The organism is Nocardiopsis sp. NPDC055551 (assembly GCF_053619415.1).
This window is the reverse complement of record NZ_JBSHJJ010000020.1, coordinates 1-57671: the sequence shown is the minus strand read 5'-3', so window position 1 is coordinate 57671 and position 57671 is coordinate 1. Positions and strand designations below refer to the sequence as shown.

General features: G+C 69.3%; 33 protein-coding genes (1 of these 33 running past the window's edge). 12 read left to right on the top strand and 21 right to left on the bottom strand.

Annotated elements, in window-relative coordinates; genetic code table 11:
- The 4 genes from ACWGSK_RS27355 to ACWGSK_RS27340 all read right to left on the bottom strand — a co-directional run.
- Positions 1-4361, bottom strand: part of the annotated coding region (locus ACWGSK_RS27355) for an SDR family NAD(P)-dependent oxidoreductase (protein ID WP_452457165.1) (this coding region is incomplete at its 3' end). The annotated region extends 1476 nt beyond the left edge of the window; 4361 of its 5837 annotated nt are in view.
- Positions 4358-9226 (bottom strand): type I polyketide synthase, encoded by a 4869-nt coding sequence (locus ACWGSK_RS27350; protein ID WP_358515627.1) that lies wholly within the window; start codon positions 9224-9226, stop codon positions 4358-4360. The genes ACWGSK_RS27355 and ACWGSK_RS27350, both read right to left, overlap by 4 nt.
- A complete protein-coding gene (locus tag ACWGSK_RS27345; RefSeq protein ID WP_452457164.1) occupies positions 9223-13878 on the bottom strand; it encodes an SDR family NAD(P)-dependent oxidoreductase in 4656 nt (1551 codons plus the stop codon). The genes ACWGSK_RS27350 and ACWGSK_RS27345 overlap by 4 nt, the downstream gene beginning before the upstream one ends.
- Positions 13875-26672, bottom strand: coding sequence for a type I polyketide synthase (locus ACWGSK_RS27340; protein ID WP_452457163.1), 12798 nt, complete (start codon positions 26670-26672; stop codon positions 13875-13877). The genes ACWGSK_RS27345 and ACWGSK_RS27340 overlap by 4 nt, the downstream gene beginning before the upstream one ends.
- 165 nt (positions 26673-26837) lie before the next feature.
- On the opposite strand from ACWGSK_RS27340, the gene ACWGSK_RS27335 reads away from it, so the two are divergent.
- On the top strand, positions 26838-27722 hold the full coding sequence (locus ACWGSK_RS27335) for a TIGR03621 family F420-dependent LLM class oxidoreductase (protein ID WP_358514000.1): 885 nt from the start codon (positions 26838-26840) through the stop codon (positions 27720-27722).
- Here ACWGSK_RS27335 and ACWGSK_RS27330 read toward each other — a convergent pair.
- Positions 27703-28878: a macrolide family glycosyltransferase gene (locus ACWGSK_RS27330; protein WP_358514004.1), complete on the bottom strand. Its 1176-nt coding sequence runs from the start codon at positions 28876-28878 to the stop codon at positions 27703-27705. The two genes, ACWGSK_RS27335 and ACWGSK_RS27330, sit on opposite strands and share 20 nt — an antisense overlap.
- A gap of 221 nt (positions 28879-29099) precedes the next feature.
- On the opposite strand from ACWGSK_RS27330, the gene ACWGSK_RS27325 reads away from it, so the two are divergent.
- Positions 29100-29273, top strand: coding sequence for a hypothetical protein (locus tag ACWGSK_RS27325; protein WP_358513998.1), 174 nt, complete (start codon positions 29100-29102; stop codon positions 29271-29273).
- An 80-nt stretch (positions 29274-29353) separates the two neighbouring features.
- The gene (locus ACWGSK_RS27320) at positions 29354-29959 is read left to right on the top strand and encodes a dTDP-4-dehydrorhamnose 3,5-epimerase family protein (RefSeq protein ID WP_358513996.1); all 606 of its coding nucleotides are present in this window, start codon (positions 29354-29356) and stop codon (positions 29957-29959) included.
- A 29-nt stretch (positions 29960-29988) separates the two neighbouring features.
- On the opposite strand, the gene ACWGSK_RS27315 is transcribed toward ACWGSK_RS27320, so the two are convergent.
- Genes ACWGSK_RS27315 through ACWGSK_RS27300 form a run of 4 tightly spaced genes read right to left on the bottom strand, consistent with a single transcriptional unit; the run spans position 29989 to position 33457 of the window.
- Positions 29989-30594, bottom strand: a complete 606-nt coding sequence (locus ACWGSK_RS27315; protein WP_358513994.1) for a response regulator transcription factor — start codon at positions 30592-30594, stop codon at positions 29989-29991.
- On the bottom strand, positions 30591-31814 hold the full coding sequence (locus tag ACWGSK_RS27310; RefSeq protein WP_358513992.1) for a sensor histidine kinase: 1224 nt from the start codon (positions 31812-31814) through the stop codon (positions 30591-30593). The genes ACWGSK_RS27315 and ACWGSK_RS27310 overlap by 4 nt, the downstream gene beginning before the upstream one ends.
- A 15-nt stretch (positions 31815-31829) precedes the next feature.
- Positions 31830-32585: an ABC transporter permease gene (locus ACWGSK_RS27305; RefSeq protein WP_358513990.1), complete on the bottom strand. Its 756-nt coding sequence runs from the start codon at positions 32583-32585 to the stop codon at positions 31830-31832.
- Complete coding sequence (locus tag ACWGSK_RS27300) at positions 32582-33457, bottom strand: ABC transporter ATP-binding protein (protein WP_358513988.1); 876 nt, start codon at positions 33455-33457, stop codon at positions 32582-32584. The genes ACWGSK_RS27305 and ACWGSK_RS27300 overlap by 4 nt, the downstream gene beginning before the upstream one ends.
- Before the next feature lie 550 nt (positions 33458-34007).
- Here ACWGSK_RS27300 and ACWGSK_RS27295 point away from each other — a divergent pair.
- Both ACWGSK_RS27295 and ACWGSK_RS27290 read left to right on the top strand, forming a co-directional pair.
- On the top strand, positions 34008-35234 hold the full coding sequence (locus ACWGSK_RS27295; RefSeq protein ID WP_358513986.1) for a class I SAM-dependent methyltransferase: 1227 nt from the start codon (positions 34008-34010) through the stop codon (positions 35232-35234).
- The gene (locus tag ACWGSK_RS27290; protein WP_452457162.1) at positions 35234-36619 is read left to right on the top strand and encodes an NDP-hexose 2,3-dehydratase family protein; all 1386 of its coding nucleotides are present in this window, start codon (positions 35234-35236) and stop codon (positions 36617-36619) included. The genes ACWGSK_RS27295 and ACWGSK_RS27290 overlap by 1 nt, the downstream gene beginning before the upstream one ends.
- A gap of 59 nt (positions 36620-36678) precedes the next feature.
- Here ACWGSK_RS27290 and rfbB read toward each other — a convergent pair whose 3' ends face one another.
- The 3 genes from rfbB to ACWGSK_RS27275 are packed head-to-tail and all read right to left on the bottom strand — an operon-like array spanning position 36679 to position 39011.
- Positions 36679-37647 (bottom strand): dTDP-glucose 4,6-dehydratase, encoded by a 969-nt coding sequence (gene rfbB / locus ACWGSK_RS27285; protein ID WP_452457161.1) that lies wholly within the window; start codon positions 37645-37647, stop codon positions 36679-36681.
- Between the two features lie 7 nt (positions 37648-37654).
- Positions 37655-38542 (bottom strand): glucose-1-phosphate thymidylyltransferase RfbA, encoded by an 888-nt coding sequence (gene rfbA, locus ACWGSK_RS27280; RefSeq protein ID WP_452457160.1) that lies wholly within the window; start codon positions 38540-38542, stop codon positions 37655-37657.
- Positions 38543-38591: 49 nt separating this feature from the next.
- Positions 38592-39011, bottom strand: a complete 420-nt coding sequence (locus ACWGSK_RS27275) for a cold-shock protein (protein WP_358513980.1) — start codon at positions 39009-39011, stop codon at positions 38592-38594.
- A 230-nt stretch (positions 39012-39241) separates the two neighbouring features.
- Between ACWGSK_RS27275 and ACWGSK_RS27270 the strand changes: the two genes are divergently transcribed.
- The 3 genes from ACWGSK_RS27270 to ACWGSK_RS27260 are packed head-to-tail and all read left to right on the top strand — an operon-like array spanning position 39242 to position 42352.
- Entirely contained in the window at positions 39242-40351 is a 1110-nt protein-coding gene (locus ACWGSK_RS27270; RefSeq protein WP_358513978.1) for a DegT/DnrJ/EryC1/StrS family aminotransferase, read from the top strand.
- 28 nt (positions 40352-40379) lie between these two features.
- The gene (locus ACWGSK_RS27265) at positions 40380-41693 is read left to right on the top strand and encodes an activator-dependent family glycosyltransferase (protein WP_452457159.1); all 1314 of its coding nucleotides are present in this window, start codon (positions 40380-40382) and stop codon (positions 41691-41693) included.
- A complete protein-coding gene (locus ACWGSK_RS27260) occupies positions 41690-42352 on the top strand; it encodes a sulfotransferase family protein (protein ID WP_358513974.1) in 663 nt (220 codons plus the stop codon). The genes ACWGSK_RS27265 and ACWGSK_RS27260 overlap by 4 nt, the downstream gene beginning before the upstream one ends.
- Positions 42353-42446: 94 nt before the next feature.
- Here ACWGSK_RS27260 and ACWGSK_RS27255 read toward each other — a convergent pair whose 3' ends face one another.
- The 3 genes from ACWGSK_RS27255 to ACWGSK_RS27245 are packed head-to-tail and all read right to left on the bottom strand — an operon-like array spanning position 42447 to position 45424.
- Positions 42447-43388: an ArsA family ATPase gene (locus tag ACWGSK_RS27255; RefSeq protein WP_452457158.1), complete on the bottom strand. Its 942-nt coding sequence runs from the start codon at positions 43386-43388 to the stop codon at positions 42447-42449.
- Positions 43379-43660, bottom strand: coding sequence for a cory-CC-star protein (locus ACWGSK_RS27250; protein ID WP_358513970.1), 282 nt, complete (start codon positions 43658-43660; stop codon positions 43379-43381). Before ACWGSK_RS27250 ends, ACWGSK_RS27255 begins: the two co-directional genes overlap by 10 nt.
- 3 nt (positions 43661-43663) lie before the next feature.
- Complete coding sequence (locus ACWGSK_RS27245; protein WP_452457157.1) at positions 43664-45424, bottom strand: carbon starvation CstA family protein; 1761 nt, start codon at positions 45422-45424, stop codon at positions 43664-43666.
- 147 nt (positions 45425-45571) lie between these two features.
- On the opposite strand from ACWGSK_RS27245, the gene ACWGSK_RS27240 reads away from it, so the two are divergent.
- Entirely contained in the window at positions 45572-46390 is an 819-nt protein-coding gene (locus tag ACWGSK_RS27240) for a hypothetical protein (RefSeq protein WP_452457156.1), read from the top strand.
- 80 nt (positions 46391-46470) lie between these two features.
- Here ACWGSK_RS27240 and ACWGSK_RS27235 read toward each other — a convergent pair whose 3' ends face one another.
- Positions 46471-47964: an alpha/beta hydrolase family protein gene (locus ACWGSK_RS27235; RefSeq protein WP_452457155.1), complete on the bottom strand. Its 1494-nt coding sequence runs from the start codon at positions 47962-47964 to the stop codon at positions 46471-46473.
- Positions 47965-48098: 134 nt separating this feature from the next.
- Here ACWGSK_RS27235 and ACWGSK_RS27230 point away from each other — a divergent pair, with 134 nt between their 5' ends.
- Entirely contained in the window at positions 48099-48710 is a 612-nt protein-coding gene (locus ACWGSK_RS27230) for an ArsR/SmtB family transcription factor (RefSeq protein WP_452457154.1), read from the top strand.
- A 137-nt stretch (positions 48711-48847) separates the two neighbouring features.
- On the opposite strand, the gene ACWGSK_RS27225 is transcribed toward ACWGSK_RS27230, so the two are convergent.
- Together ACWGSK_RS27225 and ACWGSK_RS27220 are read right to left on the bottom strand one after the other, a co-directional pair.
- Complete coding sequence (locus tag ACWGSK_RS27225) at positions 48848-49501, bottom strand: response regulator transcription factor (RefSeq protein WP_358513960.1); 654 nt, start codon at positions 49499-49501, stop codon at positions 48848-48850.
- Positions 49498-50703: a sensor histidine kinase gene (locus ACWGSK_RS27220; protein ID WP_452457153.1), complete on the bottom strand. Its 1206-nt coding sequence runs from the start codon at positions 50701-50703 to the stop codon at positions 49498-49500. The genes ACWGSK_RS27225 and ACWGSK_RS27220 overlap by 4 nt, the downstream gene beginning before the upstream one ends.
- Positions 50704-50814: 111 nt before the next feature.
- On the opposite strand from ACWGSK_RS27220, the gene ACWGSK_RS27215 reads away from it, so the two are divergent.
- Both ACWGSK_RS27215 and ACWGSK_RS27210 read left to right on the top strand, forming a co-directional pair.
- Entirely contained in the window at positions 50815-51579 is a 765-nt protein-coding gene (locus ACWGSK_RS27215; RefSeq protein ID WP_358513956.1) for an ABC transporter ATP-binding protein, read from the top strand.
- Positions 51576-54002 (top strand): FtsX-like permease family protein, encoded by a 2427-nt coding sequence (locus tag ACWGSK_RS27210; RefSeq protein ID WP_452457152.1) that lies wholly within the window; start codon positions 51576-51578, stop codon positions 54000-54002. The genes ACWGSK_RS27215 and ACWGSK_RS27210 overlap by 4 nt, the downstream gene beginning before the upstream one ends.
- 21 nt (positions 54003-54023) lie before the next feature.
- Here the strand turns inward: ACWGSK_RS27210 and ACWGSK_RS27205 are convergent, their stop codons facing one another.
- The 3 genes from ACWGSK_RS27205 to ACWGSK_RS27195 form a co-directional block, all read right to left on the bottom strand.
- Positions 54024-55391 carry a CoA transferase gene (locus tag ACWGSK_RS27205; protein ID WP_358513952.1) on the bottom strand — a complete coding sequence of 456 codons (1368 nt, stop codon included), beginning with the start codon at positions 55389-55391 and terminating at the stop codon, positions 54024-54026.
- A 203-nt stretch (positions 55392-55594) separates the two neighbouring features.
- A complete protein-coding gene (locus tag ACWGSK_RS27200) occupies positions 55595-56329 on the bottom strand; it encodes a DUF6882 domain-containing protein (RefSeq protein WP_358513950.1) in 735 nt (244 codons plus the stop codon).
- Between the two features lie 156 nt (positions 56330-56485).
- On the bottom strand, positions 56486-57340 hold the full coding sequence (locus ACWGSK_RS27195) for a S1 family peptidase (RefSeq protein WP_452457151.1): 855 nt from the start codon (positions 57338-57340) through the stop codon (positions 56486-56488).
- Positions 57341-57671 lie beyond the last annotated feature (331 nt).

The window sequence follows — 57671 nt, the reverse complement described above, 5'->3', positions numbered from 1 at the left end:
GAGGCCATCCTGTTACGCAGGTCGACCGCGGTCAGGGAGTCGAATCCCAGATCGCGGAAGGCCCGATCGGTCTCCAGGTCGGCGGGGTCGTGCCCCAGGGCCGCGGCGACCTCCGCCGTGACCAGGCGCCGCAGCTCCCGGTCACGCTCCTCTCCCCGAAGACCGAGCCAGCGGTCGTCCTCTTCGTCCACCCGCTCGTCCGCCGCCGCCCGGTCCCGTTCCCGGACCTCGGGAAGCTCGCCCAGGACGGGAAGGTCCTTGGTCCATGGCGACGAGTCCAGCAGGAGACGCCACTCGATGTCGGCCACGGCGACGCACACGTCACCGCTTCCGACCGCCTTGGCCATCGCGTCGACGGCCTTCTCCGCGGGCATGGCGGGTATACCGCCGCGGCGCAGCCGCTCGGAGGTCTCCTCATCGACGAGGCCTCCGCTGTCCCACGCCCCCCACGCGATGGACGTCGCCGCGAGTCCTTGGTCGCGTCGGTGGCGCGCGAGACCGTCGAGGTAGGCGTTGGCCGCCGCGTAGGACCCCTGGCCGGGGCCGCCGAGCGTGCCCGCGAGCGAGGAGAACAGGATGAACGCCGAGAGATCGTGCTCTCTGGTGAGTTCGTGCAGGTTACGGGCCGCGGCGATCTTGGGCCTGAGCACGGTGTCGTACCGTTCCGGGGTGAGACCGTCGATCAGACCGTCGTCGAGGGCCCCCGCCGTGTGGACGACCGCGTTCAGGTCGGGCAATCCGTCCAGGGCGGCGGAAAGGGCGTCGCGGTCGGACGCGTCCACCGCGACGATGGAGACGCGGACGCCCTTGGCGGTGAGTTCCTCCCGAAGGCGATCGGCCCCGGGGGCGGCCGGACCACTGCGACTGAGCAGCACGAGGTGCTCCGCACCGTTGTCGGCGAGCCATTGGGCGACCCTGCCACCCAGGGCTCCGGTGCCACCGGTGACGAGGACGACGCCTTCGGGTCGCCAGGAGCGCGCGACGTCGGGTGCCCGGACCAGTCGTCGAACGTACACACCGGCTCCGCGCACGGCCGCCTGCGGCTCTTCGGAACCGGAGGCGAGGAGGGCGACCAGGTTCTCCGCGGCCGAGTCGTCGAGCCGTTCCGGCAGGTCGATCAGTCCTCGCCAGAACTGTGGGTGTTCCGTCGCCGCGATTCGGCCCAGCCCCCAGGTGGTGGCCTGTTCGGGTTCGGAGACGGTCTCCCCCGGGTGCGCCGCGACGGCGCCGGAGGTCGCGGCCCACAACGGCACGTCACCACCGATGTCGTTGCACGCCTGTACCAACGCGTTGTTGAGCGTGAGTCCCAGGCTGCGCCCGGAGGAGGAGACGGCGTCCCCCTCCAGCGCGCACAGGGACAGCAGACCCACGGGAGCCTCGACGGAGCGCAGGCGCTCCGCGATGGCGGCGCGGTCCTCACCCGAAACGAGTTCGAGGACCTCGCATCGTGCTCCGTGACCGTCGAGGGCGCCCAGCACATCCGTGACCAGGGACGAATCCCTCGACCCCGCGGGCACGGCGATCAGCCACCGTCCCGCGAGCTCGGGCGAAGCGGTGAGGTCGGTGCGCTTCCACGCGACCCCGTATCGCCAGGACGAGGTCTCCGACCCGATGCCGACTCCGCGGACCGGTGCTTCGAGCCAGTAGTGGCGCCGTTGGAAAGAGTAGGTGGGCAGGTCGATGACGCGCCCCCCGGAGAGCAGAGCCTCCCAGTCCACCCGCACACCCTGGGTGTGCAGACCGCAGAGCGAGTTCATGAGCCGGTCGAGCCCGCCCTGCTCACGACGCAGGCTGTCTGAGACGACGCTCGCGTCCAGGCGCCCCTCGTCATCGAGGGTCTCGGTCACGGCCGGGGTCAGAACGGGGTGCGGGCTCATCTCCACGAACACGTCGTGGCCGTCACGCGCCAACCTCCGGGTCGTACTCTCCAGCTCCACCGTCCGGCGAAGGTTGCGGTACCAGTAGTCGGTGTCCTCCGCGGACAGCTCCAGTGGAGCCCCGAGGACGGTCGAGTAGAAGGGGACCTGGGAGTCACGGTGTCGCACCGGGGCAAGGGCCGTGGCGAGTTCCTCCCGCAGGAGTTCGACGGCGGCCGAGTGCGAGGCGTAGTCCACGGGGACGCGTCGCGTCCGGACCCCTTCCGCGCCCAGTTCCCGTTCGAGTCGGTTCAGTTCCTCGTCGGGACCGGACACGACGGCGGAGGAGGCACCGTTGGCGGCGGCGACGGCGAGCTCCGGGTATCGGTCCAGTTCGGTGCGCACCGTCTCGGCCGGGAGGCCGACGGACAGCATGCCCCCGCTTCCCGCGATACGCGTCAGGGAACGGCTGCGCAGGATCACCACTCGGGCCGCGTCTTCGAGTGAGAGCGCCCCGCTCACACAGGCGGCGGCGATCTCCCCCTGGCTGTGACCGACCACGGCGTCCGGATCCACGCCCAGCGAACGCCACACCGCGGCGAGGGAGACCATGACGGCGAAGAGGACCGGCTGGACCTGGTCCACCCGTTCCATCCAGCCCTCGTCCTCGGTTCGCAGCAGCTCCTCAAGCGACCAGTCGACGTGGTCGGAGAAGGCACGCTCGCACTCGGCGATCCGGCCGGCGAACACCGGGGATTCGTCGAGCATGCGACGTGCCATCCCCGACCACTGCGAGCCCTGACCCGGGAACATGAAGACGACACGGCGCTTGCGCCGCTGCCCCGCCCTGCCCCGGCACACCAGGTCGGAGGGGTCGCCTTGCGCGATGGCCTCCAGCCCCTTGAGCAGGTCGTCCTTCCCCGTGGCGACCACCGCGGCACGGTGCTCGAAAGCGGTCCGAGCCGTGGCGAGCGTGTAGGCGACGTCGAGCGGATCCTGGTCGGGTTCGTCCCTCAACCGGTCGCGAAGACGAACGGCCTGGTCCCGCAGTGCGGTCTCCGTCCTGGCGGACAGGACCCAGGGAAGAGCGGAGGAAGCGACGGTCCGCGGGTCGACCGACTCCCGAATCTCCTCGGCCTTGGGGGCCTCACGGAGGATGACGTGGGCGTTGGTGCCGCTCACACCGAAGGACGAGATCCCCACGGTGCGCTCCCGCTCGGTCTCCGGCCACGGCAGTGAGCGGACCAGCGGGGTGATCGCGCCTTCGGACCAATCGACCTTGGACGTGAGTTCATCGAGGTGAAGCGACCGGGGAAGGACACCGTGCCGCAGGGCCTCGACCATCTTGATCACGCTGAGCACGCCCGCGGCGGCCTGGGGGTGGCCGATGTTGGACTTCAGCGATCCGATGTGCAGCGGGCGGGCGCCGTCGCGGTCCCTGCCGTACGTGGCGATGAGCGCCTCGGCCTCGATCGGGTCGCCCAGGCCCGTCCCGGTCCCGTGGGCCTCCACCACGTCCACGTCACCGGGGTCCAGACGTGCGCCGGCGAGCGCCTGGCGGATCACCCTCTGCTGGGCCAGACCGTTGGGGGCGGCCATGCCGTTGCTGGCGCCGTCCTGGTTGATGGCGCTACCGGACACCACCGCGAGGACGGGGTGGCCGTTGCGTCGAGCGTCCGACAGCCTCTCCAGGAGGATGGTTCCCGCGCCTTCCCCCAGACCCATTCCGTCGGCGTCGGCGGAGAACGCCTTGCAACGACCGTCCTTGGCGAGGGCCTTGTGCCGGCTGAAGCCGATGAGGGAGATCGGAGCGGACATCACCGCCACGCCACCGACCACGGCGAGCGAGGTCTCCTTGCGGCGCAGGGACTGAATGGCCAGGTGCAGGGCGACGAAGGAGGACGAGCACCCGGTGTCAAGGGTGATGGCGGGGCCTTCCAGGCCCAGGGTGTAGGCGATGCGTCCCGAGATGACGCTGGTGGACATCCCCGTCACGAGGTGTCCCTGGACGCTTCCCTCCAGTTCGCGCCAGCCTTCGCCGTACCCCTGCCAGGCCGCGCCCAGGAAGACGCCCGTGGGGGTGCCCTTGAGGGAACGCGGAAGGATCCCGGCCCGTTCGAAGACCTCCCAGGAGGTCTCCAACAGCAGACGCTGTTGCGGGTCCATGGCTTCGGCCTCGCGCGGGGCGATACCGAAGAAGTCCGGGTCGAAGCCTCCCGCGTCCTTCAGGAAGCCACCGGAGTTCACGTAGGAGGTGCCCTCGTGTTCCGGGTCCGGGTGGTAGAGGCGTTCGAGGTCCCAACCACGGTCCGTGGGCAGGGGCCCGACCGCGTCCTCCTCACGGGAGACGAGGTTCCAGAGTTCCTCGGGGGAGGTGACCCCGCCAGGGCAGCGACAACTGGTGGAGACGATCGCGATCGGTTCGCGTTCGGCCTGCTTCAGCCTCTCGTTCTCCCGGACTGACGCGCGCAGCGCGGAAACCAACTGCTCGTTGTTCTCGGTCATTTCACACCTTCATCGGTCTCGTTCTGCAGCGCCAACCGGACCAGAGAGTCGATGTCCATGTCGTTCACCTCGTCGGGGTCGTCGAGTCCGACCTCGGGCTCCCGGCCCGGAGGGGCTTCCACGTCTCCTCGTGGGTCGGGGACCAGCAGCCCGTCCAGGTGGGCGGTGAGGGAGTCGGCGTCGGGATGATCGAAGACGATCGTCACGGGGAGTCGCAGCCCGGTGGCTCCTCCCAGTCGGTTCCGCAGGTCGACCGCGGTCAGAGAGTCGAACCCGAGCTCTCGCAAAGCGCGTTCGGGGTCGACGTCGTCCGGGCCGGTGTACTGGAGGACGGCGGCGATCTGGGTGCGCACCAGGTCCGAGAGTTCCCTCTCCCGTTGAGCCGGGCCCAAGGTGACGAGGCGGTCCGCGAGTGACCCGAAGGACGCCGCGGCCTCCTTCGGTTCCTCCGTCAGGAGTGCCGCGCGCGCTTCGGGCACCGTCGTGATCAAAGGGCTGGGTCGGGCCATGGTGAACACGGGCGCGAAGCGGCTCCAGTCCACGTCGGCGAGGACCTCCACGACGGGCCCGCCCCCAAGGACCCGGTGAAAGCCCTCTAGCGCGGCCTTCGGGTCCATGAAGGGGATGCCCCTGCTGCGCAGTTGTTCCTCGACGAGATCGGCGGCCATACCCCCGCCCTCGTCGGGTGACCAGATCCCCCAGACCACGGAACGCGCCGCCAGCCCCCTGCCCCGGCGGCGCTCCGCGAAGCCGTCCAGATAGGCGTTGGCACAGGCGTACGCGCCGTGCTCTCCGCTCCCCCAGGCCGCGGAAACCGAAGAGAAGAGGACGAAGTCGTCGAGCTCTCCTGGTTCGCCGAAGACCTGGTCCAGGGCGTCGGCGCCGGCGATCTTGGCGTGGGTGGTCTCCGCGAACTCTTCGACATCGGTGTCGGCCAGGCCGCGAAGCACGCCCGCGCCGGCCATGTGGAACACCGTGCGGACGGGGAATCCCTCCTTGGCCGACCGCTCCTTGATGTGGGCCAGCGCGGTCGCGTCACCCGCGTCGCACGCGGTGATCTCCACCTCGGCGCCCAGCGCCCGCAACTCCTGTTCGAGTTCGGACGCCCCGGGCGCGCCGGGTCCGCGTCTGGACGTCAGCACCAGGCGGGGCACGCCCAGTTCGGCCAGCCAGCGGGCCACCTGGGCGCCCACCCCACCCGTACCGCCGGTCAACAGGGCCGTACCGCCGGGAGTCCATCGAGGCCGTCCCCGGTCGACGGTGCTTCGGGTGAGGCGTCGCCCGTAGGCCGCCGCCGGGCGAAGCGCGACCTGGTCCTCCCCCGTGCCCCCGAGGACCGCGGCCAAGCGCGATCCCAAAGTGTCCGTCAGTCCTTGCCCGGGGAGGTCCACCAGTCCTCCCCAGCGGTCCGGGAACTCCAGGGCCGCCACACGACCCAGTCCCCACACGGCCGTCTGTTCGGGGTGGCTCACGAATTCCGCGCCACTGACCGCGACGGCTCCCGTGGTGATCATCCACAACGGCGCGTCGACCCCGGAGTCGGCGAAACCCTGGATGCAGGAGAACGCGGAGGCGACCGACCTCGGGAGTCCGGGGTGGTCCGGGTGGTGTCCCTCCTGCAGGGAGAGCAGGGAGACGATCCCCTGGACTCCGCCTTCGGCGGTCTCCTTGAACAGAGTGCACAGCGCCGAGCGATCGGCCCCCTCGGCCGGGATCACGACCTCCTCGACCCGGGCCCCGTGTCCGCGCAGCAGATCGGTGACCTCGGCATGGATCGGATCCGTGTTCCCGTGCTCGTGCACGAGTACGAGCCAGCGCCCCCGCAGCCGGGGTGAGACGGGCTCCGCAAGCGGATTCCAGGTCTGGTGGTAGCGCCACCGTTCGATGGACGCCCCGGTCTGTCGGCGTTCGTACCACCTGCCGAGCGCCGGCACCGCGTCCAGGAAGGAGGCCTCGGGGTCGATACCGATCTCCTCGGCCAGGGTTTTGGGATCGGCCGATCGGACGATGTCCCAAAAGTCCCCACCGACGTCGGCGGGTGCGGCCGCTTCACCGGTGTCCTCGGCCTCCAACCAGTGACGCTGCCGTTGGAAGGCGTAGGTCGGAAGGTCCACCGCGGTTCCGGCGGAACCGGCCAGGACCCGTTCCCAATCGACCGACTCCCCGTGCGCGTACAGCGACCCGAGCGAGGTCAGGAATCGGTCGGCGCCTCCGTCCTCCTTGCGGAGCGAACCGACGGTGAGGAATTTCCCGGAGGGTGCCTCGTCCTCCAGGGTCTCCGTGATGGCGGGCAGCAGCACGGTGTGCGGGCTCACCTCGACGAACGTGGAGTAACCGGCTTCGACCAGGCCGCGCACGGCGGCGTCCAACTCCACCGTGCCTCGGAGGTTGCGGTACCAGTAGTCGGCGTCCATGACATCGTCCCCGATGGGGCGGCCGGTGACCGTGGAGTGCAGGGGTATCCGCGCGGGACGCGGGGACAAACCGGAGAGGTCGGAGAGGATCCCCTCCTTGATCCGTTCGACATGGTGGGAATGGGAGGCGTAGTCGACCGGGACGCGACGCGTGCGCACGCCTTGACCCTCAAGCTCCGCGGCGAGTTCGTCCAGGCCGTCCGCGTTACCGGACACCACCACAGAACCGGTGCCGTTGACCGCGGCGACGGAGAGTCCGCGCCAGGATGAGAGCAGCTCTTCGGCCCGGGCCCGTGGCAGCGCGACGGAGAGCATCCCCCCGTCCCCGGTGATGGTGCGGATGCGCTTGCTGCGCAGCGCCACCACTCGGGCCGCGTCCTCCAAGGACAGGACGCCCGCGACACAGGCCGCCGAGATCTCACCCTGGGAGTGCCCGACCACGGAGGCGGGTGCGACTCCGCACGCCTCCCAGGTCCTGGCCAGAGAGACCATGACGGCGAACAGGACGGGCTGGATCACATCCACCCGGTCGACGTCCACCCCGCCCGCGTGACCGTCCTTGTCGAACAGCACTTCGTGTACCGGCCAGTCCACCCACGGTCGGAGGGCGCGGGCGCACTCTCGAAGCTCCGCGGCGAAGACCGGGGACTCCTCGGCGAGCCGACCGGCCATTCCGGGCCACTGGGCTCCCTGACCGGGGAAGACGAAGACCGGACCGGCGGTGACGGCGGCGGCTCTACCGTGTGCCGCCCCCTCCTGCTCGTCCCCCCGCGAGAGGGCCTCCAGTGCCTCGACCAGTTCGGCGCGGTCGGCCCCGACCACCACGGACCGGAGTTCGAAGGGGGTACGAGTGGTCACCAGGGACAAGGCCACGTCGGCCGGGGAGAGGTCCGGTCGCTCCTTCATGGCCTCGGCGAGTCGCTTGGCCTGGCCGCGCAGGGAACCCTCCGTCTTGGCCGACAGCACCAGGGGAAGGGACGGGTTCCGCCCCAGGACGGCCGGGGTGCTCGGTTCCTCCTCCACAGCGGTCGGTGCGCCGTCCTCGCCGTCGACCTCCGCTGCGGGCGCCTCTTCCAGGACCACGTGGGCGTTGGTTCCGCTGGCACCGAACGCGGAGACCCCCGCGCGTCGGGGGTGGCCGTGAACGGTCCATTCGCGGTTCTCGTGCAGGAGCTCCACCCTGCCCGTCGACCAATCGATGGCGGGTGAGGGAGGCGAGGCGTTCAGTGTCCGGGGCATGGTCCGGTGGCGCATCGCCATCACCGTCTTGATGACCCCACCGATCCCCGCGGCGGCGGCGCTGTGGCTCAGGTTGGACTTCAGGGATCCCAGCCACAGCGGCTGCCCGTCCTCCGGACGTCCTTGCCCGTAGGTGGACAGCAGCGCATGCGCTTCGATGGGGTCGCCGAGCGTGGTCCCGGTACCGTGCGCCTCGACCAGGTCGACCTCGTCCGCGGTGACCCTGGAGTCGCGCAGTGCCTGCTTGATCACCTGGCGCTGCGCCTCCCCATTGGGCGCGGTCAGGCCGTTACTGGCCCCGTCCTGGTTCACCGCGCCACCGAGGACCAGCGCGAGTACGGGGTGGCCGTTACGGCGGGCGTCGCCGAGCTTCTCCAGTACCACCGTGCCGATGCCCTCACACCAGCCGGTTCCGTTGGCGTCGGCCCCGAAGGACCGGCAGCGACCGTCGGGGGAGAGCGCCCCCTGGGCGCTGAACTCGATGAACCCCTCCGGAGTGGACATGACCGTGGTGCCGCCGGTGAGCGCCAGGTCGCAGTCGCCCCTTCTCAGGGCGGCGACCGCCGTGTGCAGGGCGACCAGGGACGAGGAGCACATGGTGTCGATCGTGAGGGCGGGCCCCTCCAACCCGAGGGTGTAGGAGACCCGGCCCGCGGTCACCGCCCCGGAGCGACCGATCATCAGGTTTCCGCGCAGCTTCTCCGGGGCGGGACGCACGTCGCTGCCGTAGTCGTGGTCGGTGGCTCCCAGGTAGACGCCGGTTCGACTTCCCCGGAGGTTCTCCGGCACGATCCTCGCCCGTTCCAGGGATTCCCAGCAGGTTTCGAGGAAGAGCCGTTGCTGCGGGTCCATGGAGGTGGCCTCACGCGGAGAGATCCCGAAGAACCCGGCGTCGAAGAGCGCCACGTCCTCCAGGAAGCCGCCCTGGTCGCAGTACGTGGTCCCCTCGCGGCTCCCCGAAGGGTCGAAGACACCCTCCAGGTCCCACCCGCGGTCCGCGGGGAAGGAGGTCACGACGTCCCTGCCGGACTCGACCACGTCCCACAGGTCCTCGGGAGACCGGACACCACCGGGGAATCGGCAGGCCATACCGACGATCGCGATCGGCTCGGACGCGCCTTCCTCCACCTCGCGCAGACGCCGACGGACGGTCCTGAGCTCGGCGGTGGTGAGTTTCAGGTAGTCCCGCAACTTGCTCTCGTTGGCAGTCATGCGCTTCCCAGTTCGTTGTCGAGCAACTCGAACATCTCCTCGTCGGTGACGTCTCGCAGTTCGTCGGCGTCGCCCGCCGTCTCCCCGGCGGTGTCCGTTCCCTGGCGGTCCCACCTCCAGAGCAGCGAACGCATGCGTTCCACCACCGCGGATCGGACCCGGTCGTCGCCGTCCGCCTCCATCAGGTGTTCCAGCCGTTCCAGTTCGGCCACGGCCGCGCCCGAGGGATCCGGTGCGAACCGTTCGTAGAGGTGCTCGGCGATGGCGTCCACGGAGGGGTGGTCGAAGGCCAGCGTGACCGGCAACCGGAGGCCGGTCATCGCCGCGAGTCGGTTGCGCAGGCCCACCGATGTCACCGAGTCGAAACCGAGGTTCTTGAGCTGACCGGTCCTGACGACGACGTCGGTCCCGTCGTGTCCCAGCACGGCCGCCGCCGCATCCGCGACCCGTCGGCCCAGTTCCGCCAGGGCCTCCTCGCGTGGGAGCGAGGCCACCGATCCGGCGAGGTCGTCGTCCTGGGTCCGGTCGCTTTCGACGAGGTCGTCGAGGATCGGTGTGGGCTCGACCACGCCGCCGGGGGCGGCGAATCGGTTCCAGTCGATGTCGCCGACGACCGCGAGCGGGTCACCCGAGCCGACGACCCCGCACATCGCTTCGTAGGCGGCTTCGGAGGACATCGGGTGCGCGCCGCGTTCCCCGAACCACCGCTCCGTTCGGGCGTCGACCATTCCCGAGTCGCTCCAGACCGTCCAAGCGACGGACGTGGCGGGCAGACCGAGGGAGTGCCGATGCGCGGCCAGTCCATCGAGGTAGGCGTTGGCCGCCGTGTAGTTCGCCTGTCCGGCGGTGCCGAACAGGGCGCCGATCGAGGAGAACATGACGAAGGCGGACAGTGGTAGGTCCCGGGTGAGTCCGTGCAGGTGGCGCGCGGAGGTGGCCTTGGCCCGGAGCACACTTTCCAACTGCCGGTGGCCGAGGTTGTCCGCGGTCGCCGGGTCCAGGACTCCGGCGGCGTGGATCACCGCCGTCAGCGGCCGTTCCTCGGGGATGGCCGCGAGGACCGCGTCCAGCGCGTCCCGGTCGGAGGCGTCACAGGCCTCGATGGTGACCCGCGCCCCCAGTTCGGTCAGTTCCTCCCGTAGCCGCGGTGCGCCCGGGGAGTCCATGCCGCGTCGGCCCACGAGGACGAGGTGCTCGGCTCCGTCCCTGGCCAGCGAACGGGCCACCTGAGCGCCGACACCGCCGAGGCCGCCGGTCACGAGCACGGTCCCCTCCGGGCTCCACGGCGTCACCGTGCCCTCGGGGTGGGACGACAGACGCCGGACGAACGTGCCCGATCGGCGCACGGCGCACTGCCGCTCCTCGCTCTGGGCCAGGACGGCGACAGCGCGGTCCCACTCTCCGGGCTCCGGCCGATCGGGCAGATCCACCGTCCCGCCCCACGTGTCCGGGCGCTCGGCGCCCAAGGACACCCCCAGGCCCCAGAGCGCGGTCCGCACCGGGTTCGTCTCCTCCCCGGACACCGATACGGCCCCGCTGGTGAGGTACCACAGAGGAGCGGTGAGGCCCGCCTCCGAGTGGGCCCGGTGAACGGAGACCGCGGCCTGGACGGGAACCGGGACCTCGCCCTCGTATCCGTCCGACGTGCCGGGCAGGAAGAGAACTCCGCCGACGGGGTGTTCGGCGGCGATCTCGCGTAGCCGCGCGGCGAGTGGTCCACTCCCCTGGGCGGGATCGAACTCCACCCTCGTCGGTTCCGCTCCGGCCCTCGTCAGCGCGTCGGCCGGCGAAGCGGTGTCGGTGTCGTGGCCGGCCACCAGCAGCCACCGGCCCGTGGGAGAACCGGAGAGTGCCGAAACCGCCGTCCATCGCGGCCGGTAGTGCCGGTTGTCGAGGATCCTGCCGAACTCGGAGGTGGCGGGACGGCGCGGGGGCATCCAGAACCTGCGCCGCTGGAAGGCATAGGTCGGGAGCGGGAGTCGGTCGGCCCGCGTGACGTCGAAGGCGGCGGACCAGTCGACGTCGGCGCCCGCGGTGTGGGCCCCGGCCAGTGACAACAAGAAGGACCGGTTGCCGTCCTCCCCCCGTTGGAGGGTGCCCAGAACGGCGGCCTCCGGAAGGATCTTCTGCACGGGCAGGGTGAGCACCGGGTGCGGGCTGATCTCGACGAACATCCGGTGGCCGTCACGGTGGGCGGTCTCGACCGCCCCCTCCAGGTTCACCGTGCCGCGCAGGTTGTCGTACCAGTAGCCGGCGTCCATCGTCTCGGTGTCCAGGCGCTCCCCTGTCACCGTCGAGATGATCGGTACTTCGGACACGGTCGGGCCGATGCGGCCGAGCCGCTCCAGCAGGTGTTCGCGCACGCTTTCGACCTGGGGTGAGTGCGAGGCGTAGTCCACCGGCACCATTCGGGCTCGGGCGCCGCGTCCCTCGGCGAGAACGCGCAGCCTTTCGAGGGCCCGGGGGTCTCCGGACACGACCGTGTCCGTGGGGCTGTTCACCGCGGCGAGTGACAGGCCCGTGCCGGCTCGGCCGATCAGGGCTTCGGTGTCCTTCGCGGAAAGCCCCAGGGAGAGCATTCCTCCGTGGCCGGACAGGTTCCGCAGGGCCAGGGCCCGGACGGCCACGACACGAGCCGCCTCCCGGAGGGTGAGCGCGCCGGAAACGCACGCCGCGGCGATCTCACCCTGGGAGTGCCCGATCACCGCGGCGGGCTCGACCCCGTAGGCACGCCAGAGCTCCGCCAGCCCGACCATGACGGAGAACAGGGCGGGCTGGACCACGTCGACCCGGTCCTCCATCGCTCGGCCGGGGTCCGCGCACAGCACGTCCAGGGGCGAACGCTCCACGAGCCCGGAGAAGGCGTCGGCGCACTCCTCCACCCGTTTACGGAAGACCGGCGACGACTCCATCAGGTCCCTGGCCATACCCGACCACTGCGATCCCTGGCCGGGGAAGACGAAGACCGGGGCGAGCGACTCGTTCGCGGTACCGGTGACGAGGTCGGGCGAGATCGCTCCGGTCTCCAGGCCCTCCAGCCCGAGGAGGAGTTCCTCTTTCCCCCGACCGACGAGGACGGCCCGGTGTTCATACGAGCTGCGGGTCGTCGCCAGCGAGTAACCGATGTCCCGGACGTCCTCGTCGCCGCGCGCGAAGCGGTCCCGCAACCGGCCCGCCTGCGCCCGCAAGGCCTGGGGGGTGCGGGCGGACAGTACCCAGGGCGTCGGCCCCTGGGACGTACCGACGTCGTCCGTCTCCGGTTCGAGGGCGGGTTCGAGTTCGGGGGCCTCCTCCAGGATCACGTGTGCGTTGGTCCCACTGACCCCGAACGCGGAGACGCCCGCGCGGCGGGGTCGTTCCCCCCGTCGCCACTCGACCGACTCGGTGAGCAGGTCGATGCCGCTCCCCTCCCACTCCACCTCGGAGGTGGGGGTGTCGATGTGCAGGGATCGGGGCAGGTGACCCCGCTCCAGGGCGAGCAACATCTTGATCACGCCCGCCGCCCCTGCCGCGGCCTGCGTGTGTCCGATGTTGGACTTGACCGATCCGAGCAGCAGCGGGTTCCCCGCGTCGCGGCCGCGCCCATAGGTCTCGATGAGCGCGTTGGCCTCGATGGGATCCCCCAGGACCGTTCCGGTGCCGTGTCCTTCGACGGCGTCGACGTCCTCGGGCGCCAACCCGGCGTCGGTGAGAGCCGCCCGTATGACCCGCTGTTGCGAGCGTCCGCTCGGGGCGGTGAGGCCGTTACTCGCTCCGTCCTGGTTGACGGCGGTCCCCTTCAGGATTCCGAGGACGGGGTGCCCGGCGGCGACGGCGTCGGACAACCGCTCAAGGAGCACCAGACCGCCCCCCTCCGACCAACCGGTGCCGTCCGCTCCCGCGGCGAAGGACCTGCATCGGCCGTCCGGGGAGAGTCCGCGCTGCCTGCTGAACTCGACGAAGACACCGGGGGTCGACATCACGGCGGCGCCCCCGGCCAGCGCCATGGAGCATTCGCCCGAGCGCAGTGACCGCGCGGCGAGGTGCATCGCGACCAGCGCCGAGGAACATCCGGTGTCCAGGGTGACCGCCGGCCCCTCCAGACCGAAGGTGTAGCTGACGCGTCCGGAGAGAACGCTGGTCACGTTGCCGGTGAGCAGGTGCCCGGCGAGCTCCTCGGGGGTGTCGACGAGGTCGCCCTCGTAGTGGAAGGAACACCCCCCGACGAACACTCCGGTGGGGGTTCCCCGAAGCGACGAGGGGGCTATTCCGGCGCGCTCGAACGTCTCCCACGCCAGTTCGAGGAGAAGGCGCTGTTGGGGGTCCATCGCCGTGGCTTCACGCGGCGAGATCCCGAAGGCCTCGGGGTCGAACTCGGCCGCGCCTCGGAGGAAACCGCCGCGGTCGGTGTAGGTCCGGCCGTGTTCCTCGGGGTCGCTGGAGTGGATGTCGGTGGGCCAGCCCCGGTCGGTGGGAAACCCCGATATCGCGTCGGATCCCGTGGACAGCAGATCCCAGAAGTCCTCCGGTGAGTCGACCTCACCCGGCAGGCGGCAGCCGGCGGACACGACCGCGATCGGCTCGTCCGATGGCATCTGCTGTAGGCGTTGTCGGGCCTTGTGCAGCTCGCCGGTGACCTTCTTGAGGTAGGCGAGCAGTCTCTCGTCGCTCATGGTGCCCCAAGCTCCTTGTCGATGAAATCGAACAGGTCGTCCGCGTTCGAGGACTCGATGTACCGGCCGACGGCCGACTCGGAATCCGTTTCGTTCACCGAGCCCGCTTCGTCGGCCGCGCGATCGTTCGGGCCCTCGGCGAGTCGGTCGGCCAGGTACTCCGCCAGAGCCCGCGGGTCGGGGTGGTCGAAGATGGTGGCGGCGCTCACCCGCAGACCCGTCCGCGCCCTGAGCCGGGTCCGGAGTTCGACCACCATGAGGGAGTCGAACCCGGCCTCCTGGAAGGCACGGGACGGGGTCACGGCGTCCAGGGAGGGATGGCCGAGAATGCGCGCGGTCTCTTCCCGCACCAGGGTCAGCAGAACGCGTCGGCGTTCGGAGGACGACAGTGTCCTCACCCGTTCGGCGAAACCGTCGTGCTCCTGCGCCTCGGTCCCGGTGTCGGTCCGTTCCTCCTCACCCGGCCCCTGCGCGTAGCCGAGTTCGTCGAGCAGGGGTCGTGTGCGCTCAGCGGTGTATCCGACCGAGAGACGTTCCCAGTCGACGTCGGCGACGACCACGCACGGGTCGGTTCGCGTCACCGCGTGGGCGAGCGCGCCCAGAGCCGTATCGGGGTCCATCGGGCGTAGTCCCCGACGGGTCAGGTGCTCGTCGACGCCGTTGATCCGCGCCATGCCCCCGCCGCCCCAGGGCCCCCAGGCGACGGAGGTCGCTCTCAGGCCCCGGCTCCGCCGGTTCTGCGCCAACCCGTCCAGGTAGGCGTTGGCCGCGGCGTAGGCACCCTGGGAACCGCTGCCCCAGACCGCCGCGACGGAGGAGAAGAGGACGAAGGCATCGAGGTCGCGGTCTCCGAGGACGCGATCCAGGTTGAGCGCGCCGAGCGCCTTGCCCGACGCGCACTCGGCCACCTCGTCCAGGCTCGTACCCGCCAAGGGTGCGAACCGGACGACGCCCGCGCTGTGCAGGACCGACCGCACCGGACCGCTCCCGGACTCCACGTCCTTGACGGCCGCGGCGAGGGCGGCCTGGTCCGCGACATCGCACGCCAGAGCGGTCACCCGCACCCCGAGTGCACGGACGTCGTCCACCCCGTCGGGTTCTCCCCCTCCTCTGCTCAACAGGACGATGTGCTCGGCTCCGCGCTCGCCCAGCCATCGGGCCAGGTGCGCCGCGATCCCACCGCTGCCGCCGGTGACCAGGGCGGTGCCGCTGGTCCGCCATTCCTCGGAGGTGCGCGCGGGGGCGCAAACGACGCGGGGGACGGACACCGCGCCCGATCGGACGGCGGCCTGGTCTTCGGCGTCCGTCCTGCTCAGAATGTCGACGAAGGCCTCGGCCGAACGGTCGTCCACGTGTGTCGGGAGGTCCACCAGTCCGCCGAGACGATCCGGGTGTTCAAGTCCCAGGGAACGCCCCATTCCCCAGATCGCCGACTGTGCCGGCCGTACCGGGCCGTCGTCGGGACGCACCGCGACGGCGTCATTGGTGACCATCCACAGCGGCACACCGGTGAGCGTGTCCTCCAGTGCCTGGAGCAGATGGATGTTGGCGGCCAATCCGGCGGCGATCCCGGGTGCTTGCGCGTGGGGACGCTCGTCCCGGCCCAGGAGAGAGACGACACCGGAGACCGCCGGAAGGTCGTCCCCGGTGTGCCGGCGCACCGCCTCACGGAGCGAGGGCCGGGAGCAGTCGACCGTGTCGACCTCGACCTCGACGACCTCGGCGCCGCGTGCGCGCAGGGCCCCGGCCAGTACGTCGGCGTCGGAGGGTTCCCGCCCGTCCGGGGTGAACAGCAGCCACCTGTCGGCCAGGGCGCCCCGGGATCGGACCGCGGGCCGCCAGGCGAGGCGGTAACCCGGCCCCGTGTCCGACGAGATGCCCCGATCCTTCCGGTACCACCGGGCGAGGGCGGGGAGTACTCCGTCGAAGGTCACGTCGGCGTCCAACCCGAGGAGGCTTCTGATCCCCTCGGAGTCCCGGTTCTCCACCGCGCTCCAGAACTCGTGCTCTCCGGGGTCGGCCGGGGTCGGCCGGACCCGGTCCTCCAGCCAGTAGCGCCGGCGCTGGAACGGATAGGTCGGAAGCTCGACCAGGCGTCTTCCCCGATTCCACGCGGACCAGTCGACCGTCTCCCCCTGGGCGTACAAGAGGGCCAGCGCGGAGGCGAACGCCTCCGTCTCCGGAGCGCCGCTCCGTTGGGCGGGGACGGCGACGACGTCCTCGTCCTGCCCCTCTCTCACGGCGGCGGTCAGGATCCCGGCGGGACCCACCTCCAGGAAACGGCGCACGCCGGAGGCACGCAGTTCCCCGATGCCGTCGTGGAAGAGCACGGCCTGCCGGGCGTGGGCCACCCAGTACTCGGGGTCGGTCAGCTCACCGTGCGCCCAGGCCCCGGTGACGTTCGAGACCACGGGAACCGTCGGTTCTCGGTAGTCGATCCGCTCGGCGACCGCCCTGAACTCGTCCAGGACGGGTTCGATCAGGGGTGAATGGAAGGCGTGACTGACCGTCAACCGCTTCGACCTGCCCGGAAGCGCCGCCACGACCTCGTCCACCGCGTCCACGGCACCCGAGATCACGCAGGATCGGGGACCGTTGACCGCGGCCAGGGACACCGCCCCTCCGTGTTCCTCGATCGCGGCGAGCACCTGTTCTCGGGGCGCGCTCACCGCGACCATCGCACCGCCCTCGGGCAACCGCTGCATGAGCCGGCCCCGGGCGACCACCAGCGCGCACGCGTCACGGAGCGACCAGACACCCGCGACGTGGGCCGCCGCCAACTCTCCGATCGAGTGCCCGATCAGCGCCTTGGGTTTCAGGCCCAGGCCGGTCAGCAGCCGGTAGAGGGCCACTTCGAACGCGAAGAGGGCCGGTTGGGCGAACTCGGTGCGGTTCAACGTCTCCGGGTCCGCGTGCTCCGCCTCGGCGAACACGATCTCGCGAAGTGAACGGCCGAGAAGGGGGTCGCACTCGGCACAGACGGCGTCGAACGCCTCGGCGAACGCGGGGAACCTCGCGTGCAGTCTCCTGCCCATACCCGCGCGCTGGGCTCCCTGTCCCGTGAAGAGGAAGGCCGTTCCGCCCGCGTCCCCCTTGCCCGACGACGGTTCGCCCCCCTCCGCGATCTCACGCAATGCGGCCAGAAGGGCGTCGCGATCGTCACCGACGGCGACCGCCCGGTGTTCGAAACCGCTCCGGCCGACCGCCAGGGTGTGGCCCACGTCCGCCGCGTCCAGGCCGGGACGAGCCACCACGTGGGCGTGCAGCGATGCGGCCTGGGCGCGCAGGGCCGCGGCGGAGCGCGCCGAGAGCGGCCACGCGAACGGCGGCCCCTGTTCCCCATGGCCTTCGGAGGCTTCGGGTCCCTCGACCTCGGTCGGGATCGGGGTCGGCGGCTCCTCGATGATCACGTGGGCGTTGGTGCCGCTGATACCGAAGGCCGAGACACCCGCGCGCCGGGGTCCGCCGTCCTCACGGCGATTCCAGGGCGTGGAGGAGTCCAGCAGACGCACGGCCCCGGTGTCCCAGTCCACGTGCTCGGAGGGGTTCTCACAGTGCAGGTTCGGGGGCAGTTCCTCGTGACGCATCGCCATGAGCGCCTTGATGACCCCCGCCGCCCCGGCGGCGGCCTGGGTGTGGCCGAAGTTGCTCTTCATGGCGCCGACCAGGACCGGCCTCTCCGGAGGGCGGTCCTGCCCGTAGGTCTCCAGGATCGCCTGTGCCTCGATGGGGTCACCGAGCACGGTGCCCGTACCGTGCGACTCGACGAAATCGACGTCGGCCGACTCCAGTCCGGCCTCGTCCAGGGCCCGCCGGATCACGCGTTGCTGCGCGGGCCCGTTGGGCGCGGTCAGACCGTTGCTCGCGCCGTCCTGGTTGACCGCGCTGGATCTGAGCAGCCCCAGCACCTGGTGCCCCTTACGGCGGGCGTCGGACAACCGTTCCAGCACGACCAGGGCGGCCCCTTCGGACCAGCCGGTGCCGTCCGCGGCCGACGAGAAGGTCTTGCACCTGCCGTCCGGAGCCAGTCCGCGCTGCCTGCTGAACTCGACGAACAGGAGCGGGCGGGACATCACGGTGACGCCTCCGGCCAGAGCGAGCGAGCACTCGCCCCTACGGAGCGACTGGGCCGCCATGTGCATCGCCACCAGGGAGGAGGAGCACGCCGTGTCGATGGTGACCGCCGGGCCCTCCGCCCCGAGCGAGTAGGCGACCCGGCCGGAGACCACGCTCTGTGACCGCCCGGTCAACAGGTAGCCCTCGACCTCTTCCGGGACCTGCCTGCCGTCCGCGGCGTAGTCCTGCATGTTGGTCCCCACGAAGACCCCGACCGGTTCCTCCTTCAAGGCGCTCCGGGGGATGCCCGCGCGTTCCACCGCTTCCCAGGAGACCTCCAGCAGCATGCGCTGTTGGGGGTCCATGGCCAGCGCCTCCCGCGGGGAGATACCGAAGAACTCGGCGTCGAAGTCCGGTGCGTCATAGACGAACCCGCCCGATCGCACTCGGGACTTGCCCCTGCTGTCGGGGTCCGGGTCGTAGAGGTCCGTCGGCCAACCGCGGTCGGCCGGGAAGTCCGAGATCGTGTCCTCTCCGTCCCGGAGTACGTTCCAGAGGTCCTCCGGTCCGCGTACCCCGCCGGGGAGGCGGCAGCCGACGGCCACCACGGCGATGGGATCGTCCTGGTCGGCGGGGAGCACGGAGCGTGCTTCGGTCCGGGTGCTCCCGACCCGATCCCCGAACAGACGGGTCGCCAGGTCCCGGGCCACCTCCCTCGGGGTGGGCCGATCGAAGAGGAGCGTGGTCGGCGTGCGCAGCCCTGTCGCATTGTTCAGACGGTTGCGCAGTTCGACCGACATCAGGGAGTCGAAGCCGATCTCCTTGAAGGCTCCGTCGGCGTCGATCGCCCCCGGTTCCGGTGCGGCGACCACGACGGCGGCGTGTTCGCGGACCAGGTCGAGGAGCGCACCCTCACGCTCGTCCGCCGGCATTCGCGACAGGCGTTCGGTCAGCGGATCCGGATCCGCGCCGGCTCCGACGGAGGCGGCGGCACGACGCCCGACCAGGGAGCGGAAGAGCGAAGGAAGGGTCCCCTCCCCCGCGAGTACTCCCAGTGCGCTCGAATCGAGGCGTACCGGGAGGGTGTGGGCCGCACCGGTCCCCACGGCGGAGTCGAAGAGGGCGAGGGCCTCCTCCGTGGCCAGCGGCAGCATCCCGGAGCGGGCCATCCGCGCGAGGTCCGCTTCGGAGAGGTGGCCGCTCATCCCGCTGCGCTGGTCCCAGTACCCCCAACCCAACGAGGTCGCCGGTAGGCCCAGGGACCTGCGGTGGGCGGCCAGGCCGTCGAGGAAGGCGTTCGCCGCGGCGTAGTTGGCCTGGCCCGGACCACCCAGGACGGCCATGACGGAGGAGTAGAGCACGAACAGGGAGATCGGATGGTCCGCGGTCAACTCGTGCAGGTTGACCGCCGCGTCCGTCTTCGGCCGCAGGACACGCTCCAACCGCTCCGAGGTCAAGGAGGTGAAGACCGCGTCGTCGAGGATCCCCGCGGCGTGGACGACCCCCGTGAGCGGCGCGTCCTCGGGGACCGAGGCCAACGCCTCGGACAGCCGATCCCGGTCCGCCGCGTCACAGGCCTCCCAACGCACCTGGGCGCCGGCCCGCGTCAACTCCTCGGTCAGGTCGGCGGCGCCCGGGGCGTCGGCCCCGCGCCGGCTCAACAGCAGCAGGCTCCGTACCCCGTGGGTGTGCACCAGGTGTCGGCAGACCAGTCGGCCCAGGGTGCCCGAAGCACCCGTGACCAGTACGGTGCCCTCGGTCCGCGGCACCGGCTCGGTGGCCGCGGCCACCGGTTCCAGCCGCGGCACCAGCACGGACCCCCGACGGAGGGCGAACTCGGGCTCGCCCGAACCCAGGGCCGCGTGGAGTGCGGCCTCCGACTCGGGAGAGTCGTCGATGTCCACGAGCAGCAGACGGCCGGGGTGCTCGGCCTGTGCCGAGCGGACGAGTCCCCTGACCGCCGAGCCGACGGGGTCGACCGGGTCGCCCTCGCAGGTCGGAACGGCCCCTCGGGTGACGACCGCGATCAGACGGTCCTGCGCCAGCCCTTCCCGGAGGGTCCCCAAGACCTCCGTCAGGACCGTACGTGTCGCTGAGGCCATGTCGGAAGAGCCCTCGACCGGGGCCGGGCGCAGGAGTTCGGGTTCCTCCGTGCCCGGAGCGGCGGCGGTGCCGGAACGGGGCGTCCAGGCGACCCGGTAGAGCTGTTCGGGGGCCCTCTCGGCGAGCGGTCGACTCCACTCGGGCGAGGGTTCTTCGAGCCGGACCTCCTCCACGGTGAGAACCGGGTCGCCCTGGGAATCGACGGCGAGGACACGGAACCGGTTCGGGCCGGTCTCGGTCAGGCGCAGGGTCAGACGTCGCGCGGCGACGGCGTGGACCTCCACGCCCCGCCATACCGTGGCGACCGTTCCGGAGCCGTCGGAGTGCGCGGCCCGCGACCCGGCCGTGAGCAACGCCGGGTGGAGGGTGTACCCCCCGGACGCGTCCACCGACTCACCGGCACGGTCCAGGGAGCACTCGGCGTAGACGTCGTGACCGTCCCGACGTACATGCGTCAACGTGCGCATCGCGGGGCCCAAGCCGAGTCCACGGCGGGCGAGCGTCGTGTACAGGTTCTCGGGGTCGACCGGGGACCCGTTGGGGCGTATGACGTGTTGCGGGGCCGTGGGCTCACCCGCACCGAGTACGCCCCGAGCGTTCAGCGTCCAGTCGCGTCCGTGCGATTCGGGCCTGGAGAAGGCGCGCAGGACCCTGCGCCCCTCCTCATCCGGGGGTTCGACGACGACCCGGACCGCCGTACCGCCGTTCTCGGGTACCACCAGCGGATTTTCCAGGGACAGCTCGTCGATGACGTCACGGTTCACCTCGCCGGCCGCGTACATGGCCAGTTCCAGGAAGAACTCGGGGGGCGCGACCGCGGTCTCCCCGATCCGGTGGTCGGTGAGCCAGGGCGAGTCCTGTGGGCCGAGTCGGCCGAGGAACATGTGTCCGCCGGCGTCCGGAAGCTCCGTGGACGCGCTGATCACGGGGTGATTCCGCCGGTCCAGTCCGACCGCGGCCACATCCGCGTTCCCTCGGGCCCTGCCGAGCCAGAGCCTCCTGCGTTGGAAGGGGTACGTGGGAAGGTCCACCGGGGGCCTGTTCCCCAGGACGCGCTCCCAGTCGACGACGACCCCGTTCGCGTGCGCTTCTCCCACGGCCCGCAGGAAGCGGTCGCCGCCGCCCTTGTTACGGGCGAGTGTGGCCAGCGGGACGGCCGGGCGACCGTGCTCCTCGAAGGTCTCCCTCAGGGCGGAAGCGAGCACCGGGTGCGGAGCGGATTCCAGGAAGGCCTCGTGGCCCGCGTCGAGGAGCGTCGTGATCGCGTCGTGGAAGCGCACCGGTTCCCGGAGGTTGCGGTACCAGTAGACGGTGTCGAGCTCTTCGGTCGGGAGCGCACCGCCGGTGACGGTCGAGTAGAAGGGGACGCGGGAGGCCCGGGGTCGTACCGGTTCCAGGTCCGCGAGCATCTGTTCGCGCAGTACCTCGACCTGCGGAGAGTGCCCCGCGACGTTGACCTCTGGGATCCTGCGCGCCGAGTGGCCCTCGGCGGTGAGGGCGGCCGACAACTCCTCGATCGACCCGGGGTCGCCGGAGACCCCGGTCGACGCCGGTCCGTTCACGGCGGCCACGGCCAGGGCGTCGCCCCATGGCAGGATCCTCTCCCCCACCTCGTCCGCGGGGAGATGGACGGACAGCATCGCCCCGGCCCCGTCGAGCCGGGACCAGGCCCGGCTGCGCAGGGCCGCGATCCTGGCGGCGTCCGACAGCGACAGCGCACCCGCGACGTAGGCGGCGGCCACCTCGCCCTGGGAGTGTCCGACGACCGCGGCGGGTTCGACCCCGTACTCACGCCAGATGGCGGCCAGCGAGACCATCATGCTGAACAGCGCGGGCTGGACCACGTCCACCCGGGTCAGGGAGGGCGCACCCGGTCGTCCGAGCAGCACGTCCACCACGTCCCAGTCCAGGAACTCCCCCAGGGCGTCGGAACAGGCGCGGAGTTCCTCGGCGAAGGCCGGATGGGTCTCCCAGAGCCCCCGTGCCATGCCCTTCCACTGCGAACCCTGACCGGGAAAGACGAAGACGGGACGCCTCGCCCGTCCGGGGGCCGTGCCCCGGACCAGGTCCACGTGCTCGCCACCGCCCTCCAGCGCGGCGAGCCCTTCGTCGAGGCTTCGACCTTCGGACGCGAACACCACGGCCCGGTGTGAGAAGGCGGTACGGGACGTCGCCAGAGTGGCGCCGAGGTCGACGACGTCGGAGGGCTCCTCCGCGATCCGCGCGCGGAGCCTCCCGGCCATCGCACGCAACGCCCCCTCGTTCCTGGCCGCCAGGGCGACGGGCACCGTCTCCGGTCCGGAGGCCGTGGACCCGTCCGAGACGTCGGCCCACTCCGGAGCCTCCTCCAGCACGGCGTGTGCGTTGGTACCGCTGATACCGAACGAGGAGACCGCGGCCCTGCGCGGTCCGTCCGTGCCGGCCCAGGGCCGGGCCTCCTCGAGCAGGCGCAGCCGTGACCGGCTCCATTCCACATGCGGTGTGGGCTCTTCCAGGTGCAGTGTCCTCGGCAGCACTCCCCCACGCATGGCCATGACCATCTTGATCACGCCGCCGACACCGGCCGCCGCCTGTGTGTGGCCGATGTTGGACTTCAACGACCCCAACCACAGCGGAGAGTCCTCGGACCCGTCTCCGTAGGCGTCGGTGAGGGCGTTCGCCTCCACGGGGTCTCCGAGCACCGTTCCGGTGCCGTGTGCCTCCACCGCCTGGACGTCCGCGGGGGTCAGGTCCGCGTCGGCGAGGGCACGCCGGATCACCTGGCTCTGTGCTCGGCCGTTGGGCGCGGTGAGTCCGTTACTGGCGCCGTCCTGGTTGATCGCCGTCCCTCGGATGACGGCCAGCACCTTGTGCCCGTGCCTTCGAGCGTCGGACAGACGTTCCAGGAGGAGCATGCCGGCTCCCTCGCCCCACCCGGTGCCGTCGGCGTCCGAGGAGAAGGGACGGCACCTGCCGCTGGGAGAGAGACCTCCTTGACGCGTGAACTCGCTGAAGATCCCCGGGTCGGACATGACGGTGGCCCCACCGGCGAGCGCCCGATCACACTCGCCCGCGCGCAGCGCGCGCACGGCGAGGTGGATGGCCACGAGGGAGGAGGAGCACGCCGTGTCGACCGACAGCGTGGGACCTTGCAGACCCAACGTGTAGGCGATCCGGCCCGAGGCCACGCTGGTGGTGGTTCCGGTGAGCAGGTACCCGGCGACGTCCTCCGTGGTCGCCGTCTCCTCGGGACCGTACTTCTGCGGCATGGCTCCGACGAAGACACCGGTGTCGCCACCGCGGAGGGAGTCCGGGACGATACCGGCTCTTTCGAGGGCCTCCCACGAGGTTTCCAGCAACAACCGCTGCTGGGGCTCCATCGACGCCGCCTCTCGGGCGGATATACCGAAGAACTCGGGATCGAAGTCGGTGGCCTCGTGCAGGAACCCGCCCTGGCGGGTGGCACTGGTGCCGGCGTCCCTTCCCTGCGACGCGAAGAGTGCGGACAGATCCCATCCGCGGTCGGTGGGGAAGTCCCCGACCACGTCGCGTCCTTCTCGGACGATCTCCCAGAGTCGTTCGGGGGTGTCGGCCCCGCCGGGGAACCGACAGGCCATGGAGACGATCGCGATGGGTTCGGACGGGTCCGCCGGACCGACGCCCTGCTCCGCGTCTCGACGGTCCGTCCCCAGGTACGCGGCCACCGCCTCCGGGGTGGGGTGGTCGTAGACCAGGGAAGCGGGGAGTCGCGCCCCGACCTCACCGGCGAGCCCGTCACGGAACTCCACGGCGGTGAGCGAGCTCATCCCCAGGTCCTGGAAGGACGTCCGGGGGTCGATGTCACCAGGGTGTTCGTAACCCAACAACGCCGCCACGTGCGTCAGGACGAGCGGTAGTGGGTCGATCGCGGGCGCTCGGGTGTCGGTGTCGGCACCGGTGTCGGTGTCGGCTTCGACGGGCTCGGGTGCCGGGATCTCGGAGGGGGCGCGAGACTCCCGCTCCGGTCCCGCGACCGGCTCGGGCAACGGATACCGTCGGCGCTGGAAGGCGTAGTGGGGTAGCGACACCCGATGTCCACCATCGAAGAAGCCGTCCCAGTCGACCTGATCGCCGTCGACGTGCAACCCGGCGAGGGCGGCGACCGCGGTGACGGTCTCCTCACGGTCGCGGCGGAGACCGGGCAGGAAGACCGCGTCGGAGGTGTACGACTCCTTCGCGCCGACGGTGAGCACGCCGTCCGGGCCCAACTCCAGGCACCGGACCACCCCCGCCTGTTCCAGGGCCCGCACGCCGTCCAGGAAACGGACCGGCTTCCTGGCGTGCCCGACCCAGTACTCGGGGTCGCTCAGCAGCCCCGGACCGGCGAGGCCACCGGTCACGTTGGAGACGACCGGGATCAGGGGTTCGTGCAGGGTCAAGCCCTCCACGGCCCGGCGGAAGTCCGCGAGCATGGGGTCGATGAGTGGTGAGTGGAACGCGTGGCTGACGTTCAGCCGGCGGCTCTTGACACCGTCGGCGTTCATCGACGCCGTGATCTCCTCGACCGCGGCCGCCCCTCCGGCGACGACGGTCGCGCGCGGACCGTTCACCGCGGCGATGTCCACGACCCCCGTCCACTCCGCCACGTACGGGGCCACCTCGGCCTCCGACGCCCGGAAGGACACCATCGCGCCGGTACGAGGTAGGGCCTGCATGAGGGAGCCGCGGGCGGCGACCAACGCACAGGCGTCGGCGAGGTCGAAAACACCGGCGACGTGCGCGGCCGCGATCTCACCGATCGAGTGACCCAGCAGGTGCCCCGGACGCACCCCCCAGCTTTCGTAGAGGCGGTAGAGGGCGACTTCAAGGGCGAAGGTGCCGCACTGCGTGTACAGGGTTTCGTGCAGCAGGCCCGCGGCCTCGGTGCGAGGGACGGCCCAGACCACGTCCTTCAGGGGACGGTCGAGGTGGCTATCCAGGAGCGCGACGGTTCGGTCGAAGGCGTCCGCGAACACGGGGAAGGCGGCGTGCAGTTCCTCCCCCATACCCGGCCGTTGAGCTCCCTGCCCGGTGAAGAGGAAGGCCGTTCCACCCTCCCGCACACGTCCCTGGTGGACGTTCTGGTCGGGTCTGCCGTCCACGTAGGCGGCCAGTGCCCGTGCCAGCTCGTCACGGTCCCGGCCCACGACCGCCACCCGATGGGGCAGTCCCGTGCGCCGGGTCGCCAGTGAGTGTCCGACGTCCGAGGGGTGCGCCGCGGGAGCGGCATCGACGAGGCGTCGGGCCTGCTCCTTGAGAGCGTTCGGGCCCTGGGCCGAGACCGTCCAGGCCACGGTCCGCGGGCCTTCCGTGGTCCTCTCGACGGTCTCGGTCCGTCCCGGTGCGCCGGTGACGACGACGTGGCAGTTGGTCCCGCCCATGCCGAACGACGAGACCCCGGCCACGTGCGGCGCCGGCCAAGGCATGCGTTCGGTCACGACCCTCAGGTTGAGCTCTTCCAAGGGGATGCTCGGGTTGGGCCGGGAGAAGTTGAGACTGGGGACGAGTGCTTCGTGATGGACCGACAGAACGGTCTTGAGCAGCCCGAGGATCCCTGCGGCACCTTCGAGGTGACCGATGTTGGTCTTGACCGATCCCACGAGCAGTGGTGAGCCCGGTTCCTGGGCGGCCCCCAGGGCCTCGCCCAGGGCGGCGGCTTCGATGGGGTCTCCGACGGGGGTGCCGGTGCCGTGCAGTTCCACGTATCCGACCGCCCCCGGTTCCACCCCGGCCCGGCGGTAGGCGGAATCGAGCAGCGCCGCCTGCGCGGGCGCGCTGGGCACCGTCAGGCCGCCCCCGCCCCCGTCGTTGTTCATGGCACTGCCCGCGAGGACCGCGTAGACCCGGTCACCGTCGGCCATCGCCTCGGCGAAGGGCTTCAGCACGACGAATCCGCCGCCCTCTCCTCGCACGAAGCCGTTGGCCCTCTCGTCGAAGGCGTAGCAGCGACCGTCGGGAGAGAGCGCCCCGAAGGCCCCCATACGAGCGGTGCCCCGGCCGGAGAGGTTGAGGTGTACGCCCCCCGCGACGGCCACGTCGCACTGGCCGGAACGCAGGCTCTCGCAAGCCATGTGGACGGCCACCAGGGAGGACGACTGTCCCGTGTCCAGGACGAGGCTCGGGCCACGGAGCCCCATGGCATAGGAGACGCGGTTGGCGATCATGCTCCTCGCCGCACCGGTGACCGCGTGCCGAGCGTCCACTCCGGTACCGGAGGCGTCACGGAGCACCGCGTAGTCGTCCCCGATCGCCCCCACGTAGAGACCCGTCGTGGGTAGGGAACGGACGTCCGTTCCCTGGTCCTCCAACGCCTCCCAGACCAGCTCCAGGGCGAGCCTTTGGTGCGGGTCCATCTCGGCGGCCTCTCTCGGGGAGATCCCGAAGAAGGGTGCGTCGAACGACTCGACGTCGTCCAGGAAGCCGCCCCGTGCGACGAACCCGGGCAGTCCAGGACCGTCGGACCAACGTCCCTCGGGAACCTCTCGGACCGCTTCGACCCCGGAACCGATCAGGGACCAGAGTTCATCGGGTCCATGCGCCATGGGAGCCCGGCAGGACATGCCGACGACGGCTATCGGGAGGTCTCCGGCCTCGTCGCTTCGGAAACCCGATCCGCCGAGCGTGAATTGCTGCACCATCTCCACCTTCCGGCGAGCACAGAACGAATGGCACACAGAGGTACTTGTCCGGTTTGAGCCTGCCCCTCGTCGTGGGGCGCCAACAACCCCTAACATCGCCCCCTAGGACCCCTGTTTGTGCACCTGCGGCGGACACGTAGGCGGTGGATTGGAATACTGGTCCACATGCTCGATAGACGACTCAGATTCGGCGTCGTACTGATCTCATCCGGCTGCACCGCAGCGGAGTGGGCGAAGAAGTGCGCACGGGCGGAAGCGTTGGGATACGACGTCATCGGGGTTCCCGATCACCTTAATTTGATGTCTCCCTTTCCTTCCATGGTGGCGGCCGGTTCGGCCACCAGCCGACCAAAGATCGCCGCTTATGTAATCAACAGCTGTTTCTACAATCACGCCCTTTTGGCCCGAGATGTGGCCACGACCGACCTTCTCCTCGACGGCAGGCTCGAAATCGGAATGGGAACCGGTTACGTCGAGCACGAATTCGTATCGGCCGACATCGAGTTCGGGAGTCCGGGGTCGCGGGTCCGGCGGCTGGAGGGGGCTCTGTCCGGTCTACGGGAGTTCCTGGACTCGGACGTGCTTCCGTACCCCGCGCAGCGTCCGCACCCGCCCCTGATGATCGGAGGCCACGGCGAACGTGTCCTGCGCCTGGCCGCCCACGAGGCGGAGATCGTCGGTTTCACGGGAGCGAGGTTTCGCCCTGAATACGGCAGGACCGGCCTGGTCGACGCACCGACACTGGAGAAGAGGGTCGACTTCGTGCGGGCGGAGACCTCCTACCGGCCCGATGGTGTGGAGTTCAACGTGCTGAGCAAGGCCACCGTCCTCACCGGCGACCGTCGCGCCGCCGGCGACCGACTCCGGGAGCGGTACGGGCCCGACCTGACCATCGATCAGGTCCTCGAACTCCCCACCGTGTTCGTCGGCCGCCCACGCGATATCGCCGAACAACTGGAGAGCCACACCGAAAGGTTCGGCATCACCTACTACACGGTGATGGAGGCCGCCATGGAGGACTTCGGGAAGGTCATCGAACTCGTGCGTTGACCGCACCCTCGACCACTCGAACCGCGGCCTCCACCCCACCGGCCCGTTCGAAGGCGCGGCGCATGTCCTCCACCGAGGTCCGCACCGTGTCGTCGGTCGAGATCTCGTCGGCGAGTCGACGCAGATGGTCCACCATGTCCTCCGGACCCTCCCGAAGCACCCTTCCCAGGTTGAGCTGCTCGATGCGGTCCGCGTTGGCGCGCTGTTCGCCCATCTGGGGCGCGGCGAGCATCGGGACACCGAAGCTCAGGGACTCCATGACGCTTCCCATCCCCGCGTGTGTGAGGAACAGCCGCGCGTGCCCGAGCACTTCCAGTTGCGGCACCGTCACGTGGACCTCGCAGTTGCGCGGGACCTCGCCGAGAACGGCCGGGTCGACGTGTCGTCCGATCACCAGGACCACGTGCCAGGACGAGTCACCGAAGGCCTGGATGACATCCCGGAAGAAGTCGGGCCGGTTGTGATAGAGGGTGCCGAGGGAGACCAGGAGCACGGGGCGGTCCGGCGGGGGCGTCCAGCCCTGGTCCCCTCGCCCCTCGCGCAGGCAGGGTCCGACGAAACGGAAGCTCTCGTCGAAGCTGTGCCCCTCGAACTGGAACTCCCGCGGCAGGAAGACGAGGTGTTCGGGAACACCACGGCCGAGCGAGTCCATGAGCTCGACCAGGGTGAGCCCCTCCTTGATCGCCATCCGCCGCATGCGAAGGATGAACCCGTAGAGCCTCGGGTCCAGCTTGTTGAACTTGACGTACTCGTCGGTCAGCGACCACGCGTCGTTGGACACGAAGTTGGGCCAGGAGGGCACCGCCGGTATGCCGTGCCGGTAGGCCAGCAGGCGACCCCACCAGGCGACCAGGCCATCGAAGACCACGAGGTCCGGTCGATTCCGCGCGAACCAACCGTCAAGGCTCTCGGAGAGGTGCCGGGTCTCCCTCAGCCCGGACAGGAGGCCTCGGGTGACGTCGAGTCCGCTCAGCGTGAGGGGCTTGGCCTCCGAACCGGGCATCGTGGTCTGGTACGGCACCGGTTCGGCACCGGCCTCCTTGACCCGACCCTCGTGTTCCTCCGTGACGAAATAGCTCACTCGGTGTCTTCTCCGGACGAGCGCCGAGACCAGGCCCAGTGTCGGGTTGATGTGTCCTGTGGCCGGGGGGGCCATGAAGACGAAATGTGCCACGTCGACTCCGTCGCTTACTCCTAGATTAGACTTTCGGTCAGACTAGTGATTTTTCGGGCATCAGACCAATGACAACTGTCATCCCGTTCGCATGATATTCACCCTAAGCACGGACACGAGCGGAACGACATCATGAAAGTGGATCGAGAATGAGAATTCAGAGATCTCCGTAGTCTCCGCAGCAGAAGTGAAAGGTCTCCGTCATGAACGAGAACACCAAGCAGATCGTCGTCATGTCCGCCACCTCGGTCGCCGGTGGTGTGATCGGAGGCGTCGCCGGCCTGTTCGTACTCGGCCCGCACATCCTCATCCCGATCGGTGTGGTGATCGGCATCGCGGTCGGGCTCAGCCTGAGCAAGCGCAGCCGCCAGGCCTGACCCACCCCTTCCGAAGCCGGACGACCCGCAGCCGTTCACACTCGTCCCAGCTCGAAGAAACAGCTCATCGGAGAGACATCATGGAGTTTCGCCACCTCTCGGTGGAGGGAGCCGTGGAGTTCGGTTTCCCCGTGTTCCCCGATGACCGGGGATGCTTCGCGTCCTCGCTCATGGAGTCCGACTTCGTGCGCGCGCTCGGGCGCCGGCCCTTCCGGCCCGGTCAGGTCAGCTTCACCCGCTCCCGCAAGGGTGTGGTGCGCGGGGTCCACTACACGGCCACCCCTCCGGGGTGCGCCAAGTTCGTGCACTGCCCGGCCGGACGTGCGCTCGACATGGTCGTGGACCTCAGGGTCGGCTCACCCACCTGGGGGCGGTGGGACTCGGTGCTCATCGGCCCCGACTCACCGAAGGCGGTCTACCTTCCCGTCGGGGTGGGACACGCCGTACTGGCACTTGAGGAGGGGACGGTGATCACCTATCTCCTCTCGGAGGAGTACGTGCCCGCGAACGAGTTGGGGGTCGACGTCCACGATCCGGAGTTGGGGCTACCCCTACCGGAGGGATCGGGTCTCATCCGGTCCACCCGTGACGCTTCCGCCCCCACGGTGGCGAAGGCGCTCGAAGCGGGACTGCTGCCCACGTATGAGGACTCCATCGCCGGGGAGAAGGCCCTGACCGAGGCCTGAGGACACCCGGCCCGGGAGCGCCCCACCGCTCACAGCCAACCGCGGCCCTGAGCCACCAGGGCCGCCTCGGACCGGGTCCGGGTGTCCGTCTTGCCGATCGCCGAGGACAGGTGATTGCGCACCGTCCCCTCCTTGAGGAACAACCGCTTGGCCGTTTCGGTGATGGTGTCCCCCTCCAGCACCCCCAGGAGTACTTCCTTCTCCCTGGAGGTGAGGGGGTTGATGCCGTGGGTGAGGGACTCCGCGGCCAGTGTCGGATCCACGACCCTGACCCCCTTGCTCACCTTGCGCACGGCCTTCGCCAGCTCCTCGGGAGGCGCGTCCTTGACCATGAAACCCGTGGCTCCGGCGGACATGGCGCGAACCAGATAGCCGGGCCGGCTGAAGGTGGTGCAGATCAGGACCCGGCACCCCGGGACGTTTCGGCGTAGCTCCTCCGCGGCGGCGAATCCGTCCTTGCCGGGCATCTGGATGTCGAGCAGGGCCACGTCCGGACTCGTCTCACGAGCCGCGGCGAGTACCTCTTCCCCGGTACCCACCTGGGCCACGACCGTGATGTCGGATTCGAGGTCGAGCATGGCGGCGAGCGCGCCGCGGATCAACGCCTGGTCGTCCGCCACGAGGACACGGATCATTCGTTGCTCCCATCAGTCTCCGGTGGAGCCGATCCGCCACCCTCGAAGTCGTCCTCGGGGTGGAGGGCCGCCGCCACGTAGAACCCTCCGTCGGGGCGCCGACCGAACCTGAGTTCGCCCCCTTGATCCGTGATCCTCTCCTCCAGGCCGCGCAGACCATTCCCCTTGACCACGGGTCCAACGCCCGGACCGTTGTCCAGCACCTCCACGCCGTTCCTGTCGAGGCGGATCTCGACCACCGTGGCGTCCGAGTGCCGTACCGCGTTGGTCACCGCCTCTCGGACCACGTAGCCGAGCACCCGTTGCGCGTCCGAGGAGACCTCGTCCACCGCTCGTGGAAGGCGTGGAACGATCCCCACGGAGCGGAGGACGACTCCGGCCCCCGCGATCTCGCCCGCCAGTGTCACCGATCGGTAGTCCGACACCGTGGCTCGAACGTCCGACAGCGACTGCCGGGCCACCTGTTCGACCTCTCCCGCCTGTCGCGCCTCCTGCTCGTGTCCGGCGTGTTCGAGGACGCGTCGGAGCACCCCCGCCTGGACGGTGATGGAGGTGAGGCTGTGGCCCAGGATGTCGTGGAGTTCCCGGGCGACACGTTCACGTTCCTTCACGACGGCGAACTCCGCCACCTCGTCCCTGGCCCTGCGCAACTCACCGTTGGCGTCCACCAGGCGGATGAACAGGATCATCGCGATGCCGACGGAGGCCAGTAGGACCAGGTCGGAGAGCACCGAGATGATCTCCCCGGTGAAGAACGCGACGCCGGCGAGGGCACCGACCACCAAGAGCACCACACCGGTCGCCACCACGGTGCGGGAGAAGGCGGTGATCACGCAGAGGGCGAAGACCAGGACCCATGCGTTCTCCAACCCGGCGAGTGTGACCAGCGCACCTCCCAGGAGCAGGAGCAGGGCGCACATGAGCATTCGTACGAACCACGCCTTCGACTCCCCCAGGATCACGAAGATCAGATAGGAGACGACGTAGGCGAACCCGATCCCGAGGACCCACGCGCCCGGTTCCGCGTCCAGGCCCTCCGCCACGGTCAGTCCGTACGGCAGCATCAGCAGGCTGAACAACAGGGTCAATCCGGCGGAGACCCACAGTGCCCCGCTGCCATGGGAGGAGTGGGAGGGCGGGTCGAAAAGTCGCCGGCCGACCTCATCGATGGATCGTCCCAGCGATGCGGTCGGCCGTTCCTGCGCGCCTGGGTGGTTCATGAAGAGCCGTTCCGGTCAGGTACGTGCGGAGTCATGACGATAGCGCCAGCCCACGGCCACGGCGAGAGCCACCGTCCACGCCGTGAGCGCCGCCGCGGAGTACAGAAGGGGCTGCGCCTCCACACCGATGGCGGCGGCCATCCCGGACTTGCCCAACTCCGCCAACCAATAACTCGGGGTCACGTAGGAGACGTAGAGGAACCACTCCGGAAGGGTCTGGAGGGGGATGAACAACCCACCGAAGATTGCGAGTACGAGCATGCCGATGATCGTGATCTGCTGGACGTTCTCGCGCGTTCCCACCTGCCCCACGAGGAGACCCAGGATGGCGAAGGGCAGCCCTCCCAGAGTCACGAGCAGGGTCACCGAGACCCAGGCGGCCGGGTCGAGACGCACTCCGAGGAAGACGGCGGCCACGAAGGCGACCGCCAGCGGTGGCGGGACGGCCACCAACATGCCGACGGAGACCTTCCCCAAGAGGTAGCCAGAACTCGACAGGGGTGTCAGCCGGAGCTGACGCTGCCAGCCCGCCTGCCGCTCGTTGACCACTCGCGCACCGACGAGCATGCCGGAGATCAGTACGCCCCAGGCGGCCATGCTCGGCATGAGGATCGTGGCCGGGTCGTAGGCGTCGTGGGAGTCGGGCCACTCGGCCTGGAAGATGATCACTTCCAGCACGTAGAAAGCGGCCGGGAAACCGAGGACGAAGAGAAGGGTTCCGGGTTCCCTGAGCACCCGGCGAAGCTCCAGCTTCAGGTATCCGACGTTCATGACTGTTCGTCCTCATCTAGGTTGCCGGTCAGGACGAGGAAGGCTTCGTCCAGACCGACGCCGACCACCTCGATGTTCACCGCCTCCGGGAACCGGTCCAGGAGGGCCCGGAGCGTTCTGTCGGAGTTGGAACTGAGAATGACCACCTTGTCCAGGCGCACGTCCGCGCTCACGACGAACGGCAAATCCAGGACTTCCTCCTGGGACACGTCGGGGACGGTGGCCGTCAGGGTCCGGCCCTCCGCGAGCGCCCTGACCTCTTCGACGCTCCCGTCCGCGGCCACCTGCCCGTCCCGGAGGAAGACGATTCGGTCGGCGACCTCCTCCGCCTCCTCCATGTAGTGGGTGGCGAAGATGACGGTGTGCCCGCTCTGGGTGAACTTCTTCATCGACTCCCAGAAGTACTTCCGGGTGGCGACGTCCATACCGGCCGTCGGTTCGTCGAGGATCAGCAGATCCGGGTCGGAGACCATCGCGATGGCGAAACGGACACGCTGCTTCTGGCCGCCGGAGAGCTTGGTCGACCTACGTCGGGCCAGGTCCTCGATACCCGCCCTGTTCAAGGCCTCGGTAACGGTGAGCGGGGAACGGTGGAGGGACGCCACCATCGCCACCATCTCCCCTACGGTGGCATCGTCGAGCAGGGCCCCGTCCTGGAGCATCGCCCCGATCCGACCCTCCTTCACCGCTTCGCCCGGTTCCGCGCCGAAGACCAGGACCTCGCCCTTGTCCGGGCGGGTGAGGCCGGTGATCATGTCGATGGTGGTCGATTTGCCCGCCCCGTTGGGCCCCAAGAGCGCCACGACCTCACCCGGCGCGATGGTCAAGTCGATGCCATCGACCGCGTGCACCGTCCCGTAACTCTTGCGCAACCCCGATATGTACAGTGCTGGAGTATCACCGACACGCACGACCGATCGCACCTTTCCTCTATCCTGTCCGTTTCCCATGGAACCGATTATGTGGTCACGGCGACCGACTCGCCTAGATCGTCTATCACGGGTCGACCATGATGATTGTCATCTCCGTTGTCACCCACGTAGCGTGCCCTGCACGAATCACGATGCACAGGCCACCGGAACGAACATCGCCTGTTCCGAACAAGGAGTAGAGGACACACTGTCGAAGAGCCCCGCCCCACCCGTGTCTCCAGCGAGAACACGGATCGGGTTCTCTCGGTATACCAGGGTCTGAGAGCCCGTCGAAGACCCTGGGCCCCCTAGCCGACCCCTATCAACGAACGCGGCCCCGGAAAGGAAAAATACGGGTGGCATTCGAGCCCTCCACCAGGGAAACATGAACCGCGAATCTGCGCTCCGGAACCGGAGCACATTGATCGTGCGAAAAATCGGCTTACGCCGTTTCCCGGCTGCCGGGCCGGTGGTCGACCGAACCCTGGTTGCTTCTCCTGAGGAGGACGAAATGCCCGCGGGCTCCACATGCCGAATCTGTTCCGGAACACTGCGTGAGTTCATCGACTTCGGACGCCAACCACTGTCCAACCGATTCGTGCGACCGGAGGACATCGAGGGCGAGACCTTCTTCAGGCTCGCCACGGGCGTCTGCGAGAGCTGCACGATGGTGCAGCTCATGGAGGAGGTGCCCCGTGAACTGATGTTCAACGAGGACTATCCCTACGTCTCCGCGGGGTCGAGTGTCATGCGCGAGCACTTCGCGTCCATCGCTCGCCGCTTCCTCAACACCCACCTCAAGGGCGAGGACACCTTCGCGATCGAACTCGGGAGCAACGACGGGACGATGCTGCGGACCATCGCCGAAGCCGGGGTCCGCCACCTGGGCGTCGACCCCTCCGGCGGGGTCGGTGAGACGGCTCGGGAGCAGGGCGTTCGGGTGCTGGTCGACTTCTTCGAGAAGGAGAGCGCCGAACGCATCATGGCCGAGGACGGCCCCGCGAACGTCATCTACGCCGCGAACACCCTGTGCCACATCCCCTACCTCGACTCCGTCTTCCAGGGGATCGCGCTGCTCCTGGCGAAGGACGGTGTCTTCGTCTTCGAGGACCCCTACTTCGGGGACGTTCTCCAGCGCAACTCCTTCGACCAGATCTACGACGAGCACTACTACTACTTCACCGCGCGCTCGGTACAGGCGCTGGCCGCCCGATACGGTCTCGAACTGGTCGAGGTCGAACGGCTGCCCGTCCACGGTGGCGAGGTGCGCTACACGCTCGCCCACGCCGGCGCCCGCACGCCGAGCCTCGCCGTCCCCGAGCTGATCTCCGAGGAGGACGCCTCAGGGGTCTCGAAGTTGGAGACCTTGGAGGCGTTCAGCGCCAAGGTCGACGCGATTCGGGACGACCTCGTCGGCCTGTTGAGGGATCTGAAGGAGCAGGGCAAGACCGTTGTCGCGTACGGGGCCACCGCCAAGAGCGCGACCGTCGCGAACTACTTCGGGATCGGCCCCGACCTGGTGGAGTTCGTCTGCGACACCACGCCGGCCAAGCAGGGACGACTCACACCGGGCATGCACATCCCGGTGCGACCCGCACAGGCCTTCACCGACCCCTACCCCGACTACGCGCTGCTCTTCGCGTGGAACCACGCCGAGGAGATCATGGCCAAGGAAGAGGGGTTCCGGGCATCCGGAGGCAAGTGGATCCGCTACGTTCCCGACGTCACCGTCTCCTGATGGCGGCGCTGACGGGGTGGGCCGTCGACGTCGTCGCCCGTTCCGCGTCGGCGGAGACACCCGGGCGCTTCGGCCCGGACGAGGTCAGGGAGTGGTTCTCCGAACTGGCCGCGCACACCGGTGTACAGGTGGACAGGGCACCGCTGGACGGTCTCGAAGGTTGGGACGAGGTGCCGGACACCGGCGACATCGGGCACCACAGCGGTGGGTTCTTCAGTGTGCGCGGCCTGCGGGTCCGCGATCCCGAGAACCGTGAGGAGCCCGGTTGGTCCCAACCCATCATCGACCAGCCGGAGATCGGTGTCCTCGGCATCCTGATCAAGGAGTTCGAAGGTGTGCCGTACCTGCTGATGCAGGCGAAGATGGAACCGGGGAACGTCAACCTCTTCCAGCTCTCCCCCACCGTTCAGGCGACCCGGAGCAATTACACAGGGGTGCACCGTGGCCGGTCCGTGCCCTACGTGGAGCACTTCCTGGATCCCCCACCTGGGAGCGTCCTCGCCGACTCGCTCCAGTCGGAGCAGGGTTCGTGGTTCCTCCGCAAGCACAACCGGAACATGGTGGTGCTCGCCGGTGACGAGGACGTCCCGCTGCGGGAGGGCTTTTGCTGGCTGACCTTGAAGCAGGTACACGAATTGCTCGCCGAGGACGACCTGGTGAACATGGACACCAGGACCGTACTCTCGTGTCTGCCGTCCCACACGCGTGACCCCGACGACGGCGCTCTGCTCTCGATGTCGGAGATCCTCAGCACGATCACCGCGGCCCGCTCACTGACCGCCATGTCCGCCTCGCCCGTACCGTTGCGAACGATCGAGGGATGGCACCGAACGGCGGGGGAGATCAGGCACCTGGAGGACCTGCACTTCAGGGTGATCGGTGTGGACGTGGCGACGAGGGGCCGAGAGGTCAGGAAGTGGTCGCAACCGATGATCGAACCCCGTGGGCTCGGCTTGGCGGCCGTGGTGACACGCCGGGCGAACGGGGTCACGCACCTGCTCCTGAGGGCGACCGCGGAACCCGGTCTGCGAGAGACCGTCGAACTGGGCCCGACGCTCCAGCTCGCGTGCGAGGGCGAACTCGGGTCCGGTTCGCACGGGTCGTTGTCGGACGAGATGTCGAAGGCCCCGGGACGCAGGGTCCTCTTCGACGCCGTCCAGTCCGAGGAGGGAGGCCGCTTCTTCCACGCTCGAACACGCAACCTCGTGGTGGAACGCGGAGAACGGCCGCTTCCGGAGGAGGACCTCCCCGATCACCTGTGGGTATCGCTTCCACAGGTGGACGCCCTTCTCCGACACAGCCACTACCTGAACATCCAGGCTCGGAGTCTGGTCGCCTGTGTCCGAAGCCTCTCCGACGACCATGGGTCACCGGTCGACCGGTAGCGCCGAAGGGTTCCGGCCGGGCCACGAGAGGGGGTGCTCACCCTCATGGTCCGGCCGGTTCAGCGCACCCCGAAGCCCTCCCACCAGTCCTGGTTCTCGCGGTACCACTCCACCGTGGACTTCAGTCCTTCGGAGATCTCCACGCGCGGTTCGTAGCCGAACTCGTCGAACATCTTGCTGTAGTCCACGGAATAACGCAGATCGTGCCCGAGTCGGTCCTCCGACCGCACCACCAGGCTCGGATCGGCTCCGGTGTGCTTCACAAGGATGTCCGCCAGTTCCCGGTTCGTGAGTTCGCTGCCGCCGCCGATGTTGTAGACCTCTCCCGGCCGGCCGCCCTTCGCCACGAGCGCCACCCCCCAGCAGTGGTCGCTCACGTGCAGCCACTCGCGGACGTTGGAGCCGTCACCGTACAGCGGCACGCTCCGCCCCTGGGAGAGGTTGGTGACGAAGCGGGGGATCAGTTTCTCCGGGTACTGCCGCGACCCGTAGTTGTTGGAGCAGCGGGTCACGGAGACGTCGAGACCGTGGGTGCGGTGGTAGGACCGCACCAGGAGGTCGGAGGCGGCCTTCGACGCCGCGTAGGGCGAGTTGGGCTCCAACGGGCACCATTCGTCCCAGGAGCCCTTGGCTATGGACCCGTACACCTCGTCGGTGGAGACGTGCACGAACTTACCGACCCCGTTCCGGAGCGAGCACTCCAGGAGGTTCTGGGTACCGAGCACGTTCGTCCTGACGAAGGCGGCGGAGTCCACGATGGATCTATCGACGTGGGACTCCGCCGCGAAGTGGACCACCAGGTCCACACCCTTCATCAGCTCATCGACCGATGGGTCACAGATGTCGATCTCTGCGAAACGGATGCGCGGGTCGACCCGTCCGGTGAACAACCGGTGATCGCCCGCGTAGGTGAGTTTGTCGACGACCACCACCTCGGTGGCGGGCAGATCCGGGTAACGGCCGTCGAGAAGGTTGTGCAGAAAATGGGATCCGATGAAACCGGCACCACCGGTGATCATGATTCGCATGAGATTTCTACTCCAGTTTCCCCATCGCCTTTTCTTCTGCAATTCTCATGACATAGTTTCCGTAATCGTTTCCACCCAACGCCGCCCCCAGTCGATAACAGGATTCGGCGTCGATGTACCCCATCCGCAAAGCCACCTCCTCCAGGCATGCGATACGGATTCCCTGCCTCTGTTCCATCACCTGGACGAACTGGCAGGCCTGCAGGAAGGTATCGTGCGTTCCCGTGTCCAACCAGGCGAACCCTCGGCCGAGGTCCACCATTTCGGCCCGCCCCTGCTCCATGTAGATCCGGTTGATGTCGGTGATCTCCAGTTCCCCACGCTCCGAGGGACGAATGTCCTTCGCGATGTCGACCACCGTGGAATCATAGAAATAGAGGCCGGTTACGGCGCGATTGGAACGCGGCTCGGCCGGCTTTTCCTGGAGATCGGTGAGTCTGCCCTGGTCGTCGGTCACCCCGACCCCGTACCGCGAAGGGTCGTTGACCGGGTAGCCGAAGAGAACACATCCGTCGACATCCTGCGCCTTGTCCTGGAGGATGGACGAGAAAACCGGACCGTGGAAGATGTTGTCGCCCAAAATCAGCGCCGAACTGTCGTCACCGACATGGTCGGCTCCGAGGACGAACGCCTCGGCGATCCCCCGAGGCTTGGTCTGTTCGGCGTAGGTCAGGTTGATCCCCAACCAGGATCCGTCGCCCAACAGGCCCCTGAAGAGCGCCATGTCCCGGGGCGTCGTGATGATCAGGATATCCCGCACACCGGCCAGCATCAGGACGGAAAGCGGATAGTAGATCATCGGCTTGTTGTAAACCGGCAGAATCTGCTTGGAGATCGATATCGTTGCCGGGTGCAACCTGGTTCCCGACCCACCCGCGAGGAGGATGCCCTTCATGGGGTGTCCTCTCCGGTACCTGAACGGCCATGTGCCGGGGCCGCGCCGTTCACCGGACCCAGCCTCGTTCCAGCGCCATCTCGCCGACCGCTTCACGCAGAGCCACGATCTGAGCGCCGTTCAGGTCGGGCACCCTTGCGAGGAACTCCTCGGTGAGCAGATGCCGCAGCTCGCCCCGGGAGAGGTCCGGCCCCTGCGTCGCGGGCCCGGCACCCGACTCACCGTTCGTGACGCCGGCGGGGGAGCCGACGTCCTCATCGGTGGGTTCGAGCAACCGGACCTCGAAGGCCTTTCGGCCACGGTGCCCGTTGACCGCGTCGAAGCGGACCCTTCGTCCGGCCTGGAGTTCGGATTTCAGCTCCTCTTCCAACCCCGAGGCGTGGATGAAGACATCCTCGCCGCCGGAGTCCGGTTCGATGAATCCATAACCGCGTTCCTCATCGAACCGTACGACTACTCCTGTCTCCACCAGAACACCATCAATCTTCAAGGCGACCAGATCAAAAGTAGGCTTGCACAGCCGAAACCACGACCGGAACCCCTTGCACCCCCTAGTCTTCGGACGCCGCCCCCTCCCACGCTTCCTAGGGGCCCTTAAAAATCCCACGGGCCTGGAAATGTCCAGGTGGTCATCCATATATTTTCGTGAGTGTGCCCTCACGAAAGGGTGAAGTGAAATTCAGGCAGGCTAGGGGATCCATGAGTATTTACGTGTGGAACTACCTTGACGAGTACGAGCGCGAGAAGGAAGAAATCCTCGACGCCGTCGTCAAGGTGTTCGAGTCCGGACAGCTGATCATGGGGCCCAGTGTCCGCGCGTTCGAGGAAGAGTTCGCGGGCTATCACGGCCTGCCGCACGGCCTCGGCGTGGACAACGGGACCAATGCCCTGGTCCTGGCCCTGCGCGCCCTGGGCGTCGGCCCGGGCGACGAGGTCATCACCGTCTCCAACACCGCCGCGCCGACGGTCATCGCGATCGACCAGATCGGTGCGAAACCGGTGTTCGTCGACGTGAACGAAGCCGACTACCTCGTGAACACGGACCTGATCGAAGAGCAGATCACCGAACGCACCCGGTGCCTGTTGGTGGTGCACCTCTACGGTCAGTGCGCGGACATGGACACCATTCAGTCCATCGCCGACCGGCACGGCATCCCGATCCTGGAGGACTGCGCCCAGTCGCACGGAGCGCGCCGATGGGGCCGGTTGGCCGGCACCTTCGGGAAGATAGCGGCTTTCTCCTTCTACCCCACCAAGGTCCTCGGTGCCTACGGTGACGGGGGCGCGATCCTCAGCAACGACGATGAGACCGACGCGTCGCTACGCCGACTGCGCTACTACGGCATGGAGAGCCAGTACTACGTGGTCGACACCCCCGGCCACAACAGTCGCCTGGACGAGGTCCAGGCCGAGATCCTTCGCCGGAAGCTGACCAGGCTCGACACCTACACGGAAGGGCGCCGTCGGGTCGCCCGCCGGTACGCGGAGGCCCTCTCCGACACCGAGCTGGTCCTTCCCCACGTCAACGATGGCAACGAGCACGTGTACTACGTCTACGTGGTCCGGCATCCTCGACGCGACGAGATCATCTCCGAACTTCGATCCCACGGGATCTCGCTCAACATCAGTTACCCGTGGCCGGTGCACACCATGACGGGGTTCTCCCACCTGGGCTACGAGAAGGGTTCGCTTCCGGTCACGGAGCGGCTCTCCGGGGAGATCTTCTCCCTTCCCATGTACCCCTCTCTTCCCGAGGACCGTCAGGAGCAGGTCATCAAGGCCATGCGCGAAGTCCTCGGTGCCGCCTGACCTCCGACAGAAACCGGAAACCCGCCTCATGCGTATTCTCTTCGCCACCATCGGCGAACCTTCGCACTTGGACCCCCAGGTCCCGCTGGCCTGGGCACTGATCTCCGCGGGCCACGAAGTACGGGTGGCCAGCGGACCGGCGATGACCGACCTGATCGCCGCCGCCGGGCTGCCGCCCGTCGCGGTCGGCGAGGACCACGGCATGGACGAGTTGCTGCGTGCGGCGGAGTCGGATGCCGGCGGGTCGATCGAGAACGAGATCGCCGACTGGAGCCACCCCTTCGACGAGTCCCTGACCTGGCCGGAGGTGCTGATCAAGTACCAGGCCTCGGTGCCGTATGGCTACCAGCCCTACAACGACCCGATCCTCGAAGGACTGGTCGACTTCGCGCGGAAGTGGCAACCGGACCTGGTGATCTGGGACCCGGTCACCTACGCGGGGGCCGTCGCGGCGGAGGCGATCGGCGCCGCGCACGCCCGGTTGCTGTGGTCGGTCGACATCTACTCGACGATGTACCGGACCTGGCAGAGACTGAGCATGGAACAGCCTCCGGAGGAGCGGCACGACCCCCTCCGGGACTGGCTCACGCCCGCCTTGCACAAGGTCGGAGCCGAGTTCTCCGAAGAGATCCTGACCGGTCAGTGGACCATCGACCTGGTTCCCGACTCCCTCCAGTTCGAGTTGGAGACACCGCGCCTTCCGGTGCGCTACGTACCGTTCCACACGCGGCGCCCGGCCCCTTCGTGGATCCACGAACAGCCCGTGCGGCCCCGGGTCGCGCTCTCCGGTCGCGGGTCGCTCGACGCGAAACTCAACAGCAGCATCTTCCCGGTCAAGGCGACCATCGAGGCCCTGGCCGAGATGGACGTCGAAGTCGTGGCCGTCCTGAGCGAGGACGAGCGAGAGCAGCTGGGAACGGTACCGGAGAACATCCGTCTCGTGGACTTCGTACCGTTCCACATGCTCCTGCCCACCTGCTCCGCCCTGATCCACCACGGTGGGTTCGGTGCCGCCTCCACCGCCGCCCTCAACGGCGTGCCCCAGCTCCTCCTTCCCATCAGGCACGCGGACGCGTGGGTCCGGGCCGAGCACTTGGCGCAGGCCGGCGCCGGTCTGTTCCACCACGCGCTGGAGGCCGACACCGGCACGATCCGAAAGTCCCTGACGAGACTTCTCGAAGAGCGCTCCTTCAGGGAGAAGGCCTGGGACCTCCAACAACAGATGGTGATGACGGCGACCCCGAACGACATCGTGGCCGACCTCGAACGGTTGACGCACCGGCACCGCAGGGATTCGGGCGGCGCGAACACCCCGGGAACCTGGACGGGTGGTCGGGCATGAAGGTCATTGGAGCGGGGTTCGGTCGTACCGGGACCTACTCCCTCAAGGTGGCGCTGGAGCAGATCGGGTTCGGCCCGTGCGACCACATGTACGAGATCGCCGAGCGGCCGGAGCGGATCCACAAGTGGCTCGACGTCGTCGAAGGCCGTTCCAAGGACTGGGACGCGCTGTTCGCCGGGTACGAGAGCGGCGTCGACTGGCCCACGGCGGCCTACTGGCGGGAACTCTCGGAGCACTACCCCGAGGCGAAGATCGTGCTCACCGTCCGTGATCCGAACAAGTGGTACGAGAGCACCCAGCAGACGGTGTTCAAGCGGAACCCCTGGGTCCGGCCGCTGACCTGGCTCGCGGAGCGGCAGAGCCCTGACCTGAGGGCGTTCCTCCGGATGGACCGGGCCAGCGTGGTCGACCGCGTCTTCGGCGGTTCGGTCCACGACAAGCAGCACATGATCTCGGTGTTCGAGCGGCACATCGCCGAGGTCCGAGCGACGATCCCCTCGGAGCGACTCCTCGTCTATGAGTTGGGGCAGGGATGGGAGCCGCTCTGCGAGTTCTTGGACGTCCCCGCGCCGAACACGCCCTTCCCCCGGTTGAACAAGCGCAGTGAGTTCAGCAAGGAGTCCAACAAGCACATCCAGAAGTTGATGTCCTCGCGCTGAGGAGAGCACTGGACCGTGTCGCGAGCGGGCCGCCCTGTCCAGGGGCGGCCCGCTCCCGTTGGGGGTGGCGGGTCCGCACGCACGGGTACCGGACTCAGGCCAGGTGGGCGATGAGGGCGCGCAGGGCGTCGGGGCCGATGGGTTCGCGGCCGGTCAGGGGTGACTCGACGGTGCCCTGCTCGGCGAAGCGGGCGCGGATGTCCCCGATGACCTCGGGATCGACGTCTGCGGGGACCTGGTTGACCACGACGGTGCCCAGGCGGAAACCGGTGTCGGCGAGCTCCTTGGCGGCGCGATCGGTCTCGGCCAGGACCATACGGCGGGGCACCAGGACCAGCCGGACCTCGGCGTCCTCTCGCAGGCGGGCCGCCGCGCGTTCGAGTTTGCGGCGGCGGGCGTGCAACTTCTCCAACAGCGGGTCGTCGGTGCTCTCCTGAGTACCACCGATGACACCGACGGCGAAGCGGTCGGCGTCCACGGCGCGCTCGCGTTGGCGGGCCAACCCCTCCACCCAGGGGGTGAGCAGTTCCGGCAGGTGGAGCAGGCGCATCAGGTGGCCGGTGGGGGCACTGTCCACGACCAGGCGGTCCCACCTATCGGGAACCTCCTCCATGGTGTCCATGAGCAGGTCGGCCAGTGCGGACTCGGCCATTCCGGGCCCGGCCGCGGCGTGATCGAGGTGGCGGGAGACCGCGGGCAGGATCTCGCGGGGCAACGCTCGTGCGGCGTCGTCGCCGATCCGCCGGACTCTGCGACGCAGGGCCGCGTCGGCGTCCGGTTCGCGCACCCACAGGTTCTCACCGACCTGAACGGCCGTGTCACCGAGGGGCGTCGCGAGGACGTCGCCGAGCGAGTGCGCGGGGTCGGTGGACAGCAGCAGCGTGCGCAGGCCGTGGTCGGCGAAGTGGAGCGCGTGGGCGGCGGCCATGGTGGTCTTGCCGACCCCGCCCTTACCGCCGAAGAAGACGATGGGGGGCACGGCGGGGATGTCCGGGTCCTTCTTCGCTCGTGCGGGCCGTCGGAACCTCAACAGCACACCCCCGGTCCGCCAAGGTCGTCCCGCCCCATACGCTGATGCCATTCGTGCAGGTCGGACACCATGTAGGGGATCAGGTCGAGGGTCTCATAGGACACCGGCCCCTCCACCCCCAGAGTCTCCAGGAGCAGAAGGGCGCGCAGCGTGTCGTGCTGGGTGCGCGTCTCCCGTCGCACCTCCTGACGCCATTTCGCGGTGAAGACCTCGTCATGAAAGGCCTCCAACCTCTTCCAAGCGTCATATGCGCGAGAGAGCGCACCCAGCGGATTCACTTCCTACTTCTCCTTCGGGTCGGAGATCTCGGTGGTCCCTTCGGACTCCGTGCCCTCGGTCTCCGGCAGGTTGCGCGCCGCGAAGGCCTTGCGCAGCGCGATGGTGGCCTCGACGACCAGCCAGACGGCCAACGCGAAGATGACGAAGTCGAGTGGTGCCAGCAGGAAACGGTCGATGACGTCGTCGGAGCGTACGAACGCGATCAGGTTGACGATCAGCGCCCACGAGGTCATGACCAACAGGAAGACCAGCGGGATGAGGATCGCCAGCGGGTTGCGGCGGCGCTTGGTGACCCACACCGCGATGACGGCGAGTGCCAGGCCGGCGGTGAGCTGGTTGGTGGTGCCGAACAGCTGCCACAGGGTACCGAAGGCGAAGTCGCCCGGGATGAGCGCCAGGCCCAGCGGGACGATCGTGGCGATCAACGTCGCGGCGGTGAGGTTGCGGGCCAACGGGCGGAACCGGATGATCTCGGCGATCTCCTGGACGATGTAGCGCTGTAGGCGCACACCGGTGTCCATGGTGGTCGCGGCGAAGCTGACCACCACGACGACGGCGAAGATGACACCGATCTCCAGCGGGATCCCGAGGTTGTTGCCGAACTGTCCCACGCCCTCGACGAAGTTGCCGGTGGCGCCGGCGGAGGCCGATCCGAAGTCGCTGTACAGGCCGTTCCAGTCGGCCAGCGGAGAGGTGGAGGCGGCGACCACACCGGCGGTGCAGGCCAGGATGGAGCAGACCGCGAGCGTGCCCTCACCCGCGGCGCCCATGTACCCGACCAACCGGGAGTCGGTCTCCTTGTCGATCTGTTTGGCCGTCGTACCGGAGGCCACAAGACTGTGGAAGCCGGAGATCGCGCCGCAGGCGATGGTGATGAACAGCAGCGGGAACCACGGGGGAGAGTCCGCCGGGATGTCGCTGTTGATCATCGGGGCGACGATGGTGTCCCAGCCGACGACGACACCGAGGAAGATGACCGCGAAGGCCAGCAACATCTGGTGCAGGTTGATGTAGTCACGCGGTTGCAGCAGCATCCACACCGGGATGCGGGAGGCGATGAACGCGTAGACGAACAGCAGGATGATCCACACCGTGTTGGGGGTCATTCCCAGGGCCTCGGAGACACCGGTGATGTCGATCGGGAACATCACGCCGAGCGGGATGCACACGTACACCAGGGCCAGGGCGATGATCGACGGCACCAGGGCCGCGGTGCGTCGCTTGTAGACGATCTGTCCGACGGCGATCGCGAGCGGGATCTCCACCACGACCGGGAGGACGGCGGCCGGATAGTTCACGAACAGGTTGGCGATGACCACGGCGAACACCGCGTTGACCATGGTCAGCAGGAAGAAGATGATCACCAGGAACAGCGTTCGTGAACGCTTGCTGATGACGTCTCCGGCCAGGGTGCCGATGCTGCGGGCCTTGTGCCGGACGGACACCACGAGGGCACCGAAGTCGTGCACACCGGCGGCGAACACGGTGCCGAGGAGGATCCACGCGAGCGCGGGTCCCCAGCCCCAGAACACGGCGACGGCGGGACCGACGATGGGTGCGGCGCCGGCGACCGAGATGAAGTGGTGGCTGAAGACGATGTGACGGTTGGTCGGCACGAAGTCGATGCCGTCCTTGTAGGTGTGCGCGGGGGTGACGAACCCCGGTTCCAGCGCGTACACCTTCTCAGCGAGGTATCGCGAGTAGTAGCGGTAGCCGAGTGCGAACACCGCCACGGACGCGAGTAGGACGAGGGCTGCGGGCATGGCCGTGGCCTACCTTCCGCATTCCGGGCCCGAGACGCGGCGTGATCGTCGACCCGGACCCGTCTCCCGGTGATCACGCCCGCTCGGACCATGGGTTAGGGTCACCAGAAATTAACATGCGACATTCCTCACTTATAAGGTCTGACCTTGACTGACCTGATCACGGTTTGGCAGCGATCCACCGTCGCGGAACTCAGCTGGATCTCACCGTCCGGGCCCACGGGTATCCCGGTGGTCCCGTTGACACTGCGCGATCAGGTGTGCGTCGCCCTGCCCTACTCGATGGCCGACCTCGCTCTCACCCTCGGTGACCGTCGGCACGCCGCCTTCAGCGTGACCGATCAGGGGGCCGGTGGTCAGGTGGGATTGGTGGGCAGCGGACCCGTCGAGGTGCTCGAAGACCTGGAGGGACGGGAATTCGCGGAGTCCCTGGTCGAGCAGGAGGCACTCAAGCATCCGCCCACCCGACTCCGTGGGGACAGCCTCATGGCCCGTCGGGAGAACTGGTGGTGGGTCCCAAGGATGATCGTGACGCTCGCCTCGGTGGAGAGCATCCGTGAGATCCATCCCCGCACCCGGGCCACGGACGCGCTCCTGGTGCGCGACCGCCACGGTCGCCCAGAGGTCGACGTGGTCACGGCCGACCGGTGGTCCGACCAATCGGGAGCGAGGACCGAGTTGTGGGCCCGCGGCGGAGGGCTTCTGGCGGGAACCGACGAGCCGGTCTTTACCTTTTCTCACCAGTACAGCCCCGACTTCGAACGATGGGAACGCTGGTTCCGTTCGGGGCGGCTCAACGGCGAGTCCCTACAGGTGGAGCGGGCCGAGGGCGCCCCCGTGGGCGAAGAACCCGCCGGCCCGTTGCCGCCCTACGGTCTCCTCGAACGCTACTCCAACCACCGATCCCTGGCCCGATCCTGCCGTCGCGGCATCGCCGAGGCCGAGCGTCGACGTCCGACCGATTGACCGCCGCCCACCCAGGGGCCCAGGCCTCGATCCCGATCCGACTCCACGCGGAAGAGGGCTCGTACTCGCCGTTCCAGGGTCTACGGGGTCATCAGCCCCCAGGCCACCGCCCAGGGGAACAGGGCGATCGCGCCCGCCGACAGCAGACCCACCCGGACCCGGTCGACCCCGCTCAGGGGAGCCGATCGGTTCCTCCAGGTCAGGAGCAGCACCGCCGTGGCGCCCAGTGCGGCCAGCGCACCCGCCTGCAACCCCAGCCAGGGCAGTGGTCGGCCGAGCACCACCGGCCCCGCCCCGGTGCCGGCGGTCATCATGATCCATTCCAGGTAGGCCACTGTCAGGGGTGGTAGCAGCAGCCCCAGGACCGCCAGCGCGAGCGCGCCCCGGGTCCCGGCCGCCGGCAACCGGCTCCGGCGCCCCCGTGCCCTGCCGATCAGGCCGATCCCGAGGTAGGCGGAGAAGCAGACCAGGGTGCCGCCGCCGGCCACGACCAGGAACCACAGCGCTCCGGGGCCCGCCGGTGGCTGTCGGAGGCTCTCCAGGTCCTGCGCGGGCGGCGCGTCCGACCCCCCTCCCGGGTCACCGGCGGCCAGACCGTGCACCCAACCGGTGACCGTGTCCACGTACTCCGGTGCCAGGCTCTCGAACAGGGAATCCGGATCGGTGTCGACCTCGATGAAACCGTCCGAACTCGGTTCCATCCTGTGGTCGACCCCCGGAACCACTCGGAGGGTGTGGTGGGGGTGCCCGCTCCCTTCCAGGGTGTCCCTGTACAGCTCCAGGGTCTGTCCGGGTGGGGTACTGCGGTCGTGTTCGGCGATCACCCCCAGGAAGGGTTGTTCGAGCCGCGCCAGGTCGGGCAGGGGGTCGTGGCCGGCCAGGCGGAAGGCGTCGGCGCCCACCACGTGGCGGGTCAGTCGCCCGCCCAGGTCGTCGAGCAGCCGGTCCGACACCCCCGCGTGGCGCAGCCGGACCTGGTTCATCCAGATCTGTGTGCGGTCCGGTGGCAGCGCGCTGGGCGCCGCCGCCACCACGAAGTCCACCTCCGCCGATCGCACCCCCGCCTCGATAACGGTCCAGCCGCCCTCGCTGTGGCCGTGCACCCCCACCAGGTCGGAACGGACGTCGGGGCGTTCGCGGAGCAACCGGACCCCGGCGACGGCGTCGTCGGCGAGGTCGGGCAGTGAGGCCTCGGAGAGGCCGTATCCGTCGGCCTCCCCCCTCTTGTCGTAGACCAGGGCGACCACGCCGGCCGCCGCGAAGACCTCGGCCACCGGCAGGTACGTCTCCATGGGCACGCCTGCGCCGGAGCCGGCGACGAGCACCACTCCGGGGTGTTCGTCCTCCGTGCCCTCCGGGGCGAGAACGGCCCCGCGCACGGTGCGCTCCCCCGCCGTGAACTCCACTGCCACCTGGCTCACCCCTGACGTCCCGCTCTCACGCTCCTCCCGTGGCGGAGCACCGGGTTCGTCGGGGGCGGCTCGGGCCGGGAGTGCCAGGAACACACCCAGGAGCAGTAACGGAAGGGGAAGCAGTGCCTTCAGGAGCACCGCTCGCTTTCGGGGGGCGGACATCGGGTCACCTCTCTCGGTTCGGGCATCGACCACGGTTCCCCATACACAGGGATCTGTGCACAAAAAACTGTGCACACCCCTCGCCTCCGGTCAAGGGCTTGCACAGAAACCTGTGCACAACTACGTTGAGCCCCATGAGCCCAGCCTCGGAGCCCAGGACGATCGACGACCCGTCGGTCCTGAAGTCACTCGCCCACCCCCGCCGGCAGCGCATCCTCGCCCGGTTGAGCGAGCACGGCGCCGCGACCTCTGCCTCCCTGGCCCGCGAGCTCGGGCTGAACACCGGAGCCACCAGCTATCACCTGCGGGAACTGGCTCGGAACGGCCTGGTGGAGGAGACCGACCCGCCCGAAGGCTCACACGGCAGGGAACGTTGGTGGCGCACTCCCCGGCACGACCTGCGCTTCCCCCCGCGCAGCGCCCAGGAGGAGGCCTTCCGGCAGGCGCTGGACGAGTACGCCCGAGCCGCGTTCACCCGTGACTTCGAGGACTTCAACCGCGCTCTGGAGGCCACCGCCGAGGATGGCGCCTGGGGCGACGCGTTCCCCTTCTCCAGCGGAAGCATCCAGGTGACACCGGAGGAGCTGTCCGGTTTCTTCGAGGAGTACATCGCCCTGCTCAAGCGCTACCAGCGCGCCCCGGAGCAGACGCCCGAGGGCGCCCGGACCATCGTCACCCGGTTCCTGGCCTTCCCCACCACACCGGACAGCGCTTCGGAACCGGAAAACCCTCCCGAGCGGACCTGAGCACCGCCCTGACAGACCCCGGTCCTCCTGCCCGCAGGCGTCACTTCCCCATGGGCGCCGCTTCCCCGTTGGACCTCGCTCGTCCGGAGACATCCCTTCCCGCGGACATTCCGTCCCCGCGAACGTCGCTTCCCCGATCAGTGATCCAGGTAGGCCAGGACGGCCAGGACCCTTCGGTGACCGTCGACCTGAGGATCCAGGTCCAGCTTGGTGAAGATCGAACCGATGTGTTTGCTCACCGCCGCGTCCGACACCACCAGCAGGCGGGCGATGGCCGTGTTGGACTCGCCCCGCGCCATGAGGGACAGCACCTCGCGTTCCCGGGGCGCCAACCGGTTCAGCGGGCTGGAGCGGGCCGCCAGCATCACCCGGACCACCTCCCGGTCCAGGACGGTGCCGCCCGAAGCGACCTTGGTGACCGCCTCGGCGAACTCCTCCACGTCACCTATGCGTTCCTTGAGCAGGTAACCCACCCCGCCCGGGGCGTCGATCGCCAGCAGGTCCGAAGCGTAGGCGGGCTGCACGTACTGGCTGAGCACGATGATCCCCGACCCAGGGCGTTGGCGGCGGATCCGCACCGCGGCCAGCAGCCCCTCGTCCGCGTAGCCCGGGGGCATGCGAACGTCCGTGACCACCAGGTCCGGGTCGTGTTCGCGCACCGCCTCCTCCAAGGCGTCGGCGTCGCCGACCGCGGCGACCACCTCGTGCCCGAACCTGCCCAACACCCCCGCCACACCCTCACGAAGCAGGACCGAGTCGTCCGCGACCACCACGGTCAGCGCGCGCGTCATCGTTCCGGGATCTCCAATCGCACGGTGGTCGGCCCGCCCCGCGGGCTGTCCACGGTCAGCTCCCCCGCCAGGACCGCCAGCCGGTGGCGCAGGCCGCTCAGCCCGCCACCGTCCGGGCTCGCGCCTCCGGGGCCGTCATCGGTGACGTCCACCCACAGTCTCGCGTCCCGTATCCCGCCCCGCACCCGAACGGTGGCGCCGGGCGCGTGCTTGCCGGCGTTGGCGATGGCCTCGCAGACCACGAAGTAGGCGGTGGACTCCACCGCTCCCGGGAGGCGTTCGGGCAGGTCGAGATCGATCTCCACCTCGGACGCGGCGCGGGCCGCCACGTCCAGCAGGGCGGCCGGCAAGCCCCTCTCGGTGAGTACTCGGGGATGGATGCCGCGCACCAGGTCCCGCAGTTCGCTCAGTGCCCGCGTCACCTGCTCCTGGGCCTCCCGTACGGCGTTGGCGGCCGGGGAGTCGGCGGGCAGGTCCAGCCGGGCCAGTCCCAGGGAGGTCTTCACCGCGACCAGGCGTTGTTGGGCACCGTCGTGCAGGTCGCGTTCGATGCGTCGGCGCTCCTCGTCGAAGGCGGTCGCCAGCGCGGCGCGGGAACTGGTGACGTCGCGCAGTTCGGCGACCAACCGGTCCTCGCGCGGGGACAACACGGCGCGGGCGATCTCCGAACGTGTGGCCGCCCATCCCGCGATCAGGTAGAGCCCGACCGGCCACAGGGCGGCCCATCCGAGCACGGAGGCCCACCGTTCGAAGACGTTCAGGTGCCCGGCGTCGACGAAGTTGAGCACGCCCAGGAGGGGAGCGCCCAGCGCCACCCCGAGCACCGCCAGGTCCAGCACGCACAGCATCGTGAGGCTCAGCAGTGTGTACCCGAGGTCGCGCCATGGGCCGGACGTGGAACGCGCGGTCGCCGACCGTTCCGGCCGCTCCCCGACCAGCCCCTCGCAAAGCCGACCCCAGCGCGCCACCAGCGGAGTACTGGCGGGGATCGCCACCAGGACCACGATGAGCACGAGCGGCTCCCAGTACCACGGCCACTCGGTGATGGGCGTGTACTTCACCAGGAGATCCACGCTCCCGACGATGAGCACGCCGCCCACCGTGCCGGCCAGGACGTACGCCAGGGCCCGCCACGGCCACGCCGACAGCAGGAAGCGGTGGGGCGCGAGCGTGATCGCCGCGCGCAGGTTCGGGGTGCTCACCCACTCGACGGTAGCCCGCCCGAGGATGGTCGCGCGGTAGAGCAGGGTCTACCTCCGAGACTCCACCACGGGCACCCGCGCCGAACCCGTCCGAACCGCTGTGCTCGAAGTATGAACGCGACACTCGGCGCCACACGTGACGCCCTACGCATCGACTCCGTGACCAAGCACTACGCGACCGGGGACCACCGGGTCGCCGCCCTCGACGGCGCGTCGCTCGACGTGCGGGAGGGAAGCTTCACCGCCATCATGGGGCCGTCCGGTTCGGGGAAGTCGACGCTGCTGCACTGCGCGGTCGGCCTGGACAGGCCCGACGGCGGAAGCATCGTCGTGGACGGGACCGAACTGGGCGGCCTCGGTGAACGAGGGCTCACCGAGTTCCGCCGTGAACGGGTCGGATTCGTCTTCCAGAGCTACAACCTCATCGACGCGCTCACCGCCGCCCAGAACACGCTGCTGCCCGCCCGTCTGGCACGACGGCGCCTGGGGCGCGAGGACGCGCTCAAGGCACTCGACGAGGTGGGGCTGCGCGATCGCGCCGATCACCGACCGCACCAACTCTCCGGCGGTGAACAGCAACGGGTGGCGATCGCCCGCGCCGTCCTGACCCACCCCGCGGTGATCTGCGCCGACGAACCCACCGGCGCCCTCGACCTCGCCCGCGGCCGTCAGGTTCTGGACCACCTGCGCGCGGTCGTGGACACGCACGGTCGGACGGTCCTCGTGGTCACCCACGACCCCGCCGTGGCCGCGCGCGCCGACCGCGTGGTGTTCATGGCCGACGGACGGATCGTGGACGAGATCGACGCTCGCGACGGTGGGCGATTCGACGCCGGGAGCATCGCGCTGCGCATGGCCGGACTGGAGGAGTCATGATCGCGTTCGCCATGGTGCGGCACCGCCTGCGCTCGATCCTGGGCGGGTTCGTCGCGTTGACGCTGGGTGTGGCCCTGTTGGCGGCTTCGGCGATCGTCATCACCTCGGCACGACCGGCGGTGCCGCCACGCTACGAGAACGCCGCCGTCCTGGCCGTACCCGAGGAGGCCGGGACCAGGTCCGATGACTTCACCGTCGCTCGCGCGGTGTGGAGCGTCGACGAGGCGAACGTCCTCGTCGAGGAGATCGCCCGGGACGACGGGGTGACCGACGCGGTGGCCGAGCACCGGTTCCAGGTCCAGGTCATGGACGGTGACCGGATCCTGGGCGACGCGGTCGACGGCGACCCCAACGGCGCCGGGTGGTCGTCCTTCGTCCTCGGGAGCACGAGGTTGCTCGACGGCGCGGGACCCTCCGGGGACGACGAGGTCGTGTTGCCCGCCTCCTACGGACGTTCGGTGGGCGACACCGTCGACGTGCTGACGGCCGGCGCCGAGTGGCCCATGACCGTCTCCGGGATCACCGACGGCGACGACGTCCTGCTCCCCGATCCCCTGGCCGAGGAGAGCGCGACCGGGGTGTCCCTCATCGGTGTGGTCACGACGGCCGGCGCCGACCCCGCGGGCTCCGGTGACCTGGTACGGGGCGTGGTGGGCCCGACCTCGGACGTGTACACCGACGACGAACGCGGCGCGATGGAGTCGGAGTTCGACGCGTCCAACAACTGGGTCGGCCAACAGCTGCTGGTCCTGATCGGCGCGCTGGCCGTGTTCGTCTCCGTGTTCGTGGTCGGCACCACCTTCACCTTCCAGGTCTCGGTGCGCCGCCGTGAACTGGCGCTGCTACGCGCCGTGGGCGGCACTCCACGTCAGGTGCGTCGAATGCTGCTCGGTGAGGCCGCCGTCGTGGGTGTGGTCGCCTCCCTGGTGGGCGCGGCGCTCGGGATCGTCGGCGCGCACCTGCTGGGCGACCGGATGATCGACGGTGGCCTGCTCTCCCGTTACTGGGAGGTGCGATCGGTGGCCCTGCCCGTCGGAGCGTCGGTGCTGATCGGTCTCGCCACGGCGGTCGCCGGGGTCCTGGCCGCCTCGCGCAAGGGTGCGGCGGTCAGGCCCCTGGAGGCGCTGCGCCCCGAAGAAGGCAGGGACGAAACGATGCCGAGGTGGCGGCTGTGGGTCGCGGTCTGCGCCGGGCTCTTGGGCGTCGTTCTGGTGGTGGCGACCATGCGAGGGGACATGGAACAGGCCATCGCCTACGGTCTGGCGTCGAGCCTGGCCCTGCTGGTGGCGGCGGCCGTCGCCGCACCCCTCTACCTGCCACGCCTCATCGGTCTGCTGCCGGGGAACTCACCGCTCACCGAACTGTTGCGCGTCCAAGCGCGTACCGGTCCGCGGCGAACGGCGTCGACGCTCCTACCGGCCCTGCTGGTGTCCACGCTCGCCGTCACCGTGTTGGGTCAGACCGACACCCTCGGCGGCGCCATCGAAGAGCACTCGCGGGGCGAGATCCCCGGCGACGCCATGCTCGTACGGACCGACGGTGGCGGCGGGCTGACCGACACCGCGCTCGAACGCACCCGTGAGCACGTCGGCGGGGAGGTCGTCAGCCACCTCTCCACCGGTGTGTACGTGGACGGCCGTTGGGTGGAGTCCGTGGGACTCCGTCCGGACGCCGTACCCGAGGGAACGGCGCTGGCCTCCCCCGCCACGGCCGGGCGGTTCGGTTGGGCGGAGGGCGACACCGTCGACCTGACCTGGCGGGACGGCACCACCGGCCGGATCCCGGTCACGATCGAGGAGTTCCCACCCGAACTGGAGATGTGGGCGGAACTCGCGCTGCCGCACGACCTGGCCCGCGAGCACGACCCGGCCACCTTCACGATCATGGCGGCGTTCGATCCGGTGGACGCCGAGGCACTATCCACGGCCCTGGCCGACCAAGGCGTGCGCGTCGAGGACACCGACCGATTGCTCGACGAGGGCGTCGCCACCGAGATCGGGCTACTGCGCCTGTTCGCCGGGATCATCCTGGTGTTGTCCCTGGGGTACACGGCGATCTCCCTGGCCAACACCCTGTCCCTGTCCACTTCGGCGCGCCGCCGCGACCTGGCCCTGTTGCGGGTCGCCGGCGCGCACCGGCGACAGGTCCTGGGCCTGTTGACCGCGGAGTCGGGGCTGGTCACCACGATCGGCCTGATCCTGGGCGCGTCGCTCTCCCTGCCCGGTCTGTACGCGCTCACCATCGGGCTCCGGGACGAGTTCGATCCACGCCGGGGCCCGGCGGAGATCGCCGTGCTACTGCCCTGGTCGGAACTCGGCCTGGTCTTCGCCGCCTCCCTGCTGATCGGGGTCCTGGCCGCGCTGGTACCGGCGGCCCGTACCCTGCGCCGGTCACCGTCGGCCATGGTGGCCGAACGCCGATGACCGGATCGTTCGGTCCCCGGTTCAGCGCCAGGTGGCGAGGTCGGTGCCCCAACGTGAGGCGGTGCGCGCCCAGTCCCGGGGGCCGCCCTCGTAGCGCACCGGCGGCACGGCGTAGCGCAGCCGCCCGTAGGGGGACCCCGCCTCGACCAGCCATTCCTCGGCGTCGTAGGTTCCCTCACCCGGCTCCCGCGCGGCGATGTCGTGCAGCAGCCAGGAGGCCGTCCCCGCGAGGGAGAAGTCCAATCGTCGGCCACGCCCGTCGACCCGCCGATCGGTGAGCGCGCGCAACACACCCGCGGCCATCAGGTACCCGGTGCCATGGTCGAGGGCCTGCGCGGGCAGGACCCCCGGACGCCCGTCCGGGCCCGACTCGATCGCCGCGATACCGGTGGCCGCCTGTACCAGGCTGTCGAAACCCCGACGACCCGACCAAGGACCGCTCCGATCCCAAGCGCACAACCCGGCCACCACCAGCCCGGGACGGCGCGCGACCAGATCGGCGGCGGCCATGCCGCGCCGGTCCAGGGCCCCGGGCCGGTACCCCGTGACCACCACGTCCGCCGTGTCCAACAACCCCTCCAGAACGCCTCGTCCCTCCGCCGAGTCCAGGTCCACCAGGGCAGAACGTTTGCCCGGGCCGGTGTCGACGTGGCTGTCGGGGTCCTCCGACATCCCGGGTGGATCGATCCGCAGCACGTCCGCACCCAGAAGGGCGAGGGTGCGGGTCGCGACGGGGCCGGCGATGACCCTGGTCAGATCCAGGACACGCACCCCCGCGGCGGGCAACGCCGCCGGTTCCAGATACCGGTCTCCGGCCTCGCCGTGCGGGACGACCTCGGCCAGGGGCGAACGTCCGATCGCCGACGTTCCTCGATCGGGCGCCGGAGCGACCGCCACCGCCAACCCGCCGGCCGCGTACACCCGTTCCTGGACCTCGGTGGCCGCGAGCCCGGACAGGACCGCGGCGAGCCGATCGGGCAGCGTGCCGGGGTCGCCCTCCGCGTCGATGTCGAGCGCGTGGAGCAACCGTTCCCGATGGTGCGGATAGTTGGCGTGGGTACGCACCCAACCGTCGGAGGCCCGCCAGAACCCCGACAGGGGCGCGAAGGAGGTGGGTTCGCGGCCGTCCACGCGCAGGTGTCGTTCGCTGACGAACGCGGTGGCCACCGCGCCCTCGTCCACGTGGACCCGTGGAACCGCACCGCCGTTGCGGGCGGCCAGGAGTTCGGCGGCGGCCAGGGAACAGACACCGACGGTGGCCGTGGCCAGGGCGCGCACCGGAAGTACCGCGGGCAGTACGTTCCCGGCCGTGTGCCGGACGATCGCGGCCGGTGGTTCGGCCGCGCCCGCGATCGCGGTCCAGGCTCGCAGGGTCGTCTCATCGATCATCGGGGTGACTCACAATCCCTACTCGGCGAGGAGGGGGACCTCGCCGAACAGCAGGTGGTACTCGGCCGGCGATGGCTCTTGCGGCGTGTCACGCGAATACATACCCGGTTCACCCTCTCCCCCGGGGATCCGCGTCGGCTTCGGTCGGCCCGCCCCAGAGCCGAACCGTGGTCACCGGCGCCACGCTCACAACGGAACACGCCCTAGTAGCCCCGTTCCCCGGCGGGGGTCGCGGTCCCCTCGATCCGGTTCACCCGGTCGAGCTCGTCGAAACCCACCTCCACACCGATGTCGGGTCCGGTCAGGGACAACCTCCGACGGTCCGCGTCGGTGAATCGCGGCGACAACCCGCGCAGCCGGGCGTAGGTGTACACGGCGCGTTTGGGGTCGGACAGCCGCAGACCCGCCACCCCTTCCTGGAGGATGCGCATGACCCGCAGGGGGGTGGGCCGCGGGAGCCTCAGGTCCGGATGTTCGATGATGAAGGAGACCCGGGTGCCGCCGCCCGCGTCACCGTTGTAGGCGAACCAACGGCCGGTGAGGAGCTTGGCCGCCTCGGTCAACGGATGCAGCGCCAGGTGTGCCTCCTCCGGCGCGCCCGGCAGCGTCGCGAAGGGGACCTCGGCCTCGGACAGGGCGGGGATGTCGTTGTCCCGACCGAAGTCCCGAACGGCCGCGCCGAGAGCGGTCAGATCCGGGGAGAAGCCGGAGGGGTTGGCCCAGCCCCACATCCAGGATCGCGGACCCAGGGCGGCGCTGCCCAGCAGGTGGAAGCGTTCGCAGACCAGGGGGCGATCACCGGTGAACTCGAACCTGGGCACCTGGAAGTCGACGTTCCAGTGGTGGTCGCCGAGGAACTCCTCCAGGTGGAGCTGGTGCTCCAAGGAGAACAAGGCCGCGTCGTCGAGTATGTCCGGGAGGGTGTGCTTCTTGCTCATGCCACGATGCTATTGCCCGGTTCCGACACCCTCCGGGGTCGGGGCGCGCGGCAACGAACCGTCCGACGCCACCGCGATGCTCCGGAAGCATCGCGGTGGCGGCCGGTCCGTTGGTCGTCCGGGCGGTCCCTTCGGGTGGTGGTGAGTCCTACCCGCTCAGGAGGTGGTCACCGGCTCTCCGGCCCGGCGCGCCTCGGGGGCGTGGGTATCGGTCGAGGTCGTCTCGGTGATCCAGTCGCCGTGGGCGACCGGGTCGGTCAGCACCATCGGCCCCACGCAGGACGGGTCGACGTCGAAGTCACCGTCCCGGCTGACCACGCCCACCAGTTCCCAGTCGCCCTCCTCGCCCCGCACGGCCGGGCCGCCGGAGTCGGAGATGCACATCTGGGCCGCCTCGGTGGGGTGCTCCGAACACAGGTCCGCGTCCTCGTCCATCTCCGCGCACCGGTCGGGTTCGGTGACCTCGGTGTCCAGCTGTTGGAGGATGGTGGGCTTCTCCTCCTCTCCGAACTCGTCGACCATGCCCCAGCCCAGTCCTCGCACCGGTGTGCCGGGGGTGGCCGACTCGGCGGCGATGTCGATGGGGGTCTCGTCGACCGGAGCGTCCAACCGGAGCAGGGCCAGGTCGTTGTGCAGCAGGTACTGCGAGATGGGGTAGTCGGGGTCGTCGCTCACGTCTTCGACCTCGTATTCGGGGTGCAGGACGGTCTCGGCCACCTCGCGCTCGCTGCCGCCACCGCCACGGTCGGTGCTGCCGACCCGCACAGCGATGTTCTCGGACTCGGTGCAGTGGCCCGCCGTCAACACCCATTCCGCGTCCACCAGCGCACCACCGCAGTAGTGTTCGCCCTGATCGTTGTAGAGCGCCGCCATGAAGGAGTACTCCTCGGTGGCGTCGGTTCCGCCGATGACGGCGCCGGCCGGGGCGCTCAGGGCGACCGCCGCGAGCAGGGCTCCCGCACCGACCGTACCGACCCGTGTTCCGATTCGCTTCTCTCGGCTGTGGCTCACGTCCTGGCCCTTTCCGTCTCGCTGTCGCTTCGTTCGATGTGACAGCAAAACTACGGAACGGAATCGGCCGGAACATCGACCTCGGGAACGAGAACGCACACCTACGAAAGGCGGGCCGGGAACCGGACCGAGGGCTACGGAAGTCCTCGTCCGTCGCCGATCGGACCGGCCCGCGTCATCTAGGATGCGGAACGTGACTCCTCCCACCGCTGAAGCGGTGGGCTTCTCCTGTCGCTACTCAGGCAACAGGAAGGACCAGCCCGGCCCTGATACCAACGTTGACCGCTCCCACCCGATCGGCGTGCTCTGTGTAGCCGCACTGGACACAACG

Excerpts from the sequence above, each read along its gene's own strand:
- ACWGSK_RS27315 (WP_358513994.1), bottom strand. The coding sequence starts at position 30,594 with ATGATCCGTGTCCTCGTGGCGGACGACCAGGCGTTGATCCGCGGCGCG.
- ACWGSK_RS27245 (WP_452457157.1), bottom strand. The coding sequence starts at position 45,424 with ATGCCCGCAGCCCTCGTCCTACTCGCGTCCGTGGCGGTGTTCGCACTC.
- rfbA (WP_452457160.1), bottom strand. The coding sequence starts at position 38,542 with ATGAAGGGCATCCTCCTCGCGGGTGGGTCGGGAACCAGGTTGCACCCG.
- ACWGSK_RS27350 (WP_358515627.1), bottom strand. The coding sequence starts at position 9,226 with ATGACTGCCAACGAGAGCAAGTTGCGGGACTACCTGAAACTCACCACC.
- ACWGSK_RS27290 (WP_452457162.1), top strand. The coding sequence starts at position 35,234 with ATGGCGGCGCTGACGGGGTGGGCCGTCGACGTCGTCGCCCGTTCCGCG.
- ACWGSK_RS27345 (WP_452457164.1), bottom strand. The coding sequence starts at position 13,878 with ATGAGCGACGAGAGACTGCTCGCCTACCTCAAGAAGGTCACCGGCGAG.
- ACWGSK_RS27295 (WP_358513986.1), top strand. The coding sequence starts at position 34,008 with ATGCCCGCGGGCTCCACATGCCGAATCTGTTCCGGAACACTGCGTGAG.
- ACWGSK_RS27340 (WP_452457163.1), bottom strand. The coding sequence starts at position 26,672 with ATGGTGCAGCAATTCACGCTCGGCGGATCGGGTTTCCGAAGCGACGAG.
- ACWGSK_RS27210 (WP_452457152.1), top strand. The coding sequence starts at position 51,576 with ATGATCGCGTTCGCCATGGTGCGGCACCGCCTGCGCTCGATCCTGGGC.
- ACWGSK_RS27230 (WP_452457154.1), top strand. The coding sequence starts at position 48,099 with ATGAGCCCAGCCTCGGAGCCCAGGACGATCGACGACCCGTCGGTCCTG.
- rfbB (WP_452457161.1), bottom strand. The coding sequence starts at position 37,647 with ATGCGAATCATGATCACCGGTGGTGCCGGTTTCATCGGATCCCATTTT.
- ACWGSK_RS27325 (WP_358513998.1), top strand. The coding sequence starts at position 29,100 with ATGAACGAGAACACCAAGCAGATCGTCGTCATGTCCGCCACCTCGGTC.
- ACWGSK_RS27205 (WP_358513952.1), bottom strand. The coding sequence starts at position 55,391 with ATGATCGATGAGACGACCCTGCGAGCCTGGACCGCGATCGCGGGCGCG.
- ACWGSK_RS27335 (WP_358514000.1), top strand. The coding sequence starts at position 26,838 with ATGCTCGATAGACGACTCAGATTCGGCGTCGTACTGATCTCATCCGGC.
- ACWGSK_RS27225 (WP_358513960.1), bottom strand. The coding sequence starts at position 49,501 with ATGACGCGCGCGCTGACCGTGGTGGTCGCGGACGACTCGGTCCTGCTT.
- ACWGSK_RS27330 (WP_358514004.1), bottom strand. The coding sequence starts at position 28,878 with ATGGCCCCCCCGGCCACAGGACACATCAACCCGACACTGGGCCTGGTC.
- ACWGSK_RS27310 (WP_358513992.1), bottom strand. The coding sequence starts at position 31,814 with ATGAACCACCCAGGCGCGCAGGAACGGCCGACCGCATCGCTGGGACGA.
- ACWGSK_RS27215 (WP_358513956.1), top strand. The coding sequence starts at position 50,815 with ATGAACGCGACACTCGGCGCCACACGTGACGCCCTACGCATCGACTCC.
- ACWGSK_RS27265 (WP_452457159.1), top strand. The coding sequence starts at position 40,380 with ATGCGTATTCTCTTCGCCACCATCGGCGAACCTTCGCACTTGGACCCC.
- ACWGSK_RS27260 (WP_358513974.1), top strand. The coding sequence starts at position 41,690 with ATGAAGGTCATTGGAGCGGGGTTCGGTCGTACCGGGACCTACTCCCTC.
- ACWGSK_RS27270 (WP_358513978.1), top strand. The coding sequence starts at position 39,242 with ATGAGTATTTACGTGTGGAACTACCTTGACGAGTACGAGCGCGAGAAG.
- ACWGSK_RS27200 (WP_358513950.1), bottom strand. The coding sequence starts at position 56,329 with ATGAGCAAGAAGCACACCCTCCCGGACATACTCGACGACGCGGCCTTG.
- ACWGSK_RS27235 (WP_452457155.1), bottom strand. The coding sequence starts at position 47,964 with ATGTCCGCCCCCCGAAAGCGAGCGGTGCTCCTGAAGGCACTGCTTCCC.
- ACWGSK_RS27305 (WP_358513990.1), bottom strand. The coding sequence starts at position 32,585 with ATGAACGTCGGATACCTGAAGCTGGAGCTTCGCCGGGTGCTCAGGGAA.
- ACWGSK_RS27320 (WP_358513996.1), top strand. The coding sequence starts at position 29,354 with ATGGAGTTTCGCCACCTCTCGGTGGAGGGAGCCGTGGAGTTCGGTTTC.